This window comes from Pseudomonas bharatica CSV86 (assembly GCF_000319305.2).
GTDB classification, from domain to species: Bacteria; Pseudomonadota; Gammaproteobacteria; order Pseudomonadales; family Pseudomonadaceae; genus Aquipseudomonas; species Aquipseudomonas bharatica.
In genome coordinates this window covers 401,533-459,203 of sequence record NZ_AMWJ02000004.1, presented here as the reverse complement: position 1 = coordinate 459,203, position 57,671 = coordinate 401,533, and the positions used below count along the sequence as shown (strand labels likewise).

Sequence of the window (57,671 nt, the reverse complement as noted above, 5' to 3'; positions counted from 1 at the left end):
CATCCACTACCGCATAACGGGCCTGCTCGCTGACCACCAGTTGCAGGGCCTGGCGTTCGCCGGGCACCCCCTGGAGGTTGAGATTGGTGTAGGTGGCGCGCAGATGGTCAGCCACCGCACTGGGCATGCGCACGGCAACCCGCTCGATCTCGCCGATGTTCTCCACATCCACCGCCACCGCGCCGTTGCGCTGGCCGACGATCAACTGCGGCACGCGCATATAAGGATCGCTGAACAGCCACAGGCGCAGGCCGGCAGGCGTCTGGGTCAGGCCCGGGGCCAGATCGATCTCGCCCCGGGCCAGGGCATGCTCAAGTTCGGCCTGGTCGGCGAAGTTGCGCCACGTCAGGTCCAGGCCAAGGTTGCGCGCCAGCAGGTTCATGACCTCGACATTGACCCCGGACAACTGTTGCAGGCGCCGGTCGAACTGGGCGAAGGGCGCCTGCAGGATCATCCCCACGCGCAGGCTGCGATGCTGCTCCAGCCATTCCCGCTGGGCCGGGTCGAGCTGCACCAAGGAGGTCGCAGGAGCAGCCCAAACGATCAAGGGCAGGAAAAAACAGCCGATAACCCACAGACGGCGCAAACCAATCATCTTGAATCTCGTCATATAGAAGGACGCCTGCCGAGCATGGCCGTCCCGGACAAATACCATTAGGCTGCCGGTCTCAATCTGGCCTGGATCGATCAATGTTCTCACTTTATCGCGCAACGCTTCCTGCGTTATGCCTGACCTTGATACTACCTTGCAGCGCCCATGCCGAGGATGGCAAAACGCCAGAAAGCAGCGCGGATGCCACGGTGCAACGCCCGGCCCTTATCGAGCGCAATCAAGAGGACGCCCTCGCCCTGGAGCGCCAGGTGCCCAAGGAACAGCAACAAACCCTGCTGGCAGGCAGCGACAGCTTCCTCGCCCTGTGGAAACCGGCGAATGATCCGGCGCCCCACGGCGTGCTGGTACTCCTTGCCGGCGCCGGCGAAACCGCCGACTGGCCGAAGACCGTCGGTCCGTTGCGGCGCAAGTTCCCGGATGCGGGCTGGGGCACCCTCAGCCTGGCCCTGCCCGACCTGCTGACCGACAGCCCGGTGGCCCGCACTGAAAGCCCGGCCCCGGCGCCCCAGGCAGAAGACACCAGCAAGGCCGCTCCGGCCAAGGACACACCGGCCGACGCCAACGCCAACATCGCTCAGGCCACGGCGCCGGAGACCGACGCGGAAACCAGCGATAGCCCACCCGCCGACGCCAGCAGCGACAACACTGACGCCGAACGCATCTTCGCCCGCCTCGATGCCGCCGTGGCCTATGCCCAGCAGCAGAACGCGCGCAGCGTGGTGATCCTTGGCAACGGCACCGGCGCCTACTGGGCCGCGCGCTACCTGAGCGAACGCCAGCCGGCGCAAGTGCAGAAGCTGGTAATGGTATCGGCGCAGGCGCCGATCAAGGCCGAACACAGCCTGGAAAGCCTGACGCCGTCGCTGAAAGTGCCAACCGCAGACCTCTACTACAACGATCAGGGATCGGCCCGTCAGGCAGCACAGCAGCGGCTGCAAGCCAGCAAGCGCCTGAAGGACAGCACCTACAAGCAGGTCGCCCTGACCGCGATGCCCGGCAACCGCTCTGCCGAGCAAGAGCAGTTGTTCCGGCGGATTCGTGGCTGGCTGAACCCGAGCAACGTGGACTAGAACTCGAGGCGTTTGCGAATGATCGCGTAGGCCTGGTGCAGCTCGCGGGTACGTTCGGTCGCCTCGCGTACCTTGGCCGGACTGGCCCCGCTGCCTTGCAGTTTGTCGGGATGATGGCGACTGACCAGGCGACGATAGGCCTGCTTGATCTCGCTGTGCGCGGTGTCCGGGCCGACGCCCAGCAGTCGCAACGCCTCGGCGTAGCTGCCGGGCCCTTCCAGCACCGCCTTGCGCGGCTCATAGTCGCCCGCCAGGGCCTGCACCTTGGCCGCTGACCAGCCCAGTTGCCGGCCCCAGTGCAGCAGCAACTCCCTCTCGTCACGCCCGGCGCGGCCATCGGCCCAGGCCATGCGACAACAGGCACGCAACACCCCTTCTGCGGCATGGGGCTGTTGCTTCAACCGCTGCAGGTAGCCCTCGACCCTCTCCCGTCCGGCCTTGCCGAGGTTGAATGCCGCGATGGCTTTCCTGCGGGCATCGTCGTTCATTTCCAGGCGCTGCATTTCCTGGCGCGCCTGCTGGATATGCGCTTCGACCACCCGCCCGTCACTCTTGGCCAACCGCCCCAGCAGCACGAACAGCACCTCGTCGTCGCGAAGCACCGGACGACCGCCAAGTTTTTCCCGCAGGTGCGCCCAACTGTGCAACTGCAAACGGCGGTCCATCGCCTGCCCGAGCAGGGCTCCCAACAGCGCGCCAGGAATGCTGGCAACGACGAAGCCGGCTCCGGCTCCGATCACTGTGCTCGGCCACAACATATCAACGACGCTCGGCGAGCAGGCGCTCGACTTCGGCAAGTCGCTCAAGGGTACCGACATCCACCCAGTGGCCGCGGAAGTGCTCGCCACTGACCTTGCCGTCGGCCATGGCTGCACGCAGCAACGGCGCCAGCTTGAACGCGCCGGCCTCGCAACCGGCGAACAGCGCCGGGTCGAGCACCGAGATACCGCTGAAGGTCAGGGTTTCGTCGGCTCCGGCGCCGTCCTCGACCTGCCCGGCGACCAGACGGAAGTCACCGGCGCCATGATGGCCGGGGTTATCCACCAGCACCAGATGAGCCAGGCCTTGCAGCGGCTGGCGCAGGCGTGCGAAATCGTAGTCGGTCCAGATATCGCCGTTGACCAGCAGGAACGGCTCGTCCCCCAGCAACGGCAGCGCCTTGAAGATGCCACCGCCGGTCTCCAGCGGCTCACCCTCGGCGGAGAAAAGAATATCCAGGCCAAACCGCGAGCCATCGCCGAGGTGATCCTCGATCTGCTGACCGAGCCAGGCGTGGTTGATCACGATCTCCTTGAAGCCCGCCGCGGCCAGCGCCTTGAGGTGGTATTCGATCAACGGCACCCCGGCGACCGGCACCAGCGGCTTGGGCGTATGCAGGGTCAGCGGGCGCATCCGCTCGCCCTTGCCAGCGGCAAGGATCATCGCCTTCATGAACGCACTCCGAGACTGTCGATCAGTTCACCCAGCCCGCTCAGCTCCGGCCGACGGGAAATCACTTCTTCTATGTAGGAGAAGAACCGCGGGACGTCGGCCAGGTAGCGCGGTTTGCCGTCGCGGTGGCAGATACGGGCGAAGATGCCAATCACCTTGAGGTGACGCTGCACGCCCATCAGGTCGCTGGCGCGGTGAAAGTCCTCGAAGTCGGATTGCACCGGAATGCCCTCAGCCCGCGCCCGCTCCCAGTAATCCCTCAGCCAGGCGGCGACCTGCGGTTGCGGCCAGCTGAGGAAGGCATCCTTGAACAGGCAGGTGATGTCATAGGTGACCGGGCCGTAGACCGCATCCTGGAAATCCAGCACACCCGGGTTGGGCACGCTGCGCATCAGGTTGCGTGGCATATAGTCGCGGTGCACCAGTACCTTGGGCTGGGCCAGGGCGCTGTCGATCAGCAGGCTGCTGGCCTGCTGCCACAGGGCAAGCTGGTGCTGGTCGAAGGTCTTGCCCAACTCGTGACCGACATACCACTCGGGAAACAGCTCGACCTCGCGGCGCAGCAGAGCCAGGTCATAACTTGGCAGAGGCGCGTCCATGGGCAGGCGCTGGAAGGCCAGCAGCGCGTCGATGGCATCGTCGAACAGGGCGTCGGCGTTGCCGGCGTCGATCACGTCCAGGTAGGTCTGGTTGCCCAGGTCGCTCAGCAGCAAGAAGCCGCGCTCGAGGTCCTGCGCATGGATCACCGGCACATTGACGCCGGCAGTCGCCAGCAAGCGGGCGATCTCTACGAAGGGGCGGCAATTTTCCTGGGGTGGTGGCGCGTCCATGATGATGAAACTGCGGCCGTCGGCCTGCCAGCGGAAATAACGGCGGAAGCTGGCATCGCTGCTTGCGGCGGTCAGGCTGCCTGCGGGAACCTGGCCCCACCCTTGGGTTCGAAACAGATTCGCCAGTTGCTCATCGAGCCAGACGGTCAGGTGTTGCAGGCGTACATCGTGATCGGGCATTGCAAGGGTCTCCGAAGGCCCTGGGCGCTGTATCGAGGGTAATCATGCGCAGGCCAGGCGAGGCGAAAACGGACAAGGAAGCGGAGTTTACTGGTTGTAAATGCGCATTCCGAGCCGTTTTCGATGCACCTGATGCAAGCAGGATGCATTTCTTACAGAGCCTAGCCGTCAAGCGGGGCATGCTTTATCATCCAGCATCTTTTTCAGACCATCGAGAGGCGTGCGGCCCCACACGCGGGCAGATGGCACGCAGGAAGCCCGGACTAATAAGATGGCATTGAAATCCCCCGCGTTTCGTAAAAAATTCCCGTTGCTGGTCACCGGCGGTCTGCTGGCATTGCAACCTCTGGCGACCTCCTATGTAGTCGCTGCCGAGCAGTTCGACTGCCAGGTTTCCGCTTCCGGCGGATGGGACTGCAAGCCCAAGACCAGCGCCACCCAGTTGCCGCCTCGCCCGATCCATGACGGTGCCGCGGTCAGTTCGGCCAATGCCACGCCGGAACAGTCCAGCGATGGCACGGCCGTCGAGGACCGTGGTCCGAAACCCGTCCTGGTCACCGAATCCAAGGGCCGCGGTCTGAAATCCCGCAGCGCCGACTACAGCCACCTGGACTGGGTGCCTCGCGAGAAGCTGACCCCGGCCCAGCTCGCCGAGACCGGCCCGTATTGCTCCGGCGCCTACATCGAGCCGGTTCGCCCGGGCATGAACGACAGCACGCCGAAGGATGAGTCGCCGACCTTCCTCGGTGCCAAGGTGTCCCGCTACCAGCAGGAACAGCAGATCGCCACCCTCGCCGGTGACGTGGTCATGCGCCAGGGCAGCATGCAGGCCGAGGCTGACGAGGCCAACCTGTACCAGGCCGAGAACCGCGGTGAACTGGTCGGCAACGTGAAGATCCGCGACAACGGCTCGCTGGTAGTCGGCGATCGCGCCGAGATCCAGCTGGACACCGGCGAAGCCCAGGTCGACAACGCCGAATACGTGATGCACAAGTCGCACATCCGCGGTAACGCGCTGTACGCCAAGCGTTCCGAGAACGCCATCATCCGCCTGAAGGATGGCACCTACACCACCTGTGAGCCGAACAGCAACGCCTGGCAGCTCAAGGGCAACAACATCACCCTGAACCCGGCCACCGGTTTCGGTACCGCGACCAACGTCACCCTGCGGGTCAAGGATATTCCGGTGCTCTACACACCCTATATCTACTTCCCGATCGACGACCGTCGCCAGTCCGGCTTCCTGCCGCCGTCGTTCAGCACCAGCAGCGACACCGGCTTCATGCTGGTCACGCCGTACTACTTCAACCTTGCGCCGAACTACGACGCCACGCTCTATCCACGCTACATGGCCAAGCGCGGCCTGTTGATGGAGGGTGAGTTCCGTTACCTGACGCCGAGCAGCGAGGGGCAGTTCGGTGGTGCCTGGTTGAACGACGAGGACGATGATCGCAAGAAGCAAACCGACTACAAGGACCAGCGCTGGATGGTCAACTGGCAGCACAAAGGCGGCCTTGATTCGCGCCTGATGACTGAAGTCGACTACACCGACATCAGTGATCCGTTCTATTTCCAGGACCTCGAAACCGACCAGATCGGCGTCGAAAACCGCGATTATCTCAATCAGCGCGCAGCTGCGACCTACCGGGGCGACAGCTATACCGCGCAGTTGGCCGTCCACGCCTATGAAATGGCTTCGATTTCCAACATCACGCCGTATGACAGGCTGCCACAACTGATGATTACTGGCATGCTCCCTTTCCATCCGGGCGGCCTCGAGTTCAGCTATGAAGCCGACGCGGTCCGGTTCGAGCGGGATCTGCAAAACGGTGTAGTGCTGGACAAGGACGGCGTGCCGGACCCAGCCACTGGCGGACGACGCCTTGACGACAACGTTCTCGGGATTGCCCGGGCAAACGGTACCCGCTTAAACGCTGCCCCGAAGATTAGCCTGCCGCTATCCAACACTTACGGCTTCCTTACCCCATCACTCAAGTACGTTACCACCCAGTACGATCTTGATCTGGACGGCAAGGGCAAAAGCGACATCGCCAGCTACACCGCCGAGCAGTTAAGGGTCAACGGCGACTACAACAGTAGCCAGAACCGCAACATCCCTGTTCTAAGCATCGACAGCGGCCTGTACTTTGATCGCGATACCCAGTGGTTCGGCAAGAACTACCGCCAGACCCTCGAACCACGCTTGTACTACCTCTATGTACCGTACAAGGATCAGGCGGACATCCCGATCTTCGACTCAGCCGAGACCTCGTTCAACTATGCCTCACTGTTCCGCGATAACCGCTTCGTCGGCGGCGACCGCATCGGCGATGAGAACAAGCTTTCGCTGGGCGTGACCAACCGTTGGATCGAGGAAAACGGCTTCGAACGCCAGCGCTTCAGCATCGGTCAGGCCCTTTACTTCAAGGACCGCAAGGTTCAGTTGCCAGGCATCGACTGGAAAGAGCGCGACGACGCTCAGGCCGATGTTTCGCCTTACGCGCTGGAGTACGAGTACCGCTTCAACCGCGACTGGCGCTTCAATTCCGACTTCAACTGGGACCCAGACAGCCGCAGCACCCGGTCGGGCAGCGCGATGTTCCACTTCCAGCCTGAGGACAACGTCAACAAGATCGTCAACCTCGGTTATCGGTATCGTAACGATATGGTTCGTTACGACAATGTCACCGGCAAGTGGTCCGTAGGTGGTGGCGACTATGGCACGCCGGGCCAGCCGGGCTATGTGAAGGACTATTACAAGATTCAGCAACATGACTTCTCGATCATGTGGCCGATCGTCCCACAATGGACCGCTATTGCCCGCTGGCAGCACGACTACAACCGCAACCGTACCCTCGAAGCGATGGGCGGTTTCGAATATGACAACTGCTGCTGGAAGCTGCGCCTAGTCAACCGCTATTGGGTTGATTACGACGAATACAGCCAGGCTGCTCCGGAAAATGAAAAAGGCGACCACGGCGTCTTCCTGCAGATCGTGCTGAAAGGCCTCGGTGGCGTGGTGGGCAATAAGGTCGAGAGCTTCCTCGATAAAGGCATTCAAGGTTACCGTGCACGTGAAGACCAAGCTTATTGATTGTCTGCGCCCGCTGATGCTGGGCGCTCTGATGTTGAGCAGCACCGCCCATGCGGCGGTGCAGACCCTGGACAAGATCGTCGCCATCGTCGACAACGACGTGGTCATGCAAAGCCAGCTGGACCAGCGCGTCCACGAGGTGCAGCAGACCATCGCCAAGCGTGGCGGCGCCGTTCCGCCCGCCAGCGTGCTGGATCAGCAGGTATTGGAGCGCCTGATCGTCGAGAACCTGCAACTGCAGATCGGCGAACGCTCCGGCATCCGCATCACCGACGAAGAACTGAACCAGGCCATCGGCACCATCGCCCAGCGCAACAACATGAGCCTGGAGCAGTTCCGCGCTGCCCTGGCCCATGATGGCCTGTCGTTCAACGACGCTCGCGAGCAGGTCCGTCGCGAGATGATCATCAGCCGCGTGCGCCAGCGTCGTGTCGCCGAGCGCATCCAGGTCTCCGAACAGGAAGTGAAGAACTTCCTCGCCTCTGACCTGGGCAAGATGCAGCTGTCGGAAGAATACCGCCTCGCCAACATCCTGATCCCGACCCCGGAAAGCGCCAGCTCCACCGCTATTCAGGCGGCAGCCCGCCAGGCTGGCGAGATCTACCAGCAGCTCAAGCAAGGCGCCGATTTCGCCCAGTTGGCCATCGCCCGTTCCGCCAGCGAAACTGCGCTGGAAGGCGGCGAGATGGGCTGGCGCAAGGCAGCCCAGCTGCCACCTCCGTTCGATCGCATGCTCAGCACCATGGCCGTGGGCGACGTCACCGAGCCGGTTCGCACCCCGGGCGGTTTCATCATCCTCAAGTTGCAAGAGAAACGCGGTGGCCAGACCCAACTGCGTGACGAAGTGCATGTTCGCCATATCCTGATCAAGCCAAGCGAGATCCGCAGCGAAGCCGAGACCAAGATCCTCGCGCAGCGCCTGTACGACCGCATCCAGGCAGGCGAAGACTTCGCCGAACTGGCGAAGAGCTTCTCGGAAGACCCGGGTTCGGCACTCAACGGCGGCGACCTCAACTGGGTCGACCCGAACAACCTGGTTCCGGAATTCCGCGAAGTCATGGCCAGCTCGCCGCAGGGCCAGGTGTCCAAGCCATTCCAGACCCAATACGGCTGGCACGTCCTGGAAGTCCTTGGCCGTCGCGCCACCGACAGCACCGCCCAGGCCCGCGAGCAACAGGCAATGACCGTACTGCGCAATCGCAAGTACGACGAAGAGCTGCAAAGCTGGCTGCGTCAGATCCGCGACGAAGCCTACGTTGAAATCAAGCTTCCTGGCGCCGAACAGGCAGCCCAGTGAAACCGCAGCGCTTCGCCCTCACCCCCGGCGAACCCGCAGGCATAGGTCCCGACCTGTGCCTGCTGCTCGCCTCGCAAGCCCAGCCACATCCCCTGATCGCCATCACCAGCCGTGACCTGCTCGCCGAGCGGGCCACGCAACTGGGCGTGGCCGTCGACCTGCTGCCGGTCAGTCCCGATGCCTTCCCCGATGCGCCGGCCAAGGCCGGCAGCTTGTACGTCTGGGATACACCGCTGGCCAGGCCGGCAGTGGCCGGCAAGCTGGACAAGGCCAATGCCGCCTTCGTCCTGGAAACCCTGACCCGCGCCGGTCAAGGCTGCCTGGACAGGCACTTCGCCGGCATGATCACCGCACCGGTGCACAAGGGCGTGATCAACGAGAGCGGAATCCCGTTTTCCGGGCACACCGAATTTCTCGCCGAACTGACCCATACCGCCCAGGTGGTGATGATGCTCGCCACCCGCGGTTTGCGTGTGGCCCTGGTCACCACCCACCTGCCCCTGCGCGACGTGGCCGACGCCATCACCGTCGAGCGCCTGGAACGGGTCATGCGGATCCTGCATGCCGACCTGCAGCAGAAATTCGGTATCGCCCAGCCAAGGATCCTGGTCTGCGGCCTTAACCCGCACGCCGGTGAGGGTGGGCATCTGGGACGCGAGGAAATCGACATCATCGAGCCGACGCTGGAGCGCCTGCGCCTCGAAGGCATGGACCTGCGCGGTCCGCTGCCCGCCGACACATTGTTTACCCCCAAATATCTGGCGCACTGCGACGCAGTGCTGGCGATGTACCACGACCAGGGCCTGCCCGTGCTCAAGTTCAAGGGCTTTGGCGCGGCGCTCAATGTCACCCTCGGTTTGCCGATCATCCGCACCTCCGTGGATCACGGCACTGCCCTGGACCTGGCCGGCACCGGCAAGGTCGACACCGGCAGCCTTCAGGTCGCCCTGGAAACCGCCTACCAGATGGCCGAGACCCGACTATGACCGAGCAATACCAACACCGGGCGCGCAAGCGCTTCGGCCAGAATTTCCTGCACGACGCAGGCGTGATCGACCGCATCCTGCGCGCCATCAATGCCAAGGCCGGCGAGCACATCCTCGAGATCGGCCCGGGCCAGGGCGCCCTCACCGAAGGCGTACTGGGCAGCGGCGCGCAACTGGACGTGGTCGAGCTGGACAAGGACCTCGTCCCGATCCTCAACCAGCAGTTCGCCAGCCGCGACAACTTCCGCCTGCACCAGGGCGATGCGCTGAAGTTCGACTTCACCACCCTGGGTGCCGCGCCGCGTTCGCTGCGGGTAGTGGGCAACCTGCCCTACAACATCTCCACGCCGCTGATTTTCCACCTGCTGGATAACGCCGAGCTGATCCGCGACATGCACTTCATGCTGCAGAAGGAAGTGGTCGAGCGTCTGGCGGCGGGTCCTGGTGGCGGTGACTGGGGACGCCTGTCGATCATGGTGCAGTACCACTGCCGCGTGGAGCACCTGTTCAATGTCGGCCCCGGAGCCTTCAATCCGCCGCCGAAGGTGGATTCCGCCATCGTGCGCCTGGTCCCCCATGAGACCTTGCCGTTCCCGGCCAAGGACCATCGCCTGCTCGAGCGCATCGTCCGCGAAGCGTTCAACCAGCGTCGCAAGACCCTGCGCAACACCCTTAAGGCCCTGCTCGACAGCCAGGCCATCGAAGCCGCCGGCGTCGATGGCAGCCTGCGGCCCGAGCAGCTCGACCTGGCTGCCTTCGTCCGCCTCGCGGACAAGCTGGCTGAACAGTCAGCCAACAGGTGATGCGAACCCCGGCCAGCCTGGCCACAAGGCTGGCCGGGGGCCCCACCCATGGCCTAGACTGACCTTCCATGGCCGCATTCGTTCGTCTTGAAGGCTCTTCCGCATGTCCGATCCCCTGTACCAGGTCGACGTCAGCGTCGTCACCCGTTTCCTCCCCGAGCAGTCGCAACCGGAACAAGACCGTTATGCCTTTGCCTACACCATCACCGTGACCAACAACGGCAGCGTGGCCGCCAAGTTGATGTCCCGCCGCTGGCTGATCACCCACAGTGACGGCCAGGAAGAAGAGGTGCGCGGTGATGGTGTCGTCGGTGAACAACCGCTGATCGCCCCGGGTCAAAGCCATACCTATAGCAGCGGCACCGTCATTTCCGGCAAGGTCGGCTTCATGCAGGGCAGTTACCAGATGTTCGCGCGCGACGGCAAACGCTTCGAAGCCACCATTGCGCCGTTCCGTCTGGCCGTACCCGGAGCCCTGCACTGATGGCCACCTATGCCGTCGGTGACCTCCAGGGTTGCCTTGAACCGCTCAAGTGCCTGTTGGAAGGGGTCAACTTCAATCCGGCCGTCGACCGCCTGTGGCTGGTGGGCGACCTGGTCAACCGTGGCCCGCAGTCCCTGGAAACCCTGCGCTTTCTTTACGCCATGCGCGACTCGCTGGTTTGCGTGCTGGGCAATCATGACCTGCACCTGCTAGCGGTCTGGCACAACATCGAACGCCTGAAGAAAAGCGACACGCTGCGCGAGATCATCGAGGCACCGGACGCGCCGCAACTGCTTGACTGGCTGCGCCGGCAAAAGCTGCTGCACTTCGACGAGCCGCGGGGCACAGTGCTGGTGCATGCCGGTATTCCGCCACAATGGACCCTGGGCAAAGCACTAGGGCTGGCTGCGGAAGTCGAGGAGGTGCTGCGCGACGACCTGCGCATCAAGCAATACCTCGATGGCATGTACGGCAACGACCCGGCCAAGTGGAACAAGGACCTTACCGGTGTCACGCGCCTGCGGGTAATCACCAACTACTTCACGCGCATGCGCTTCTGCACCGCCGAGGGCAAGCTCGACCTCAAGGGCAAGGAAGGCGCCGACACCGCGCCGCCTGGCTACAAGCCATGGTTCGCGCACAAGGAGCGGCGTTCGCGGCACGTGAAGATCATCTTCGGACACTGGGCGGCCCTCGAAGGACGCTGTGATGCTCCCGGCGTGTATGCCCTCGATACCGGCTGCGTCTGGGGAGGAGCCATGACCCTGATGAACGTCGACAGCGGGGAAATGCACCGTTGCGAATGCGAGCAAAAGGAAAAGGTCCTTGCCACCCGCCCTTCCCCACCGCCGGCAAACAGCTAGAATGGCCCGTCACCGTTGAAGGAAACCGCCCAATGAGCGAATTCAAACGCATCCCTCCCGAACAGGCCCAGGCACTGCGCGAGCAAGGTGCGGTCGTGGTCGATATTCGCGACCCGCAAACCTATGCGAACGGCCACATCACCGGCTCCCGTCACCTGGACAACCACTCGGTGGCCGACTTCATCCGCGGCGCCGACCTCGACGCACCGACCGTGGTGGTCTGCTACCACGGCAACTCCAGCCAAAGCGCAGCGGCTTACCTGGCCAGCCAGGGCTTTTCCGATGTCTACAGCCTCGATGGCGGCTTTGAACTGTGGCGCGGCACCTTTCCGTCGGAAACCAGCCAGGGAAACCCGGAATAATTTTTTTCCGCCCCCGCAGCCCGCGTCCTGTGCGGGCTCGCGCCTGACCGGACGAACGGTCATGGCGAACTTATCCGCCATCCGCCCTTGACCTCCCCGAGAACCAACTATCCTTAAGCCCAGGCCATCCAAAAAAGGGGAGAGCCGGTACACCGGCGTGCGGGTCATCGGTAGCGATTTCAGGGTGTTCTGGGGGGTATACAGCAATCGTTCATCGCGATTGCATGCCAGCATCAGCTGACTGATCCGGCGTCGGCCTCACGTATCGAGCGAGGTGACGTCATGAGTATTTTTAGCCACTTCCAACAACGCTTCGAGTCCACCCGCCAGGAGGAGCTCTCGCTACAGGAGTACCTGGAGCTCTGCAAGACCGACCGCAGCGCCTACGCTTCCGCGGCCGAGCGCCTGCTCATGGCCATCGGCGAGCCGGAACTGGTCGACACCTCCAACAACTCCAGGCTGTCGCGAATCTTCTCCAACAAGGTGATTCGCCGGTATCCGGCCTTTGCCGACTTCCATGGCATGGAAGAGTGCATCGACCAGATCGTCTCGTACTTCCGCCATGCCGCCCAAGGCCTGGAAGAGAAGAAACAGATCCTCTATCTGCTCGGCCCGGTCGGCGGCGGTAAATCGTCCCTGGCGGAAAAACTGAAGCAACTGATGGAAAAGGTGCCCTTCTACGCCATCAAGGGCTCGCCGGTGTTCGAGTCGCCCCTGGGGCTGTTCAATGCCGCCGAGGACGGTGCCATTCTCGAGGAAGACTTCGGCATCCCGCGGCGCTATCTCAACACCATCATGTCCCCCTGGGCGACCAAGCGCCTGGCCGAATTCGGCGGTGATATCAGCCAGTTCAAGGTGGTCAAGCTCTACCCTTCGATCCTCAACCAGATTGCCGTGGCCAAGACCGAGCCGGGCGACGAGAACAACCAGGACATCTCGGCCCTGGTGGGCAAGGTGGATATCCGCAAGCTGGAGGAATTCCCGCAGAACGACGCCGACGCCTACAGCTACTCGGGCGCACTGTGCCGGGCCAACCAGGGCCTGATGGAATTCGTCGAGATGTTCAAGGCCCCGATCAAGGTCCTGCACCCGTTGCTTACCGCCACCCAGGAAGGCAACTACAACAGTACCGAAGGCCTGGGCGCGATCCCCTACTCCGGTATCCTGCTGGCCCACTCCAACGAATCGGAGTGGCACAGCTTCCGCAACAACAAGAACAACGAGGCGTTCATCGACCGGATCTACATCGTCAAGGTGCCGTACTGCCTGCGGGTCAGCGACGAGATCAAGATCTACGACAAGCTCCTGTTCAACAGCTCCCTGGCCAAGGCCCATTGCGCACCCGACACCTTGAAGATGCTGGCCCAGTTCACCGTGCTCTCGCGCCTCAAGGAGCCGGAAAACTCCAACATCTACTCGAAGATGCGCGTGTATGACGGCGAGAACCTCAAGGACACCGATCCCAAGGCCAAGTCGATCCAGGAATACCGCGACGCCGCCGGTGTAGACGAGGGCATGAACGGCCTGTCGACCCGCTTCGCCTTCAAGATCCTGTCCAAGGTCTTCAACTTCGACCCGCATGAAGTGGCGGCCAACCCGGTCCACCTGCTCTATGTGCTGGAACAGCAGATCGAGCAGGAACAATTCCCGGCCGAGGTCCGCGAACGCTATCTGCGCTACCTCAAGGAATACCTGGCCCCGCGCTACATCGAGTTCATCGGCAAGGAAATCCAGACCGCCTACCTGGAGTCGTACAGCGAGTACGGTCAGAACATCTTCGACCGCTACGTGCTCTATGCAGACTTCTGGATCCAGGACCAGGAATACCGCGACCCGGAAACCGGCGAAATCCTCAACCGCATCGCCCTCAACGAAGAGCTGGAAAAGATCGAGAAGCCGGCCGGCATCAGCAATCCGAAGGATTTCCGCAACGAGATCGTCAACTTCGTCCTGCGTGCCCGTGCCAACAACAACGGCAAGAACCCGACCTGGCTGAGCTACGAAAAGCTGCGGGTGGTGATCGAGAAGAAAATGTTTTCCAACACCGAGGACCTGCTGCCGGTCATCAGCTTCAACGCCAAGGCGAGCAAGGAGGACCAGCAGAAACACAACGACTTCGTCACGCGCATGGTGGAACGCGGCTACACCGACAAACAGGTTCGCCTGCTGTCGGAATGGTACCTGCGGGTCAGAAAGTCCCAGTAAAAGCGGCAAGCCATAAGCCACAAGCCTTGAGCCATTCGCGGTGTGCTCCTGCACACCGCACGGCACGGGTCCGTGGCGGATGCTTTTACTTGCAGCTAGTAGCTTGAAGCTTGCAGCTGTACCCCAGCTACCGGAGGGCCTATGAGCTACGTCATCGACCGACGCCTGAATGGCAAGAACAAGAGCACGGTCAACCGCCAGCGCTTCCTGAGGCGTTACCGTGATCACATCAAGAAAGCCGTCGAGGAGGCCGTGAGCCGCCGATCCATCACCGACATGGAGCATGGCGAGCAGATCAGCATCCCTGGCCGCGATATCGACGAACCGGTGCTGCACCATGGCCGTGGCGGCAAGCAGACTGTCGTCCACCCGGGCAACAAGGAGTTCACCGCTGGCGAACACATCCCTCGGCCGCAGGGCGGCGGAGGCGGCGGTGGTCGTGGCAAGGCGGGCAACTCCGGCGAAGGCATGGACGAGTTCGTCTTCCAGATCACCCAGGAGGAATTCCTCGAATTCATGTTCGAGGACTTGGAACTGCCCAACCTGGTCAAGCGCCACCTGACCGGTACCGACACCTTCAAGACCGTGAGGGCCGGCATCAGCAACGAGGGCAATCCGTCACGCATCAATATCATCCGCACCCTGCGCTCGGCTCATGCGCGGCGCATCGCCCTGTCCGGCAGCAGTCGGGCCCGGCTGCGTGAAGCCCGGGAAGAGCTTGCGCGCCTGAAACGGGAAGAACCGGACAACTTCGGTGATATCCAGGAAATCGAAGCGGAGATCGAACGCCTCATCGCCCGGATCAACCGCATTCCGTTCCTCGATACCTTCGACTTGAAGTACAACCTGCTGGTCAAGCACCCCAACCCCAGTTCCAAGGCGGTGATGTTCTGCCTCATGGACGTCTCCGGTTCCATGACCCAGGCTACCAAGGACATCGCCAAGCGCTTCTTCATCCTTCTGTACCTGTTCCTGAAGCGCAACTACGACCGTATCGAAGTGGTCTTCATCCGCCACCACACCAGCGCCCGCGAAGTTGACGAAGAAGAATTCTTCTACTCCCGGGAAACCGGCGGCACCATCGTCTCCAGTGCCCTGAAGCTGATGCAGGAGATCATGGCCGAGCGCTATCCCGCCAACGAATGGAACATCTACGCCGCCCAGGCCTCGGACGGCGACAACTGGAACGACGACTCGCCGATCTGCCGGGAGATTCTCAGCAAGCAGATTATGCCGTTCGTCCAGTACTACACTTACGTCGAGATCACCCCCCGGGAACATCAGGCACTGTGGTTCGAATACGAACGCATCGGCGAAGCCTTCCCTGATACGTTCGCCCAGCAGCAGCTGGTGTCGGCCGGTGATATCTATCCGGTCTTCCGTGAACTCTTCCAGCGCAGGTTAGTGACATGACCGCCAGAGAGCAGAAACGCCAACCGCTTTCCACCGGGTCCGAGTGGACGTTCGAGCTCATCCAGGCCTATGACCGAGAGATCAGCCGCCTGGCCGAGCGCTACGCCCTGGATACCTACCCCAACCAGATCGAAGTGATCACTGCCGAGCAGATGATGGACGCCTATGCATCGGTAGGCATGCCGCTGGGCTACCACCACTGGTCCTACGGCAAGCACTTCCTCAGCACAGAAAAATCCTACAGCCGAGGCCAGATGGGCCTGGCCTACGAGATCGTGATCAATTCCGATCCGTGCATCGCCTACCTGATGGAGGAAAACACCATCTGCATGCAGGCGCTGGTGGTCGCCCATGCCTGCTACGGGCACAACAGCTTCTTCAAGGGCAATTACCTGTTCCGCACCTGGACCGATGCCAGCTCGATCATCGATTACCTGGTGTTCGCCAAGCAGTACATCACCCAGTGCGAGGAGCGTCACGGCATCGATGCGGTCGAGGATCTGCTGGACTCCTGCCACGCCCTGATGAACTACGGCGTCGACCGTTACAAACGGCCCTACCCCATCTCCGCCGAAGAGGAGCGGCGGCGGCAGAAGGACCGTGAAGAACACATGCAGAAACAGATCAACGACCTATGGCGCACCATTCCGAAAAGCGCGGACAAGGTCAGCGAAAAGGACACTGCACGCTTTCCCGCCGAGCCGCAGGAGAACATCCTCTACTTCATCGAAAAGCACGCGCCGCTACTGGAGCCGTGGCAACGCGAGATCGTGCGCATAGTGCGCAAGATCGCCCAGTACTTCTATCCACAGCGCCAGACCCAGGTCATGAACGAAGGCTGGGCCACCTTCTGGCATTACACCCTGATGAACGATCTGTACGACGAAGGCCTGGTCACCGACGGCTTCATGCTGGAATTCCTTCAGTCCCATACCAGCGTGGTGTTCCAGCCAGGCTTCGACAGTCCCTACTACAGCGGCATCAACCCTTATGCCCTGGGCTTCGCCATGTATACCGACATCCGCCGCATGTGCGAGAACCCCACCGAGGAGGACCGCCGCTGGTTCCCGGAGATCGCCGGAAGCGACTGGCTGTCGGCGATCAAGTTCGCCATGAGCAGCTTCAAGGATGAAAGCTTCATCCTGCAGTACCTCTCGCCCAAGGTGATTCGCGACCTCAAGCTGTTCAGCATCATGGACGACGACCAACGCGACGACCTGCTGGTACCGGCCATCCATGACGAAAGCGGCTACCGCGTCATTCGTGAAACCCTCGCCGCCCAGTACAACCTTGGCAACCGCGAGCCCAACGTGCAGATCTGGAGCATCGACCGCCGCGGCGACCGGTCCCTGACCCTTCGCCACCAGCAACATGACCGCAAGCCGCTCGGCGACTCCACTGAAGAAGTACTCAAGCATCTGCATCGCCTGTGGGGTTCGATATCCATCTGGAAACCCTGCAGGGCGACCAAATCATGAAAACCCACCACGTCCCCCCAAAGGGTGAACACGGCGACGGCGACCACGGTCGCCTCGATCTCGCCGTGGTGCACCTGTAACGCCAAACGCCTCCGAGAGGCCACACGGGTTATCCTGTGGGGCATCTACGGAGGTTTTTCATGCAGATCTACAAAGTCGGCGGCGCCGTTCGCGATCGCCTGCTCGGCAGGCCGGTCACCGACCATGACTGGGTGGTGGTCGGTGCCACGGCCGAACAGATGCTGGAACAGGGGTTTCGTCCCGTGGGCTCGGATTTCCCGGTGTTCCTGCACCCGCAAAGTGGCGAGGAGTACGCCCTCGCCCGCACCGAACGTAAAAGCGGCGTGGGTTACGGCGGCTTCACGTTCCACGCCAGCCCCGGGGTTACCCTCGAAGAAGACCTGATCCGCCGCGACCTGACCATCAATGCCATGGCCGAAGACGAGCACGGCAACCTGACCGATCCCTATAACGGCAAGCAAGACCTAGACAATCGGGTTTTACGCCATGTTTCCCCCGCATTCGCCGAAGATCCCTTGCGCGTCCTGCGGGTAGCCCGCTTTGCCGCACGCTTCGCAGGACTGGGCTTCAGCGTCGCACCGGAAACCCTCGAACTGATGCGCCAGCTCAGCAATTCCGGCGAGCTCCAGGCGTTGACGCCGGAGCGCAGCTGGAAGGAAATTTCCCGGGCATTGATGGAAGATCATCCCCAGGTATTCATCCAGGTCCTGCGCGATTGCGGCGCATTGCGCGAGCTGATGCCGGAAGTCGACAGCCTGTTCGGTGTCCCACAGCCAGCCGCCCATCATCCGGAAATCGATACCGGCGCCCATACCCTGGCCGTACTGGAGCAAGCCGCCCGCCACGCTCAACCGCTCACCGTACGCTGGGCCTGCCTGCTGCACGACCTGGGCAAGGGCACCACGCCGGAACACGAATGGCCGCGGCATATCGCTCATGAGCACCGCGGGCTGAAGCTGATCGACAAGATCAACCAACGCTTCAAGGTGCCACGGGACTGCCAGGAACTGGCGATGCTGGTGGGCGAGTACCACACCCACGGGCACCGGGCGCTGGAGCTGAAGCCCGCGACCCTGCTGGAACTGCTGCAACGCTTTGACGTGTATCGGCGGCCGCAGCGCTTCGAGGAGTTCATCGTGGCGTGCGAGATGGATGCCCGGGGGCGACTGGGACTGGAAGATCGCCAGTATCCGCAGGCGGATTACCTGCGCGGCGCGGCCGAGGCGGCGAGGAAGGTCGCGGTGCAGCCGCTGGTCGAGCAGGGCTACACCGGGCAGGCACTCGGCGAAGCGCTGAAAAAGGCTCGCCTGAATGCGTTGAAGGGCTACAAGGAGAGTACTGCAGGCTGACCTGCTGTGACTTTGAGGGCCTCATCGCTGGCAAGCCAGCTCCCACAGGATCGCAGGCGCCGCATACCCTGTGTATGGCTTGTCGGACCGCCGCACCGCAGCGATGAGGCCTCAGCTACCGGAAATTGCCAGTTGCCGCTCATGCCAGAGAAAAGGAACAGGTGCCAGCACCTGGTCGATCCGTGCCTCGCTCCACAGTTGCGCCATGCTCTTGCCCGCCCCCGGATGCACCAATTGCGGAGCAATCAACGACAGCGGCCAGAGCACGAACGCATTCTTGAGGATTTCGGCGCGAGGCAGGATCAGGCCGTCGAAGTTGCCGTGCAGGTCACCGTACATCAGCACATCGATATCCAGCGGCAAGCCCTTGCGCTCCGGGGCATAGCGGCCATTGTCGGCCTCGATGAACTTGAGCCGGCGATCCAGCTCGATCAGCGGCAGGTCGGTCAGGCCGGTCACCACCAGGTTGAGGAAGGGACCGCTCTTGATTCCCACCGCCTGGCTCTCGAAGACCGGCGAGCACTCCATCTGCTGGAGGAAACCGGCCAGCGCATCGAGGCCGGCAGTCAGGTGCCGCTCGCGCTCGACATTGCTGCCGAGGCCCAGGTAGACCCGTGTCAGAGGCATCCGCGCTCGATCTCCACGCCAACACCACCGGTAGCCGCCGGCACGGCGCCGGGCTTTGTCAGCTTGAGGCTCAGCCAGGGAATGTTGAATTCATCCATTAGCACCTTGGCCAGGCGCTCGGCGAAGGTTTCCACCAATTCGAACTGCGCCTGCTCGGCAAATGCCTGGATACGAGCGGACACGCTGGCGTAGTCCAGGGCCAGGCTCAGGTCGTCACCTGCCGCAGCCGGGCGATTGTCCCAGGCAAACCGCAGATCGAGACGCAGGCACTGGCGAATGCCACGCTCCCAGTCGTAGGCGCCGATCACGGTGTCGACTTCCAGCCCTTCGATGAACACTCTGTCCAAGCACTTCTCTCCACAGCACGACAAGGGCGCCTTGCGCCGTTAGAATCAGGGGCGTCCTTGCCCGGAATAGTTAGCATGTTTTGGTTACTGGCGATGTTCGCCTACCTGCTTGGCTCTCTGTCCTTCGCCATCGTCCTCAGCCGCCTGAACGGCAGTCCCGACCCGCGCATGAGCGGTTCCGGCAATGCCGGCGCTACCAATATGCTGCGCCTGGCGGGGCGGAAACTGGCGATCCTGACCCTGCTTGGCGACCTGTGCAAGGGCCTGGTGCCGGTCCTGCTGGCCCAACTGGCCGGCCTGGACCAGCAGCAACAAGCCTGGATCGGTCTCTGCGCGGTACTCGGCCACCTGTTCCCGCTCTACTTCCGCTTCCGTGGCGGCAAGGGCGTCGCCACAGCCGCTGGTATGCTGCTCGGCCTTTACCCGCCTGCCGCCCTACTGGCCATTTGCAGTTGGCTGCTGACCTTCTACCTCACCCGCACCAGTTCGCTGGCGGCGTTGATCGCAACGCCCCTGACCCTGCCGCTGCTGGCCTGGCGCGAGCCGGAAGCACTCCTGCCAATGACCCTGCTGACGCTGCTGATCGTCTGGCGACATCGCGGCAACCTGCGTGACCTCTTCGCAGGCCGGGAGCGCCACTTCTAAATCGCTTGCAGCGTCTCCATCGGCCAGCGTGCCTGCACGCTGATGGCCAGGGTTTCCTGCTGCCCCGCAGCAAGACGCTGGCAACCGGCGTAGGCGATCATCGCACCATTGTCGGTACAGAATTTCGGCCGGGCATAAAAGACATGGCCCTTGAGCCCGGCAGTCATTTCCTCCAGCGACGCGCGCAGGGCCTTGTTGGCACTCACGCCACCGGCGATCACCAGGCGCTTCAGGCCTGTCTGCTTCAGGGCACGGCGGCATTTGATGGTGAGAGTCTCCACCACTGCCTGCTGGAAGGCCAGCGAGATGTCGCAACGAGTCTGTTCGCCGTCGTCTCCAGCCTTCTGGCACTGCTGCCAAGTGTTCAGGGCGAAGGTTTTCAGGCCACTGAAGCTGAAATCCAGCCCGGGACGATCGGTCATCGGTCGCGGGAAGACGAAGCGCCCCGGCACGCCCTGGGTAGCCAGGCGGGCGATTTCCGGACCACCGGGGTAATCCAGGCCGATCAGCTTGGCAGTCTTGTCGAAGGCTTCGCCAGCGGCATCATCCAGCGACTCGCCGAGCAGTTCGTAGCGGCCGATGCCATCGACGCGAACCAGTTGCGTATGGCCGCCGGACACCAGCAAGGCGACGAACGGAAACTCCGGTGGCTGCTCCTCGAGCATTGGCGCCAGCAGGTGACCTTCCATATGATGCACGCCAAGCGCCGGGATACCCCAGGCGAAGGCCAGCGCCTGGGCGCACGACGCACCGACCAGCAGTGCGCCAACCAGGCCGGGACCCGCGGTATAGGCAATGGCATCGATATCGCTGGCCGCGCAGCCGGCTTCGCTCAGGACCTGGCGGATCAGCGGCAGCATGCGCTTGACGTGATCACGGGAGGCGAGCTCCGGCACCACGCCACCGTAGACTCGGTGCAGGTCGATCTGGCTGAACAGGGCATCGGCCAGCAGGCCGCGTTCGCTGTCGTAGAGGGCGACGCCGGTTTCATCGCAGGATGTTTCCAATCCCAGTACTAGCATGGGTCCTTGCCTTGTCGAGGCTGAATTCGAAGGCGCGCATGATAGTCCTCGCTCCCTGTGCCGACCAGCGGTTTTCGATCAGAGGCTTTGCATTCCTGCTGGCTAAGGGTTAACATCCGCAACCCTTAAAAACCGACGTTCTCCAGTGCACATTTCTGCCACGAGTTCGTTGACCCCGGTAATGAATGAAGGTAGCTCTGGATGCCAGCCGTCAAAGTTAAAGAGAACGAACCCTTCGACGTAGCTCTGCGTCGTTTCAAGCGCTCCTGCGAAAAAGCCGGTGTACTGGCTGAAGTTCGTAGCCGCGAATTTTACGAGAAGCCGACTTCCGAGCGTAAGCGCAAGGCAGCTGCTGCTGTCAAGCGTCACGCCAAGAAAGTTCAGCGCGAACAGCGCCGCGCCGTTCGTCTGTACTGATACAGACGTCTGTCGCAAGCTTCTGCCTCGCCCGGCCCAAAGCCGGGCTGCCGGCAGCGAGCAAAGCTGTTCACTCCAGCCACGACACCCGTCGTATCGCCGGAGACGCCCAGACTGGTTCCCAGCCCGGGCAGCCTGCCACAATCGTCAGAACTGGCTTATAGCCAGGCGTGCACGTCACACTGACGGACCCTTACGGGTTACCGACGAGCACATCTTCTTTTCCGTTTTCTTGCGTTTGCCATTCGACCTGTTTCGGATGCACCGTCGTTCCCGCAGCATTAGCGATAGACTTCATTATCGCCTGATGACGAGAGAGCCATGGCCGGGCTGATTCCCCAGAGTTTCATTGACGACCTTCTCAACCGCACCGATATCGTCGATGTGGTGAGTTCGCGCGTGCAACTGAAAAAGGCCGGCAAGAACCTGACCGCCTGCTGTCCTTTCCACAAGGAAAAGACGCCATCCTTCAGCGTCAGCCCAGACAAGCAGTTCTACTACTGCTTCGGTTGTGGCGCCGGCGGCAACGCCCTCGGCTTCATCATGGACCACGACAACCTGGACTTCCCCCAGGCCGTCGAGGAACTGGCGAAAGCCGCCGGCATGGAAGTGCCGCGAGAAGAAAGCGGGCGCGGGCACAAGCCGCGACAGCCCACGGATTCACCGCTCTATCCGCTGCTGACCGCGGCTGCCGAGTTCTATCGCCAGGCCCTGAAAAGCCATCCAACCCGCAAGGCTGCGGTGGAGTACCTCAAGGGCCGCGGCCTGTCAGGGGAAATCGCTCGCGATTTCGGCCTGGGCTTCGCCCCGCCAGGCTGGGACAACCTGTTCAAGCACCTGGGCAGCGACAGCCTGCAGCAGAAGGCAATGATCGACGCCGGGCTGCTGATCGAGAACGCCGAAAGCGGCAAGCGCTACGACCGTTTCCGTGACCGGGTGATGTTCCCCATCCGCGACAGCCGTGGCCGGGTCATCGCCTTCGGCGGACGGGTGCTCGGCGACGACAAGCCCAAGTACCTCAACTCCCCGGAAACCCCGGTCTTCCACAAGGGCCAGGAGCTGTACGGGCTGTACGAGGCACGCAAGTTCAATCGCAACCTCGACGAAATCATCGTGGTCGAGGGCTACATGGATGTCATCGCCCTGGCCCAGCAAGGCCTGCGCAATGCGGTGGCGACCCTCGGCACGGCCACCAGCGAGGAACACCTCAAGCGCTTGTTCCGGGTGGTGCCGAGCGTGCTGTTCTGCTTCGACGGCGACCAGGCTGGCCGCAATGCCGCCTGGCGTGCACTGGAAGCCACCCTGTCGAGCCTGCAGGACGGACGCAAGGCGCGCTTCCTGTTCCTGCCCGAGGGTGAGGATCCGGACAGCCTGGTCCGCGCCGAGGGCACCGACGCCTTCCGCGCGCGGATCAACCAGCACGCCCAGCCGCTGGCCGATTACTTCTTCCAGCAACTGACCGAGGAAGCCGACCCGCGCTCGCTGGAAGGCAAGGCCCACATGGCCACCCTCGCCGCGCCGTTGATCGACAAGGTGCCGGGTGCGAACCTGCGTGCGCTGATGCGCAATCGCCTGAAGGAAATCACCGGCCTGGACAACCAGCAGGTCGAGCAACTGGCCCGGAACGCACCGCAGGAAACCGCACCGCCGGCCTACGACCCGGGCATCGACTACGATGCGATCCCGGACTACAGCCCGGACTACAGCGATTTCCATCATGCAGAACATTTCCAGCCACAGTCACAGCAGCAATGGACCCCCAACCAGGGCGGCGGCCAGAAGAAGAAATGGGATGGCAAGCCATGGGACAGGAAGGGTGGCAAGGGCAAGCCATGGGAGCGAAACGGCCAGCAGCAGAATCATCCGCCGCGCGTGCCGACCTCGGTAGAGCCGCCGACACTCAGCGCCCTGCGCACCCTGCTGCACCACCCGGCGCTGGCACGCAAGGTCGAGGACGCCAGCCACTTTGCCGACGAAGAGCACGTCTACGCACAGTTGCTGGTGGCACTGCTGGAGGCGCTGCAAAAGAATCCTGAGCTACGCTCACTACAGCTGATCGCACGCTGGCATGGTACCGAACAGGGTCGCCTGCTGCGGGCGCTGGCGGAAAAGGAATGGCTGATCGATGCCGACAACCTTGAACAGCAGTTTTTCGACACTATAACTAGCTTGTCCGCTCGCCAACGCGAGCGCAGCCTGGAACATCTGCTCCGGAAAGCACGTCAAAGCGAACTGAGCGCAGAGGAAAAAAACCAGCTGCGCGACCTCCTGAGTCGCAATGTTCCCGCACAAACCCCGACCTCAACTGGCGCGTGAGGTCCATGCTCGGGTATAATCCCCGGCTTGTTTTTTGCCCGCCAAGACCTTCAGTGGATAGGGTGTTATGTCCGGAAAAGCGCAACAGCAGTCTCGCATCAAAGAGTTGATCACCCGCGGCCGTGAGCAGGGCTACCTGACTTACGCGGAGGTCAACGACCACCTGCCTGAGGATATTTCAGATCCGGAACAGGTGGAAGACATCATCCGCATGATCAACGACATGGGGATCAACGTATTCGAGAGTGCTCCGGATGCGGATGCCCTTTTGTTGGCCGAAGCCGACACCGACGAAGCCGCGGCCGAAGAAGCCGCTGCTGCGCTGGCGGCCGTGGAAACCGACATCGGTCGCACCACCGACCCGGTGCGCATGTACATGCGCGAAATGGGTACCGTCGAACTCCTGACCCGTGAAGGCGAGATCGAAATCGCCAAGCGGATCGAGGAAGGTATCCGTGAAGTGATGAGCGCCATCGCCCACTTCCCCGGCACCGTCGAATACATCCTCGGCGAATACGATCGCGTCACCGCCGAAGGCGGCCGCCTGTCGGACGTGCTGAGCGGCTACATCGACCCTGACGACAGCATCGCTGCGCCAGCCGAGATGCCGCCGCCCGTCGACACCAAGGCAGCTCCTGCTGCCGACAGTGACGACGAAGACGAGGAAAAGGACGAAAGCGGCGACGAAGAGGAAGAGACCGAGAGCGGTCCCGACCCGGAAGTCGCTCGCCAGCGTTTCGGCGCCGTCGCCGAACAACTGGAAGCGACCGCCAAGATCCTCAAGAAGCATGGTCGTGACAGCAAGCAGGGCGTCGCCGAGCTGCTGGCCCTGGCCGAGCTGTTCATGCCGATCAAGCTGGTGCCCAAGCAGTTCGAAGTGCTGGTCGAGCGCGTCCGCGGTGCCCTGGACCGCCTGCGTGCCCAGGAACGCGCCATCATGCAACTGTGCGTTCGTGACGCCCGCATGCCACGCGCCGACTTCCTGCGCCTGTTCCCGAGCAACGAGGTCGACCTGACCTGGAGCGGCGATCTCGCCAAGCGCAGCACCAAATGGGCCGAAGCCCTGGGCCGCCTGGACGCCGACATCGTGCGTTGCCAGCAGAAGCTGGTCGACCTGGAGGCCGAAACCGGCCTGACCATCGCCGAGATCAAGGACATCAACCGTCGCATGTCGATCGGTGAAGCCAAGGCTCGTCGTGCCAAGAAGGAAATGGTCGAGGCCAACCTGCGTCTGGTGATCTCGATCGCCAAGAAGTACACCAACCGCGGCTTGCAGTTCCTCGACCTGATCCAGGAAGGCAACATCGGCCTGATGAAGGCGGTGGACAAGTTCGAATACCGTCGCGGCTACAAGTTCTCGACCTACGCCACCTGGTGGATTCGCCAGGCGATCACCCGGTCGATCGCCGACCAGGCGCGCACCATCCGTATTCCGGTGCACATGATCGAGACGATCAACAAGCTCAACCGCATTTCCCGGCAGATGCTCCAGGAAATGGGTCGCGAGCCGACGCCGGAAGAGCTGGGCGAGCGCATGGAAATGCCCGAGGACAAGATCCGCAAGGTATTGAAGATCGCCAAAGAGCCGATCTCCATGGAAACCCCGATCGGTGACGACGAAGATTCGCATCTGGGCGACTTCATCGAGGACTCGACCATGCAGTCGCCAATCGATGTGGCAACTGTCGAAAGCCTCAAGGAAGCCACCCGTGACGTGCTCTCGGGCCTGACCGCACGTGAAGCCAAGGTGCTGCGCATGCGTTTCGGTATCGACATGAACACCGATCACACGCTCGAAGAAGTCGGCAAGCAGTTCGACGTGACCCGCGAGCGGATCCGTCAGATCGAAGCCAAGGCGTTGCGCAAGCTGCGTCACCCGACGCGAAGCGAGCATCTGCGCTCCTTCCTCGACGAGTAACAAGACGAACCCCGGCCACCGCCGGGGTTTTTCTTTTTGGGCGAACAACGGCCTGTCGCCCAGACCCTGAAGGCAAAATGCCCGTCTACACTCGAATCTATCCATTCGTAGACGAGGCCGCTATGCCGAGATTGCCGGCCCTTCTGCTGTCGCTCCTGTTCACCTGGAGCGCAGCGGCCGGCGCCTTGACCCTGACCGATGAAGAGCAGGCCTGGCTGGACGCCCACTCCAGCCTGCGCCTCGGCGTCGATGCTTCGTGGCTACCCTTCGAATACCGGGACCAGGAAGGCCGCTACCAGGGACTGGCCGCCGACTACATCGCCGCGATTCGCGAGCGCCTGGGCGTCAACTTCACGCTCGGCGCCCCTTCCAGTTGGACGCAGGTCCTCGAGCAGGCGCGCAACGGGCAGATCGACCTGATGCCCGGGATCATGTCCACGCCCGAGCGCCAGGAGTACCTGGCGTTCACCCGGCCCTACCTGGATTTCCCCATCGTGATCCTCGCCCATGAAGGCGGCCCGCATCCCGCCGCCATCAAGGACCTGTACGGCCTGAAGATTGCCGTGGTGGAAAACTATGCGCCCCATGAATTGCTGCGCTCCCATTACCCGGACCTCAACCTGGTGGCCATGCCCAATGTCAGTTCGGCGCTGCAAGCGCTGGCTACCGACGAGGTGGACGCGGTGGTCGGCGATCTGGCTTCGAGCGTCTGGGCCCTGCGCGAACTCAAGCTGGAAGGCCTCTTTGTCAGTGGCGAAACGCCCTACCGCTACCAACTGGCCATGGGTACGCCCCGGGGCAACAAGACCCTGATCGGCATCCTCGATAAAGTGCTCGCCGACATGTCTGCGCAGGAGGTTGCCGACATCCAGGCACGCTGGGTCGGCAAGGTGCTGGAGCAACGGCCACTGTGGCGCGACCTGTTGCTCTACGGCCTGCCAGGCATGTTGTTGCTGGTGGCGATCCTGGCAGCGGTGATCCGGGTCAATCGCCGGCTCAGCTCGGAGATTTCCCGGCGCATCGCCCTTGAACAGGAACTGCGCAGCAGCGAGTACCACTACCGCGGCCTGGTCGAGAGCCTTTCCGCGATTGCCTGGGAAGCCGACGCCAACGACTTCACCTACAACTATGTCTCGCCCCATGCCGAAAACCTGCTCGGCTACCCCTTGAGCGCATGGCTCACACCAGGATTCTGGCGCTCCATCCTGCACCCGGACGACGCCCTTTGGGCCCAGGCCTACTGCGACGCGGAAACCGCCGCCGGGCGCGATCACAGCCTGGACTACCGGGTAATCCGCGCCGATGGCCGGACCCTGTGGATCCGCGACATCGTCAGCCTCATCGAGCACGGCCACCGGCCGGTGATGCGCGGCTTGATGATCGATATCAGCGAAGCCAAGCACACCGAGCAGGCCTTGCGCCTGTCGGAGCAGAAATTCGCCTCGGTGTTCCACCAATGCCCGGATATCCTGGTTATCGCCCGTCTCAGCGACGGTTGCCTGCTGGAAATCAACGAAACCTTCGAAGAGCAGATCGGCCTCACCCCTTCGCAGGTGGTCGGCCGCACCGCCACCGAACTGAATATCTGGGGCGTCGAAGGCATCGGCCCGAGCCTGCTGCAGCGTCTGCAGCGCGGTAGCGTGCGCAATCTTGAAATGACCTTCCGTCGCAGCAATGGCCAGTTGTTCACCGGACTGATTTCAGCGGAATCCTTCGACCTGGAAAGCACCCCGGCGCTGGTGGTGGCGGTACGCGATATCAGCCAGCTCAAGGAAACCCAGGAGCAACTGCAGATTTCCGAAGAGAAATTCGCCAAGGCCTTCCACGCCTCGCCAGACGGCATGCTGCTGTCGCGGCAAAGCGACGGGCTGTTGCTTGAGGTCAACGAAGGTTTCTGCCGCCTGACCGGCTTCGATATGCAGACCTCGCTGGACCGCACGGCGATCGACCTGGGTATCTGGGTCGATCTCAACGAACGCAGGGCAATGCTCGAACACCTGAAAAAAGACGGCTTCGTGCGAGATTTCCTGTGCAATCTGCGCCGTGCCGATGGTCAGGTACGCCTTTGCGAACTGTCCGCCAGGCCGCTGCCCATCGGCGGCAGCGACTGCATGCTGACCATCGCCCGCGACATCACCGATCGCCACCAGATGCAGGAAAAACTGCAACTGGCCGCTACTGTCTTCGAAAACACCGCCGAGGGCGTGCTGATTACCGATACCGACCAGCGCATCAGCGCGGTCAACCGGGCCTTCAGCGAGATCACCGGGTACAGCGAAGACGAAACGCTCGGCCACACGCCCCGCCTGCTCGCCTCGGGCCAGCACGATAGCGCCTTCTACGCGGCCATGTGGCATCAGCTCGGTGCCGACGGGCACTGGCAGGGAGAGATTCTCAACCGGCGCAAGAACGGCGAGCTGTATCCCGCCTGGCTGACCATCAGTGCAGTGCGCAACCCGGAACTTGGCACCACCCACTTCGTGGCCGTGTTCGCCGACATTTCCAGCCTCAAGCACGCCCAGGCCAAGCTCGACTACCAGGCCCACCATGATCCGCTCACCGGCCTGCCCAATCGCACACTGTTCGAAAACCGCCTGCAGGCGGCACTGAGTTGTCCACAGGCATCGAGCCGCCAGGGCGCGGTGCTGTTCCTGGACCTGGACCGGTTCAAGCACATCAACGACAGCCTCGGCCACCCGGTCGGCGACCTGCTGCTCAAGGCCATCGCCCATCGCCTGAAGGAACAGGTACGCGATATCGACACCGTCGCCCGCCTCGGCGGCGACGAATTCATCATCCTGCTGCCCGGCCTGCATCAAGCCAGCGATGCCGAGCATATCGCGCAGAAGGTCCTGGCCTGTTTCAATGCGCCATTCCAGGCCGGCGATCACGAGTTCTTCTCCAGCGCCAGCATCGGCATCAGCCTGTACCCGCAGGACGGTATCGATGTCGCCTCGCTGATCCGCAACGCCGATGCCGCCATGTACCGCTCCAAGGCCAAGGGCCGCAACCGCGTCGAGGCCTATACCCGCGACCTCACCGCACAGGCCAGCGAGCGTATCGCGCTCGAGCACGAACTGCGCCGGGCGATCGAACGTAACGAACTGAGCCTGTATTTCCAGCCCAAGCTAAGCCTCAAGACCCAACGCCTGATCGGTGCCGAAGCGCTGATTCGCTGGGCCAATCCGAACTTCGGCGATGTGCCGCCCGAGCGTTTCATCCCGCTGGCGGAAGAGAACGGCATGATCCTGCAACTCGGCGACTGGGTACTGGAGCATGCCTGTCGGCAAATGCAGGCCTGGAAGCGCCAGTACCAGGCGTTCGGCCCGCTCTCGGTCAACCTCGCCGGCGCCCAGTTGCGCCAGCCGGGGCTGGTGCGACGCATCGAGCAACTGCTCAGGACCCACCAGCTCAAGGCCGGCGATCTGCAACTGGAAATTACCGAGAACTTCATCATGAGCCAGGCCGAGGAAGGCCTGGCCATTCTCCACCAGCTCAAGCGCCTCGGCGTGCAACTGGCGATCGACGACTTCGGTACCGGCTATTCGTCCCTCAGCTACCTCAAGCGCCTGCCGCTGGACATCCTGAAGATCGACCAATCCTTCATCCGCGGCCTCCCCGACGACCCCAACGACGCCGCCATCGCCCGGGCCATCATCGCCCTGGGCCGCAGCCTGCAACTGACAGTGATTGCCGAAGGCGTGGAGACCCCCGCCCAGCAGCAATTCCTCGCCCGGGAAGGCTGCGAACAGATCCAGGGCTACATCGTCAGCCTGCCACTACCGGCAAACGCCTTCGCCGAGTCGTTTTTACGCATAGTACTTTCCGATCTTTCGGATGGCACTGCCTGGAATCCCTCGATATAATCCGCGACCACTGGGGCCTATAGCTCAGTCGGTTAGAGCAGAGGACTCATAATCCTTTGGTCCACGGTTCGAGTCCGTGTGGGCCCACCAGGTACGACAAAGCCGCGCGAATGCGCGGCTTTTGTGTTTCTGGAAGGGCAACCGCTTGCTCAGGTGCAGTGGGAGTTCAGTGGCGAGGTCTCAAACCCAGTCCTCATAGACAAGGCCATGAACACGGCCAAACTCACGCACATTATTTGTCACCAGGGTACAACCGATAGCGATCGCATGCCCCGCTATGGCGGTGTCATTAGGGCCGATAGGTGTTCCGGCACTAGTCAAGGCCTCCATCACTTGAACTGTCGCATCGACCGCGTGCTGATCCCACGGCAGCACCGCATCCAGCCGTTTCACAAACTCGTCAACCAGCATCCTGTGCTTGGGCGATGCCTTCTTGCCGATCTGCCCGTAGCGCATCTCTGCGTAGGTGATGGCAGAGATGACAATTCGGTTCCCCTTTATAACCTCGGCAACCAGGCGCTTGATCACCGCTTCCGGATGCTCGCGCATGATGAATGAGCAGATGCAGGTATCGAGCATGTACGTGGTCACTGATTGAACCTGCCTTCATCACCGACCACTGAGGCACGCTCTTGCAAAAAGTCCTCATCAGCCTTCGGCAGCTCGGAGAGAGATGCCCAGGATGGCCGCACAGGACGCAGTGTGATCACATCACCCTCGCGTGAGATCTCAAGCTCTCCGACGCCCTCGTAGGCCATGTCGGCAGGCAATCGGACGGCCTGGTTCTTGCCGTTTTTAAAAATAGAGACAGTGCGCATGGCTAGCACCTCAGGCATATGTTAGGCATAGGCAAAATATAGGCTTCTGTTTTGATGTATGCAACCCTAGTCCCGTGAAGCAATCAGATCTAACCAAGCCAACCCTTATCCCGTCCTTTCTTTCTCCTTTTCCCCACTCCGCCCATGTGATCGTACAACTCCATCGGCTATGATGACGGTTATTTTTCTACGTGAATGACAAGGCATGACAGAGCAGCAGGTACAGGTGCGAGGCCGGCGCAAGCCGCGTAGCCTGGCCCAGGAACTGGTCGCGGTGCTGACCGAGCGGATTCGCAGCGGGCAATTGAAGCGCGGCGACAAGCTTCCCACCGAGTCGCAGATCATGGCCGAGGAAGGCGTGAGCCGGACGGTGGTGCGTGAAGCCATCTCCCGTTTGCAGGCCTCCGGCCAGGTGGAAACCCGCCATGGTATCGGCACCTTCGTGCTCGACCAGCCCGTCGGCGGCAGTTTCCGCATCGATCCGGCCACCATCGTGACGCTGCGCGAGGTTCTTTCGGTACTGGAGCTGCGCATCGCCCTGGAGGTCGAGTCGGCCGGCCTGGCCGCCCAACGCCGGAGCGATGAGGCCCTGGCCGGAATGCGCGCGGCACTGGACGAGCTGAACGAGGGGGCTTCCCATGCCTCCGATGCGGTATCGGCGGACTTCCAATTCCACCTGCAGATCGCCCAGGCCAGCGGCAACCATTACTTTGCCGACATCATCAATCACCTGGGCACCAGCATCATTCCGCGCACGCGGCTGAACTCCGCGCGCCTGGCCCATGATGACCAACCCCACTACATGAGCCGCCTGAGCCACGAGCACGAGGCGATCTACGAGGCCATTGCCCGCCGCGACAGTGAAGGCGCGAAGATGGCCATGCGCATGCACCTGAGCAATAGCCGCGAGCGCTTGCGCCAGGCCCATGAAGACGCCGAGCAGCAGCAAAGCCAGAGCGCCTAAACGAACAAGCCCCGCAATCGCGGGGCTTGTTCGTTTCAGGCCTGTCAGGCGATCACGTCGTCATTCCATTGGCCGTTGACCAGCCGGCGCAGGCGCAGCGGGTTGGCGTCGCGCAGCGCTTCAGGCAACAGCGATTGCGGGTAGTTCTGGTAGCACACCGGGCGCAGGAAGCGGTCGATGGCCAGGCTGCCCACCGAAGTGCCACGGGCATCGGACGTTGCCGGGTACGGCCCGCCATGGACCATGGCGTCGCAGACTTCGACACCGGTCGGGTAACCGTTGATAAGGATACGGCCGACCTTCTCTTCGAGCAGCGGCACCAGCCAGGCGAAGGCTTCGAAGTCTTCCGGCTCGCCGATCAGGGTAGCGGTCAGTTGGCCACGCAGGCCCAGCAGGGCGCTGCGCAGTTGCTCATCATCGGCGACCTCGACCACCACGGTGGCCGGCCCGAAGACTTCCTCCTGCAACAGCGGATCGGAATCCACCAGCAGACGGGCGTCGGCCTTGAACAACTGGGCCCGTGCCTGGCTGCCTTGCTGCGGCTGACCGGCCAGGTGCTGGATGCCGGCATGTGCCTGCAGGTGTTCCAGGCCACCGACATAGCTGCGCAGCCCACCCGCATTGAGCATGGTCTGCCCGGCCTGCTGGTCCAGATGCCCGCCAAGGTCGCCCAGCAGCTTGCTGAATCCGGACGACTGCAGACCGATGACCAGGCCCGGGTTGGTGCAGAACTGACCACCGCCCAGGGTCACCGAGCCAGCCAGCTCACGGGCGATCGCTTCACCACGCTTGGCCAGCGCGCCCGGGAGGATGATCACCGGGTTGATGCTGGACATCTCGGCGAACACCGGGATCGGCTGCGCACGCCCCGCTGCCATGCGGCACAGGGCATCGCCGCCTTTGAGCGAGCCGGTGAAGCCGACCGCCTGGATTGCCGGGTGCTTGACCAGCCACTCGCCGACGCCGCCACCGAAGACCATGTTGAACACACCCTTGGGCATACCGGTGCGCTCGGCGGCGCGCTGGATGGCGCAGGCGACCAGGTCAGCCGTGGCCATATGGCCGCTGTGGGCCTTGAACACCACCGGGCAACCGGCGGCCAGGGCCGCAGCGGTATCGCCACCCGCCGTGGAGAACGCCAGCGGGAAGTTGCTCGCGCCGAACACCGCGACCGGGCCTACGCCGATGCGCATCTGGCGGATATCCACGCGCGGAAGCGGTTGACGCTCCGGCAAGGCCAGGTCGATGCGCGCACCGAGGAAGTCACCGCGGCGCAGCACCTGGGCGAACAGGCGCATCTGCCCGCTGGTACGACCGCGCTCGCCCTGGATACGCGCAGCCGGAAGCGCCGTTTCGCGGCAGACGATGGCGACGAAGGCATCGTCCAGCTCATCCAGCTCGGCGGCAATGGCGTCGAGGAATTCGGCGCGGCGGGCCGGGGATAGTTGGCGGAATTCGGCGAAGGCGGCCGCGGCAGCCTGGGCGGCCTGGTCCACTTCGCCCTCGGTGGCCTGGGCGAAGCTGTACGGCAGGGCTTCGCCGGTGGTGGCGTCGAGGCTTTGAAGACGTTGCGCGCCAGCGGCGCTGCGCTGGCCGGCGATGAAGTTGTGGCCGAGGATCTCTGGCATTTCGGGGCTCCTGTGGACAAAGGGTGAGTCAGTGGGAGCTGTATTGCCTGGTAGATAGCAATCGCTGGCAAGCCAGCTCCCACAAGGATCGCGTTAGGTAATGGGTGCCGGATTGAACAGGGTGATGTCGTTATGCAGCCTGTGCTGCTCGGCCCAGGTCTGCTTGCGGCCGCTGGCGACGTCCAGGTAGTAGTGGAACAGCTCCCAGCCCAGTTCCTCGATGGTGGCGCGGCCCGAGGCGATGCGGCCGGCGTCTATATCGATCAGGTCGGGCCAGCGCTGGGCCAGCTCGGTGCGGGTGCAGACCTTGACCACCGGGGCCATGGCCAGGCCATAGGGCGTGCCGCGCCCGGTGGTGAACACGTGCAGGTTCATCCCGGCAGCCAGTTGCAGGGTGCCACAAACGAAATCGCTGGCCGGCGTGGCACAGAAGATCAGGCCCTTGCGCTCCACCCGTTCGCCAGGCCCGAGCACGCCCTGGATAGCGCCGCTGCCGGACTTGACGATGGAACCAAGGGATTTCTCGACGATGTTCGACAGCCCGCCCTTCTTGTTGCCCGGCGTGGTGTTGGCGCTACGGTCGGCTTCACCGCTTTGCAGGTAGCGGTCGTACCAGTCCATCTCGCGCACCAGCGCTTCGGCCACCTCCGGCGTTTCGGCGCGGGAGGTGAGCATGTAGATGGCATCGCGCACTTCGGTGACTTCCGAGAACAGCACCGTGGCACCGGCGCGTACCAGCAGGTCGGCGGCATAGCCGAGGGCCGGGTTGGCGGTGATGCCGGAGAAGGCATCGCTGCCGCCGCACTGCATGCCGAGGATCAGCTCGCTGGCCGGCACGGTTTCGCGCTTGCGCTGGTTCAGCTTGATCAGGCGCGCTTCGGCCAGGGCCATGATCTGCTCGATCATTTCCACGAAGCCGAGGCTGGCGTCCTGCAGCCTGTAGAGCCAGGGCTCGCTGAGGTCCACCGATGGATCGTTATCGTGCATGACCTGGCCGGCCTGGAGCTTTTCGCAGCCCAGGCTGATGACCAGCGCTTCACCTCCCAGGTTGGGATTGCGCGCCAGGTTGCGCACGGTGCGGATCGGGATGTAGGCATCGCGGGCGTTGATCGCCACGCCGCAGCCGTAGCTGTGGGTCAGGGCGACCACGTCGTCGACGTTGGGATACCTGGGCAACAGTTCCTCGCGGATGCGCTTGACCGCGTGATCGAGCACACCGGTCACGCATTGCACGGTGGTGGTGATGCCGAGGATGTTGCGCGTGCCCACCGTACCGTCGGCGTTGCGGTAACCCTCGAAGGTGTAGCCGTCCAGCGGCGGCAGGGCCTCCGGCACCGCGTCGCAGCGCGGCAGGCTGTCCAGCTCCGGCGCAGCCGGCATGGCCAGTTGGCTTTCCTTGACCCAGCTACCCTGGCGCAGGTCTTCCAGGGCGTAGCCGATGATCTGGCCGTAGCGGCGCACCGGCTCGCCCTTGGCGATATTCACCACCGCCACCTTATGGCTTTGCGGCACGCCTTCGACCAGGGTCAGGCCATCGGCGAAGCGGGCGCCTTCGCCCAGACCGCCATCATTGACCACCACCACGACGTTATCGTCGTCGTGCAGGCGGACATAGCGAGGCGAGTCGGAAGTTTCGATCAACTGCATGGTGGTGCCCTTCTTGTTATTTCCCAGGCTTTGTTCATCCGCGACGCCCGGCTACAAGGCCAGGCATCGCGTGGTCTGCTTAGCGGGCGGACTCGGCCAGTTTGCCCGATGACGCCGCTACCGCTTCATCCTTCGGTGCATCGCGCAGTTCGATCCGCTTGATCGGGCCGACGATCACCAGGTAGCTGAATACCGCCACCAGTGCGTTGGCGCCCACGTACACCAGGGCCCACTTGAACGAGCCTGTGGCGCTGATGATGTAGCCGATGATGATCGGCGTGGTGATCGAGGAGATATTGCCGAAGGTGTTGAACATGCCACCCGACAGACCGGCGATCTGCTTCGGCGAAGTGTCCGAGACCACCGCCCAGCCCAGCGCGCCGAGGCCTTTGCCGAAGAACGCCAGGGCCATGATCGCGACCACCATCCACTCGGCGTCCACATAGTTGCAGATCACCATCGAGGTCGAGAGCAGCAGGCCAATGACGATCGGCGCCTTGCGCGCGAAGGTCAGGGAATTGCCGCGACGCAGCAGATGATCGGAGATCACCCCGCCGAGCACGCCACCGATGAAGCCGCAGATCGCCGGCAGCGAGGCGATGAAGCCGGCCTTGAGGATCGACATGCCGCGTTCCTGCACCAGGTACACGGGGAACCAGGTGAGGAAGAAGTAGGTGATGGCGTTGATGCAGTACTGGCCGAGGTAAACGCCCATCATCATGCGGCTGGACAGCAACTGCTTGATGTAGCCCCACTTCGGCCCGCTGGCACCGGCCGCCCTGGGTTTGTCCATATCCACCAGGCCACCGTTCTTCTCGATGTGCTCGAGCTCCGGGGCACCGATCATCGGGTGTTCCTTGGGGTTGTACACCAGCTTCAGCCAGATTCCGGAGAAGACGATGCCGATGGCACCCATGACGATGAACACGTGCTCCCAGCCCCAGGCATGGACGATCCAGCCCATCAGCGGAGCGAACAGCACGGTGGCGAAGTATTGCGCGGAGTTGAAGATCGCCGAGGCGGTGCCGCGTTCGGCGGTCGGGAACCAGGCCGCGACGATCCGTGCGTTGCCAGGGAAGGACGGCGCTTCGGCGAAGCCGACCAGGAAACGCAGCATGAACAGGGCAATGATCGCGTTGGCTACCGGCATGTAGCCGACGAAGCCTTGCAGCACGGTGAACATCGACCAGGTGAAGATGCTTAAGGCGTAGACTTTCTTCGAGCCGAAGCGGTCGAGCAGCCAGCCGCCGGGAATCTGGCCCAGCACGTAGGCCCAGCCGAACGCCGAGAAGATATAACCGAGGGTGACAGCATCGATGCCGAGGTCCTTCTGCAGGCTCGAGCCTGCAATGGAAATGGTTGCGCGGTCGGCGTAGTTGATCGTGGTCACCAGGAACAGCATGAACAGGATCAGATAGCGGACATGCGTCTTTTTAGTCGCGTGCATCTGAAGGTACTCCCACTAATTATTCTTGTGCGGGCTCTTGAGTTGTAGGCCGGAGCGGGGCTTCCCGCTCCGGTGCGCGGCTTTTGGCAGGCCGCGGGGTCGCGCTTATTGCGGACCCATCTTGTCCATCAGGGCTGCCAGCAGCTCGAATTCTTCAGGGGTCAGGTCGGTCAGCGGGGTGCGTACCGGGCCTGCGTCGTAACCGGCGATCTTGGCACCGGCCTTGACGATGCTGACGGCGTAGCCGGCCTTGCGGTTGCGCAGTTCCAGGTACGGCAGGAAGAAATCGTCGATCAGCTTGCCAACGGTGGCGTGGTCGTCACGGGCGATGGCGTTGTAGAAGTCCATCGCGGTCTTCGGCACGAAGTTGAACACTGCGGACGAATAGACCGGCACGCCCAGGGCCTTGTAGGCAGCAGCATAAACCTCGGCGGTCGGCAGGCCACCCAGGTAGCTGAAGCGGTCGCCCAGGCGGCGACGAATCGACACCATCAGCTCGATGTCACCCAGGCCGTCCTTGTAGCCGACCAGGTTCGGGCAGCGCTCGGCCAGGCGTTCCAGTTGCACGGCGTTCAGGCGGCAGACATTACGGTTGTAGACCACCACGCCGATCTTCACCGATTTGCACACCGCTTCCACATGGGCGGCAACGCCGTCCTGGCTGGCTTCGGTCAGGTAGTGCGGCAACAGCAGCAGACCCTTGGCGCCAAGGCGTTCGGCTTCCTGGGCGTATTCGATGGCCTGGCGGGTGGAGCCGCCAACGCCGGCGAGGATCGGCACGGAGCCGGCGCAGGTATCGACGGCGGTCTTGATTACCTGGCTGTATTCGCTCGCGGCCAGGGAGAAGAACTCACCGGTACCGCCGGCGGCGAACAGGGCAGTGGCGCCGTATGGGGCGAGCCATTCCAGACGCTTGATGTAGCCGGCCTGGTGGAAGTCGCCCTGGGCGTTGAAGTCGGTGACAGGGAAAGACAGCAAGCCATGGGAGAGGACGGTGCGCAGTTCTTGTGGGGTCATTGTTGTAGGCATCCTGTGGCGCTTTGGTGGAGAAAAGGAATATCAAAGTGGATGTAGGTTATCGTACAAGTTGTACGATGACTAGCCCCTGAAACAGGCTAAATCCACCAGTCATCCGATCTCAACCGACCACTCATCCCTTTTCCACGCCCGAAAAGGTTGTCCAGCGGGGCCGAAATGCCTGGCAGGTCCTTGCACCCAAGCACCTGCATCGCCACGTTATCGTACAACCTCCTGAGCGTACTAAGCGCCAGCGCGTCGCGTGCTCGCCGACTTGAATGCCCCGGGCGTTTCGCCGTACTGGCGCTGGAACAAGGCGATAAAGGCCGACACCGAGTCATAACCCAGCTCGTTGGCCACCGCCGTGACGCTGCCGCCCTGCTCCAGCATCGGCAGCGCGGCCAGCAGGCGCAGGCGCTGGCGCCAGGTCTGGAAGGGCATCTGTGTCTGCGCCTGGAACAGCCGCGCCAGGGTCCGGCGCGAGGCGCCCACCTGCTGCGCCCAGTCCTCGATGCTGCGGTTGTCTTCCGGGCTCATCTGCAAGGCGTCGGTGATCCGCCGCAGGCGCGGGTCGCTGGGCAGCGGCAGGCTGAAGGGCGCCTCCGGCAACTCGCGGATCTCGTCGACCAGCACCTGCAACAGCCGCGCCTGCGGGCCTTGCTCCGGATAGTCGTTGCCGAAGCCGCTGGCCTTCTCGATCAGTTCGCGCACCAACGGCGTCACCTGCACCACCGAGCATTCGCGACGGTAGCCGTTGAGCACGGCGTCGCTCAGGTACAGGCTGCGAAAAGCCAGGGCGCGCTCGCTGTAGACGGTGTGGCGCAAGCCGGCGGGAATCCACATGCCGCACTGCGGCGGCAGGAGGAAATTGTACTGCTCGGTCAGCACCTGCATGCTCCCGGCGCCCGCGTAGGTGAACTGCACCCACTGATGGCTGTGCATCTCGATCCGGTAACCCGCCGGGATGTCGAACATGCGCCCGTGCACCGGCCGCTCCAGCTGCTCTGGCACGGGCGGTACGAGGGCTTGTCCCGTTTGCTGCATTGATCGTCCCCTTTGCTCAAGTGAGCCACAGAGACCGATGTTAGCCTGCGTCGGGTCTGGTTGAACAACAGGAGTTTCGTCAATGAGCACGCAGATCGGCCAAAGCCGCCTGAACATTCCCGCCCTCCGCCAGCGCAAGGGCGCCGGCAGCCTGGTGGTGCTCACCGCCTACAGCCTGCCGATGGCGCGCTGGGTCGATGCCCATGCAGACATCATCATCGTCGGCGACTCGGTGGGCATGGTGCTCTACGGCATGCCCAGCACCCTCGGCGTCACCCTCGACATGATGATCGCCCACGGCCAGGCGGTAATGCGCGGTGCGCAGCGCGCCTGCGTGGTAGTGGACATGCCGTTCGGCAGCTACCAGGCGTCGTTGGAGCAAGCCTTCATGAATGCCGCGAAGGTACTGCGCGAGACCGGCGCCCAAGGCATCAAGCTCGAAGGCGGCGAGGAGATGGCCGCGACCGTGGCGTATCTGGTGCAGCGCGGGATTCCGGTGATGGCCCATGTCGGCCTGATGCCGCAGCAGGTCAACGCACTGGGCGGCTTCAAGGCGCAGGGACGGGATGAGGAAAGTGCCGCGCGGGTACGTCGCGATGCGCTGGCCATGCAGGCGGCAGGCGCCTTCTCCATCGTCCTCGAAGGGATTGCCGAGCCGCTGGCCCGGCTGCTGAGCGAGGAGCTGGAGATTCCTGCCATCGGTATCGGCGCTTCGCCTGCCTGTGACGGGCAGGTCCTGGTAACCGAGGACCTGCTGGGGCTGTTCGGCGAGTACCAGCCGCGCTTCGTCAAGCGCTACGCCGAGCTGGGCGGAGCGATTGACCAGGCCCTGGGCGAGTACGCACGGGAGGTGCGCGACGGACAGTTCCCGGGGCTTGAGCACTGCTTCAAGGCGGCGGGTTGAGTACACTGGGCAGGTCCGCGCCTTGCCCTTGAGAAACCCATGTCCGATAGCCGCACCCTCGCCCTCGATGAAATCGACCGCCAGTTGATCACCGCCCTGCAGATCAACGCCCGCGAAAGCGTCGCCACCCTCGCCCGCCAGCTGGGCATCGCGCGCACCACCGTGACCTCGCGGATTGCGCGGCTGGAGAAGAGCAAGGTCATCAGCGGCTATGGCGTGCGCCTCGGGCAGCGCGTCATCGATGGCGGCTTGCAGGCCTATGTGGGTATCACCGTGCAGCCCCGCGCCGGGCGCGAGATCGTGCGGCGGCTGAGTGCCATGGGGCAGGTGCAGCAGCTGTGCGCGGTAAGCGGGGAATTCGATTATGTGGCGTGGCTGAGGAGTGACTCGCCGGAGCAGCTGGATCAGTTGCTGGACCAGATCGGCAGCCTGGAGGGGGTGGAGAAGACCACGACCTCCATCATCCTCAGCAGCAAGGTGGATCGCGGGCAGCCTGTTTGATTGGTGGTGTCTTCGATCGCTGGCAAGCCAGCTCCCACAGGTTGGCGTTGCATGCGGTCCCTGTGGGAGCTGGCTTGCCAGCGATGAGGCCATAAAACTCACCACACCTGTCACTATGCAAAAACCCACGGTCATATCGATCCAAAAACCCACAAAACGACAACACTCTGCATCTTAATAACGAACACCCACCTCCCTAAAATTGACCACCAGGCATTTCCTATACTCAGGCTCCCCAGCCCCCCTGGCAGGTCAACTCATGAACAAGAACAACCGCCACCCCGCCGATGGCAAAAAGCCCGTTACCATCTTCGGCCCCGACTTTCCCTTCGCCTTCGACGACTGGATCGAGCACCCTGCCGGCCTCGGCAGCATCCCGACCGAGCGCCATGGCGAGGAGGTGGCGATCGTCGGTGCCGGCATCGCGGGCCTGGTGGCGGCGTATGAATTGATGAAACTCGGCCTCAAGCCCGTCGTCTACGAGGCCTCGAAGATGGGCGGCCGCCTGCGCTCGCAAGCCTTTGCCGGTACCGAAGGCATCGTCGCCGAGCTGGGCGGCATGCGCTTCCCGGTGTCATCGACGGCGTTCTATCACTACGTCGACAAGCTCGGCCTGGAGACCAGGCCGTTCCCCAACCCGCTGACCCCGGCCTCCGGCAGCACGGTGATCGACCTCGAAGGCAAGACCTGGTACGCCGAAAAAGCCGCTGATCTGCCCGCCCTGTTCCAGGAAGTCGCCGACGCCTGGGCCGATGCCCTGGAGGACGGTGCGCGCTTCGGCGATATCCAGCAGGCCATCCGCGACCGCGACGTACCGCGCCTGAAGGAACTGTGGAACACCCTGGTACCGTTATGGGACGACCGCACCTTCTACGACTTCGTCGCCACCTCGAAAGCCTTTGCCAAACTCAGCTTCCTGCACCGCGAGGTGTTCGGCCAGGTCGGCTTCGGCACCGGCGGCTGGGACTCGGACTTCCCCAACTCGATGCTGGAAATCTTCCGCGTGGTCATGACCAACTGCGACGACCACCAGCACCTGATCGTCGGCGGCGTCGAGCAGGTGCCGCTGGGCATCTGGAAACATGTGCCGCAGCGCTGCGCCCATTGGCCGCAAGGCACCAGCCTGGCCTCGCTGCACCGTGGCGCACCGCGCCCCGGGGTCAAGCGCATCGCCCGCAACGAGGACGGCAGCCTGGCGGTTACCGACAACTGGGGTGACACGCGCCATTACGCTGCGGTGCTGACCACTTGCCAGAGCTGGCTGCTGACCACCCAGATCGAATGCGAGGAATCGCTGTTCTCGCAGAAGATGTGGATGGCCCTGGACCGCACCCGCTACATGCAGTCGTCGAAGACCTTTGTGATGGTCGATCGCCCGTTCTGGAAGGACAAGGACCCGGAAACCGGTCGCGACCTGATGAGCATGACCCTCACCGACCGCCTGACCCGCGGCACCTACCTGTTCGACAACGGCGACGACAAACCGGGGGTGATCTGCCTGTCGTACTCGTGGATGAGCGACGCCCTGAAGATGCTCCCGCACCCGGTGGAAAAGCGCGTCAAGCTGGCCCTCGACGCACTGAAGAAGATCTACCCGAAGCTGGATATCGCCGGGCATATCATCGGCGACCCGATCACCGTGTCCTGGGAAGCCGACCCGTACTTCCTCGGCGCCTTCAAGGGCGCCCTGCCCGGCCACTACCGCTACAACCAGCGCATGTACGCCCACTTCATGCAGCAGGACATGCCCGTCGAACAGCGCGGCATCTTCATTGCCGGCGACGATGTATCCTGGACCCCGGCCTGGGTCGAAGGCGCGGTGCAGACCTCCTTGAACGCAGTCTGGGGCATCATGAACCACTTCGGTGGCCGCACCCACCCGGACAACCCCGGCCCGGGCGATGTATTCAACGAGATCGGCCCGATCGCCCTTCCCGACTGACAGGAGATTGCCCATGCGTATCGCCCTCTACCAGGGCTCGCCACAGCCGCTGGACCTTTCCGGCAACCTGGAGCGCCTGGAGCACCAGGCCCAGCTCGCCGCCAGCCAGGGCGCCGAACTGCTGGTCTGCCCGGAAATGTTCGTCAGCGGGTACAACATCGGCAGCGACGCGGTGGCCCGGCTGGCGGAAAAGGCGGAGGGTCCGTCGGCCCGCCGTGTCGCGGCGATTGCCCGGGGCAACGCCATCGCCATCGTCTACGGCTACCCGGAGCGGGGCGAGGACCAGCGGATCTACAACAGCGTGCAGTTGATCGACGCTGGTGGCAGCCGCCTCGCCAACTACCGCAAGACCCACCTGTTCGGTGAACTCGACCGCAGCATGTTCAGCCCCGGCCCCAATCACTTCCCGGTAGTGGAGCTCAATGGCTGGAAGGTCGGCATGCTGATCTGCTACGACATCGAATTCCCGGAGAACGCCCGCCGCCTGGCCCGTGACGGCGCCGAGCTGATCCTGGTGCCGACGGCGAACATGGAGCCGTTCGACTTCATCTGCCAGGTTACCGTGCGCAGCCGCGCCCACGAGAACCAGTGCTACCTGGTCTACGCCAACTACTGCGGTGCCGAAGGCGAGATCCAGTATTGCGGCCACAGCAGCATCGTCGGCCCGGACGGCAGCATTCTGGCCATGGCCGGGCGCGACAGCGCCTTGCTCGCGGCGGATATCGACCTGCAACGGGTGCATGAAGGCCGTGCCAGCAGCCCCTATCTGCAGGACCTGCGCGCCGAGCTGCATAGCGCGCCACGCAACTGATTTATCCGCTAGCATGACGGCTTGCGCGTTTCGGAGCCGTCATGTCCAGCACCCTCCAGCACCTCGTCCTGAGCAATGGCCTGCGGGTCAGGCTATGGCATGCCCCGCACCTCAAACGCTGCGCGGCGCTGCTGAGGGTCGAGGCCGGCAGTCATGACGCCCCGCCGGCCTATCCCGGCCTGGCGCACTTTCTCGAACATCTGTTGTTCCTCGGCACGGCACGCTTCCCGGTGGAAGACGGGCTGATGCGCTTCGTCCAGAGCCAGGGCGGGCAACTCAATGCAAGCACCCGGGAGCGCCACACCGAGTTCTTCTTCGAGGTGCCGCCAACGGCGGTGTCCGGCGCGCTGGAGCGGCTCTGCGACATGCTCGCGCATCCGCTGCTGACCCTGGAGCGACAAGCAGCCGAACGCGAAGTGATCCATGCCGAGTGGGTCGCCTGGTCGGCCAATGCCGAGGCGCAGCGGCAGTACGCATTGCTGCGCAGCGTCTCGGCGCAGCATCCGTTGAGCGGGTTCCATGCCGGCAACCGGGACTCGTTGCCGATCCACGAGGCGGCATTCCAGCAAGCGCTGAGCGAATTCCATCGGCAGTTCTACCAGGCCGGGCAGATCATCCTGACCTTGAGCGGACCACAACCGCTGGAAGCGCTGGCGCGGCAGTTCGGCGCACTGTTCGCCCCAGGCAGGAAGGTCAGGCAGAGTGCGGCGCCGCCGCTGCTCGACGGGCCGCTGCAGCCCGGGCAGATCGAAGGCCAGCTGGATATGCTGCTCGCCCACGAGGATCTGCCCGACAACGCCTCCTTCGATTACCTCTCCACCTGGATCACTGACAACCGTCCGGGCGGGCTGGTGCATGAACTGCGCGAGCGCGGCTGGCTGCAAGACCTCGCCTGCACCGTGCCGTACCGGTTCGCCGGCCAGGCCCTGCTGCACCTCAAGGCCCGGCTGTCGACTACAGCGGACCGGGCGGACGTCGAAGGACTGATCCGCGACTGGCTGGCCTTCTTCGGCAAGGCCGACCACAGCGCCCTGCTGCTGGAGTACCAACGCCTGCAAGCCTGCCGCTCGCCCGGTGCACTGGAGCTGGCAAGACGCGACGACGGAGTGCCGATCGTGCCGGAATACCCCGGCGAATCCCGGCATCCATGGAAATTTCCGGAGCCGGAGCCACTGCTGTCGGCGGTCGTGGCGCAAACGCCTGGCACGCCGGTGCCGACCGGCCTGGCCTACAGTCCGGTGCTTCCGGCCTCAGGCGAATACGCCGCGCTGTACATTCGCTGGCAGGCCGAACACCTGCGCGATGTGCTCAAGCCGTTGAGCGAGCGTGCCAAGCGCATCGGGGTTGAACTCGACTGGACGCGCAGCGCCAACACCTGGCAACTGCGCTGCTGTGGCGCACCGGCCATGGTGCTTGGCGTAGTCGAGCAGGCACTGAGGACGCTCGAGAATCCGCTGGCCGTCGGTGCGACTGCCGAGCCGCCGCTGATCCCGCTCCGACAATTGATGCAGCAGCTGCCAAAGGTCCTGGCAGGCGCAGGCCAGCCCGGTTGGACCGCGCTGGCAACAGGCTTCGACGCAGCGGCAGGCAATGCCTTGAATCACCTGCTCGGTCGCCTCGCTGGTACGCCGTACAAGCCCTCCCGTCCACGCCTCCTGCCTAGTCAATGGCAGCAGTGCGGCGAAAGCGGCGGCGAGCAGGCGCTGCTGCTGTTCGCCCCGGTCGCCGACGAAGCCGCAGGCCGCCTGCTCGCCCATCTGCTCCAGGGTCCGTTCTACCAGCGCCTGCGCAGCGAATTGCAACTGGGCTATGCAGTGTTCAGCGCCTTCCGTCAGATTCATGGCTACAGCGGCCTGATGTTCGGCGTGCAATCGCCCGGCGCCAGCCACGCTGAAATACTCGGCCACCTGCATGATTTCTTCGCCCGTCCCGCCCTGCTGCCGGAGACCTCGCGCGACAACCTGGCCACGCAGTTCCACGCATCGGTCATGCCCCATGCAGATCTGGCCGAATGGCTCTGGCAAGCGCACCTGGCGGGCGATGACCAGGCCGATCCGCAGATTCTTGCCGCGCGGATCAGGCAGCTCCGGCAGCCCGACATCGACCGCGCCCGGGCCGACCTTGCCAGCGGCAGGCGCTGGCTGATCCTCGCCAACGGCCCCGCCGCGCCAGGATTCTTACCGTCCAGGTAAAAGACCTTTCACCCTTGATTAACCATCCAGTACAAAAAATCTAGTAGGATTGCGCTATCCCGGCGATGTGAACCCTTCATTCCCGGGGATGGACTAAATGAGTAGCTGTCCCTCACCTGACCTATCCGGAAGGAGTAATCCCATGTGGACCAAACCTGCATACACTGACCTGCGTATCGGCTTTGAAGTGACCATGTACTTCGCGAATCGCTAAGCCTTTTTGCGGTACGACGCCTCGGCCAGCCGGGGCGTTTTCATTTTCGGACGCGGCGGGAGCAAGCCATGTACATCCAGATTCTAGGTTCCGCCGCCGGCGGAGGATTCCCGCAGTGGAACTGCAACTGCGCCAACTGCAAGGGGTACCGCGATGGCAGCCTGCGCGCCACGGCCCGCACCCAATCGTCCATCGCCCTGTCCGATGACGGCGAGCACTGGATCCTGTGCAACGCCTCGCCGGATATCCGCGCCCAGTTGCAAGGCTTCGCGCCGATGCAACCGGCCCGGGCCCTGCGCGACACCGGCATCGACGCGATCGTCCTGCTCGATAGCCAGATCGACCACACCACCGGCCTGCTCAGCCTGCGCGAAGGCTGCCCGCACCAGGTCTGGTGCACGGAGATGGTCCACCAGGACCTGACCACCGGCTTCCCGCTGTTCAACATGCTCGAACACTGGAATGGCGGCCTGGTCTGGAACCGCATCGAGCTGGATGCCAGCTTCACCATCGAAGCCTGTCCCAACCTGCGCTTCAGCCCGTTCCCGCTGCGCAGCGCAGCACCGCCCTATTCCCCGCACCGCTTCGACCCGCATCCCGGCGACAACCTCGGGCTGATGGTCGAAGACCTGCGCACCGGCGGCAAACTCTTCTATGCCCCGGGCCTGGGCAAGGTCGATGCCGGCCTGTTGCAACGCATGCACGATGCCGACGTGCTGCTGGTGGACGGCACCCTGTGGGATAACGACGAAATGCAGCGCCGCGGCGTCGGCACCCGCACTGGTACGGAGATGGGCCACCTGCCGCAGAACGGCCCCGGCGGCATGCTCGAAGTGCTCGAAGCCTTCCCTGAACAGCGCAAGGTGCTTATCCACATCAACAACACCAACCCGATTCTCGACGAGGACTCGGCCGAGCGCGCCGAGCTGCACCGCCGTGGCGTGGAAGTCGCCTTCGACGGCATGAGCATCACCCTCTAGGAGCAGGAGCCGCCGCCATGAGCCAACCGATGTCCCCCGCCGAATTCGAACAGGCGCTGCGCGCCAAGGGCGCCTACTACCACATCCACCATCCGTATCACGTGGCGATGTACGAGGGCCGTGCGACCCGCGAGCAGATCCAGGGCTGGGTCGCCAACCGTTTCTACTATCAGGTGAACATCCCGCTGAAGGACGCGGCGATCCTCGCCAACTGCCCGGACCGGGAAGTTCGCCGCGAGTGGATCCAGCGCCTGCTCGACCACGACGGTGCTCCCGGCGAGGACGGTGGCATCGAGGCCTGGCTGCGTCTCGGCCAGGCCGTCGGCCTGGATCCGGACCAGTTGCGCAGCCAGGAACTGGTACTCCCCGGCGTACGCTTCGCCGTCGATGCCTACGTCAATTTCGCCCGCCGCGCCAGTTGGCAGGAGGCGGCCAGCAGCTCGCTGACCGAGCTGTTCGCCCCGCAGATCCACCAATCGCGCCTGGACACCTGGCCGCAGCATTACCCGTGGATCGACCCGGCCGGCTACAGCTACTTCCGCACCCGCCTGAGCCAGGCGCGACGGGATGTAGAGCACGGCCTGAGCATCACCCTGCAGCACTACACGACGGTGGAGGGGCAGCAGCGTATGCTGGAAATACTCCAGTTCAAGCTGGACATCCTGTGGAGCATGCTCGACGCCATGAGCATGGCCTACGAACTCGACCGCCCGCCTTACCACAGCGTCACCAGCGAGCGGGTCTGGCACAAGGGGATCGCGCTATGAGCTTCGACCGTCACCTGACCCCGCGCTGGCGGCCCGGCTACCGTTTCCAGTACGAGCCGGCGCAGAAGGCTCACGTCCTGCTGTACCCAGAGGGCATGATCAAGCTCAACGAGAGCGCCGCGCTGATCGGCGAGCTGATCGACGGCGAGCGCGACGTGGCAGCGATCATCGCCTTGCTCGACGAGAAATTCCCGGGGTGCCCGAGCTTCCCGAAGACATCGAGCAATTCATGGAGGTGGCCCGTGCCGAACACTGGATCAACCTTGAGTGAGAGGCCCGAGGTCGGCCTGCCGCTGTGGCTGCTGGCCGAACTGACCTACCGTTGCCCGCTGCAGTGCCCGTATTGCTCCAACCCGCTGGACTTCGCCGAACAGGGCAAGGAGCTGAGCACCGAGCAGTGGTTCAAGGTGATGGCCGAGGCGCGGGAAATGGGCGCCGCCCAACTGGGCTTTTCCGGTGGCGAGCCGCTGGTGCGCCAGGACCTCGCCGAGCTGATCGGCGAAGGCCGGCGCCTGGGTTACTACACCAACCTGATCACCTCCGGCATCGGCCTCAGCGAAGAAAAGATCGCCACGTTCAAGAAAGCCGGCCTGGATCATATCCAGATCAGCTTCCAGGCCAGCGACGAACAGGTGAACAACCTGCTCGCCGGCTCGAAGAAGGCTTTCGCGCAGAAGCTGGAAATGGCCAGGGCGGTGAAGGCCCACGGTTATCCGATGGTGCTCAACTTCGTCACCCACCGGCACAACATCGATCGCATCGACCGCATCATCGAGCTGTGCATCGCCCTGGAAGCCGACTTCGTCGAACTCGCCACCTGCCAGTTCTACGGCTGGGCCCACCTGAACCGGCTCGGGCTGCTACCCACCAAGGCCCAGCTGGAGCGTGCCGAGCGCATTACCAACGAGTACCGCGAACGGCTCAAGGCCGAAGGCAACCCGTGCAAGCTCATTTTCGTTACCCCGGACTACTATGAAGAACGGCCCAAGGCCTGCATGAACGGCTGGGGCAGCGTGTTCCTCACGGTCACCCCGGACGGCACCGCCCTGCCCTGCCACGGCGCGCGGCAACTTCCGGTGCAGTTCCCCAACGTGCGCGAGCACAGCATGCAGCACATCTGGTACGACTCCTTCGGCTTCAACCGCTTTCGGGGTTACGACTGGATGCCCGAACCCTGCCGCTCCTGCGACGAAAAGGAGCGGGATTTCGGCGGCTGCCGTTGCCAGGCGTTCATGCTCACCGGCGATGCCAGCAAGGCCGATCCGGTATGCTCCAAGTCGGCGGACCACGGCATCATACTCGCAGCCAGGGAGGAGGCCGAGACCGCCACCCTGACCATCAAGGAGATGACTTTCCGCAATGAGCGCACCTCACGACTTATCGCCCGCGGCTGAGCGCTTCAGCGCCGACCAGGCCGTCGCCGCCGGCACCGATTTCGCCGAACTGAAGGCTGGCCGCGATGGCCTGTTCTGGAACGAGTTCCGTCCTCGTGACGGTGCCTGCCGTATCTGGCAATGGCGCAACGGCCAGGCCCGCTGCCTGACCCCGGACGGGTTCAGCGTACGCAGCCGGGTGTATGAGTACGGCGGACGTTCGTTCTGCCTGGGCGAGAACGAGGTGTTCTTCGTCAACGAGGCGGACCAGCAGCTGTATCGCCAGGTACTGGACGGCGGTCAACCGCTGGCCTTGACCCAGGGCGAGCGACGTTACGGCGACCTGGTCTGGGCCGGCAAGCGGGTGCTGGCCGTCGAGGAAAGCGGCAAGGAGCACCGTCTGGTCGCGATCAGCCAAGGCCGACGCGAGATCCTCGCCGAGGGCGCCGACTTCTATGCCTCGCCCACCCTGAGCGACGACGGCCAGCGCCTGGCCTGGATCGAATGGAGCCGACCGGACCAACCCTGGACCGCGACCCGCCTTTATATCCGCGAAGCTAACGGCGAAGTCCGCTGCGTCGCGGGTGACCAGGGCCCGGCGCAATCCCTGCAGCAGCCGCGCTTCGACCGCGAAGGGCGGTTGTATTGCCTGTCCGATCTCAACGGTTTCTGGCAGCCCTGGGGCGAAACCGCGCAAGGCTGGCAGGCATTGCCGAGCTGCGATGCCGACCACGCCGCGGCGCCATGGCAACTGGGCGCCAGCACCTGGCTGGCGCTGGACGATGGTTATCTCGCCACCTGGTTCGAGCAAGGTTTCTCCCGCCTCGGCCTGCGCAAGCGCGACGGCGAACTGACCACGATCGACAGCGAATACAGCCGCTTGCGCTGCCTGGACCTCGACGACCACTTCATCTACGCCGTCGCCGCCTCGCCGCTGCATTCGGCGGCAGTGATCGCCATCGACCGCCGCGATCACTCGGTGCAGGTACTGGCCGGCGGCGTGCAGCCCCTGCCGGCCGAGCGCATCAGTAAGCCGCGCGGTTTCAGCTATCCCAGCGGCGACGGCGAAGCCCATGGTTTCTTCTATCCGGCGATGAACGGCAACAAGCCTGCGCCGCTGGTGGTGTTCGTCCATGGCGGGCCGACTTCGGCCTGTTATCCGGTGCTCGACCCGCGTATCCAGTACTGGACCCAGCGTGGCTTTGCCGTGGCCGACCTCAACTATCGCGGCAGCAGCGGCTATGGCCGGGCCTATCGCCAGGCGCTGCACCTGCGCTGGGGCAAGGTGGATGTCGAGGATGCCTGCGCGGCGGTGCTATACCTGGCCGGTGAAGGGCTGATCGATCCGTACCAGGCGTTCATTCGTGGCGGCAGTGCCGGCGGCTATACCACGCTCTGCGCCCTGGCCTTCGAGGATGTGTTCCGCGGCGGTGCCAGCCTGTACGGCGTGAGCGACCCGCTGGCACTGGCCAGGGCCACCCACAAGTTCGAAGGCGATTACCTGGACTGGCTGATCGGCGATCCCGAGCGGGATATCGAGCGCTACCGCGAACGCACGCCGCTACTGCATGCGGGCAATATCCGCGTGCCGGTGATCTTCTTCCAGGGCGAACTGGATGCGGTGGTGGTGCCGGAGCAGACACGCGCGATGCTGAAGGCGTTGAAGGACAACGGCATCGAGGCCGAGGGCCATTTCTATCCGACCGAAAGGCATGGCTTCAGGACGGCGGCGAACCTGGCGCATGCGCTGGAAGAGGAATGGAAGTTCTACAGCAGGATTCTCGACCAGCCTTGAGGGCCCTATCGCTGGCAAGCCAGCTCCCACAGGGTTCTGCGGCGCCGCGGACACTGTGGGAGCTGGCTTGCCAGCGATGAGGCCCTGAAGATCACCGCTTGGCGATGATATACACCGCATGCACGATCCCCGGGATGTAGCCCAGCAGGGTCAGCAGGATATTCAGCCAGAACGCACCGGCGAAGCCGACCTGCAGGAACACCCCCAGCGGAGGCAGGAGAATGGCGAAGATGATACGAATCAGGTCCATGGCAAAGCTCCCAAAGTAGTGTCCTCATACTGACTCTGGCCCAGCCCGGACGGTTCCGCTTGTTTCCCGCGCACAAAAAACGCCCCGGACCAAAAACAACAGGCCCGGGGCGACGCGCAGGAACGCGAGACGGTTCTTTGAATTCGTTTACGAGCGGCTGCCGAGCTGCGCGGTATGCACCCGGGCGAAGGCCCGGGCCAGGCGCAGGAGCATCTCGTCGATATTGCCGTGGCTGACGGTCAGCGCCGGCGAGAAGCGCAACACACTGGCTTGCGGCGCATTGAGCAGCAGACCTTCCTGACGTGCCGCCTTGACCACTTGTGCCGCCAACGGCTCATGCAGTTCCAGCCCCCAGAGCAAACCCTGCCCACGCACCTCGCCCAGGCCGTAGCGCCCGGCCAGACGGCTCAGGCCATCACGCAGGTGGCGGCCGGCAGCGCCCACCTGGTCGAGGAAGCCGTGCTCAAGCACGGTTTCCAGCACGGCCAGCCCCGCAGCACTCATCAATGCATTGCCGTGATGACTGCCTTCCAGTTCGCCGGCTTCTGCGCAACACGCCGTACCACGGGCCAGCAGCGCAGCCAGTGGCACACCGCCGCCCAGGCCCTTGCCCAGGGTGAGGATATCGGCGCGCACGCCATAGGTTTGCTCGGCCAGCAGGGCACCACAGCGGCCCATGCCGGTCTGCACCTCATCGAGGATCAGCAGGATCCCCAGTTCGCGACACAGGCGCTCGACCCCTTGAGGTAATGCCGGGTCGCCGGGATCACTCCGGCTTCGCCCTGGATCGGCTCGAGCATGATCGCCACGGTGCGCGAATCCACTGCCGCGTGCAGCGCCGCCAGGTCGTTGAACGGCACCTTGCTGAAGCCCGGCAGGCCTGGCTCGCAGCGGTTGCACGGCAGTGGGTCGGAGGCGGCCAGGGTGCCGAGGCTACGGCCATGGCTGCCCTGGCTGGCGCTGATGATGTGGTAGGCGCCATTACGATGCAGCTGGCCCCATTTGCGCGCCAGCTTGATCGCGCCCTCGCAGGCTTCCGCACCGCTGTTGAGCAGATGGGCCTGGTCGCTGCCGGTGCTCTGGCAGAGCAGGTTCACCAGCTTCAGATGCTCGCGGTTATGAAAACCTGCCCCGGAGTTGATCAGCGCCTGGGCCTGGCCGCTCAGGGCCTGGACCAGCGCCTTGGGGCTATGCCCGAGGCTGTTGACCGCATTGCCCTGGGTAAAGTCGAGAAATGCCCGGCCTTCGCTATCCCATAGCCAGGAACCCTGGCCACGAACGAAAACCTGCTCGGCCAGTTGCTTGCTCGGCATCAGGCATTCCCGCGAAAGCGGATCGACAGATTCGCCCGGCAGCGGCGCGACATCGACCACGGGAGCCCGTTGGCGACGCAGATTGAACAGGTTCATGCGCGCAGCCCTTCCAGCGGCAAGCCGAGCAGGCGTGACGACAGGGCCGGACGGTCCGCCCGTTTTTTCATGCGCGCAAGCTCCCACCGAGGTTTAGCCTTGCCTATGTAAACGCCATCCACCTGTACGCTGCTCATTGCGCTCTCTGGGCCTGTAAACCTCGTGAATACGGGCGTAGAGTAGGCTTCCGACGGCCTCCGGGCCATTTCGTTTTTCGAGCATTTTCGATAAGTAAAGCTTATGGATTTCCGCCAACTGCGATATTTCGTCGCGGTGTATGAAGAAGGCCATGTCGGCCGGGCCGCCGAACGCCTGTCGCTGTCCCAGCCGGCGCTGTCGCAGCAGATCCGCCAGCTCGAACACAGCCTCGATGTCAGCCTGTTCGAACGCGGCAACAAGCGCCTGCTGCCGACCCTTGCCGCGCACACCCTGTACAACCATGCCCTGCCCCTGCTCGACGGCATGCAACGGGCCCGCGACGCCCTGCGCAATTTCCAGGGCCAGGCCCTGCGCACCCTGGCCATCGGCGTGCTGCAGACGGTGCGGCCGAGCATGGTTCCGCAACTGCTCGACCGGGTGCGCAAGGCGCAGCCGCACCTTGTGGTGCAGATCTACGAATTGTCAGGCCAGGAAATCGAACGACGCTTGCTCAACGGCAGCCTGGATATCGGCATCAGCTACCTGCCGCCTCGCCAGCCGGGGCTGCACGGGTTGCTGTTGTACGAGGACGAGTTGCAGGTAGTGATTCCCACCACCCACCCGCTGCGCGAATTCAAGAAGGTCTCGCTGAAGCAGGCGGCGGAACTGCCGATGATCCTTCTCGGTGAAGAATTCCAGGTGCGGCAGATCTGGCAAGGCCAGCTGGCCAACCTCGGGCGGCGTCCACAGGTACAGGCGGAAATGAACAACATGGGCGGGATTCTCGACAGCCTGCATCATGCCTCGCTGGCCACGGTGCTGCCGGGGCGTGCGCGGGAGGCCTCGGAGGATCACGAACTGCTGTGGAAGCCATTGAGCGAGCCACGGGTGCCACTCAAGGTCGGCCTGGTGTTTCGCGATGCACAGCGCCAGCAGGCCTCGGTGGAACTGCTGCGCACGCTGCTGGAAGAAGAGATCGATCCACGGCAGCTGGGCGTTTCAGCGCTGGACGTGCTTGGCTAGCCGGAGAAAAAACGCAGGCAAAAGAAAACCCCGCCGAAGCGAGGTTTTCTCAGACTGTTTCCCTTTGACTTCCCTTTCGTCCCACCGTCCCGGGCAGGCTTCCTTCGTTCCGTCCTTGTGATGTACTTTGCGCGTCCTGCGCTTCGTCCATGGAAAGAAGATTAACTTCGGATCCAATCCTAGAGAAGACGCCAAACGTCACCACGTCATGTAAGCAAATGCTTACATGACGCTTTCACCTCAGAACTGCTCGGCCTCCAGCAGGTACAGCGACTCGCTGCCAGCCTTGACCGAGGCGCACAGCGACTGCAAGCGCGGCAGCAAGCGGGCGAAGTAGAAGCGTGCGGTGCCCAGCTTGCTGGCGTAGAAGTCCTCCTCGCCCTGCTTCGCCAGCGCGGTGCGCGCCATCAGCGCCCACATGTAGGCGTAGGCGACATAGCCAAAGGCGTGCAGGTACTCGACCGACGCCGCGCCGATCTCGTTCGGATTGCCCTTGGCCCGGTCCAGGACCCAGGCGGTCAGGGCATCCAGGTCATCCAGCGCAGCATTCAGCGGTTTGACGAACTCGCCAAGGTCACTGCCGGCGGTAGCGGTGAAATGGCGGATCTCGTCGGCGAACAACTTGTAGAACGCACCGCCGCTGCCGACGATCTTGCGCCCCATCAGGTCCAGGGCCTGGATGCCGTTGGTGCCTTCGTAGATCTGGGTGATGCGCACATCACGCACCAGCTGTTCCTGGCCCCACTCGCGGATATAGCCGTGGCCACCGAAGATCTGCTGGCCATGCACGGCACTCTCCAGCCCGAGGTCGGTGAGGAAGGCCTTGGCCACCGGAGTCAGCAGCGCCACCAGGTCTTCCGCGCGCTTGCGGGTGCTGGCATCCTCGCTGTACTTGGCGGTGTCCAGTTGCATGGCAACGTAGGTGGAGAAGGCGCGGCCACCTTCGTTCAGCGCCTTCATGGTCAGCAGCATGCGGCGCACGTCCGGGTGGACAATGATCGGGTCGGCGACCTTGTCCTTGGCCTGTGGCCCGGTCGGGGCACGGCTTTGCAGGCGGTCACGGGCGTATTCGATGGCGTTCTGGTAAGAGCGCTCCGCCGAGGCCAGGCCCTGGATACCGACACCCAGGCGCTCGTAGTTCATCATGGTGAACATGGCCGCCAGGCCCTTGTTCGGCTCGCCGACGAGATAGCCGACGGCGGCGTCGAAGTTCATCACGCAGGTGGCCGACGCCTGGATACCCATCTTGTGCTCGATCGAACCGCAATTGGCCGGGTTGCGCTCGCCCAGGCTGCCGTCGGCGTTGACCAGGAACTTGGGCACCAGGAACAGCGAGATGCCCTTCGGCCCCGCCGGTGCGTCCGGCAGCTTGGCCAGCACCAGATGGATGATGTTCTCGGTGAGGTCGTGCTCGCCGCCGGTAATGAAGATCTTGGTCCCGCTGACCTTGTAGCTGCCGTCCGCCTGCGGCTCGGCGCGGGTGCGGATGATGCCCAGGTCGGTGCCGGCGTGAGGCTCGGTCAGGCACATGGAGCCGGCCCAGACCCCGGCGTACATGTTCGGCAGGTATTTTTCCTTCAGCTCTTCGCTGGCGTGGGCATTGATCGACAGGCAGGCGCCGGCGGTCAGCATCGGGTACAGGCCGAAGGCCAGGCTCGACGAGTTGACCATTTCCTCGACCTGGGCCGAGATCACCTTGGGCATGCCCATGCCGCCGTACACCGGATCGCCACCGACACCGACCCAGCCACCTTCGGCGTAGGTGCGATAGGCGTCGATGAAGCCGGCAGGCGTGCGCACCGCACCGTTATCCCAGTGGCAGCCTTCCTCGTCGGCGGCGCGGCTCAGCGGGGCGATGGTCTTGGCGGTAACCTTGCCGGCTTCCTCCAGCACGGCCAAGGCGGTGTCTTCGTCCACCGCGTCAGCCAGTCCGGGCAGGGCTGCCCACAGTTTCGAGACTTCGAAAACTTCGTTGAGAACGAAGCGCATATCGCGCAGCGGCGCTTTGTAGTCAGCCATGGCAACCTCTCACACCTTGAGTCGTGGGCAATCCCGCAAGGGACCGGTACTAAGGTCTTGGAGTGTAACCGAACAACTTTTGCGACACATAGGGTCATCTAAAGACCGATAAGTCAGTTTCGGTCACGCCACGCGCAAGGCTCCCCGCTTCTCTCTTTGCCCATGGGCCATCACGCAGTTACGCCCCGCACCCTTGGCTGCGTAGAGCGCCTGGTCGGCGGCCTTGAGCACTTCATCGGGGGTGCGGTGCTCGGGCTGGCGCTCGCACACGCCGACGCTGACCGTCACCGACACGCTGCCGCTGCCCGCCGTGCCGCGGCGCTGGCGACCCTGCTGGTCATCCTGCGGGCGGCTCTCCTGGTTGCGCAGCTGGATAGCGTAGTTGGCGATCATCTCGCGCACGGCTTCCAGGTGCGGGATGCACTCTTCCAGGGTCTTGCCAGCGAAAACCAGGCAGAACTCCTCGCCACCGTAGCGATAGGCGCGACCGCCGCCGGTGACCTTGGACAGTTTGCTCGCTACCAGGCGCAGCACCTGGTCGCCGACATCGTGGCCATGGGTGTCGTTGAATTTCTTGAAGTGGTCGACGTCGGTCATCGCCAGCACGTAGTTGCGCCCCAGGCGCTGCATGCGCTCGTTCAGCGCGCGTCGCCCGGGCAGGCCGGTCAGCTCGTCGCGGAAGGCCATCTGGTAGGCCTCGTGGGACACCGACGCAGCGATCATCAGCATCACCTGGCTGCACATGATGTTCAGGGTGAACGGCAGGATGAAGGTTTGCGGCAGCATCCAGAAGATCCCGACCAGGCCGATGATCTGCGCCGCATGCAAGGGCCGTGGCTCGCGCAGGTACTGCACCACGAGCACCACGAAGGCTAGGAAGAACACCGGGTAGGACATCTGGATCAGGCTCATCCACTGCCCATGCAGCGCCGGCCAGCGGATTTCCGCCAGCCAGTTCAGCAGTGCCTGCGGGTAACTCTGCTCCAGGCCCAGCGCCACGCTGCCCACCGCCAGCAGCACGGCGAAGCGCGCCACCATGTCCTGGAACAGATGGGTACGCTCCTGCCAGGCGCCGAACAGGGCGAACAGCATCGGCAGCAGCAGGCACACCAGGTGGAACACCACGGCCGCGTCCTCGCGCACGCGGCCGTGGTCGCGGTAGAAGTCGGTCTGGGTATCCAGCAGGTAGTAGGCGATGTACACGGTGATCATCAGGAACAGCTCGCGCTGCCGGCGATACACCGCGCAGTAGGCGCCGCCGAGCAGCAGCACCAGGGTGGGCAGGACGTTGAACAGCGAGGTGAAGAACACCGACAGATCGCGCACGTAGGCGGCGGCGAGCCCGGACAGCAGGAGGAAGGCCCCGGGGAGGAAGTGACTCAGGCGTACAGCAGACAAACGAAACAAGGGAACTCTCCGATCCAGCAGATCGATAATGTCATTGTGCCTTTACTGTATCGATAATGCACATGAATAGATGAAATTTTGGCGCCAATTTATTTAACGGCACCAAAGGGCTGGAGCTTGAAGCTCATTTGCTGGATCAATTCGCGGAGGTGTGGTGTCTGTACTGGCCTCATCGCTGGCAAGCCAGCTCCCACAATCCTGTGGGAGCTGGCTTGCCAGCGATGAGGCCATGAAGGTTTTCAAGGCGAAAAAAAACGCCTGCCGGTAAGGGCAGGCGTTTTTCGTTGAAGCGGATGACTCAGTACGCCAGGCCGAAGTGCTCTTCGTCCATTGCCATCAGGTTGTTCGCGCCCGAGAGCATGGTCGCCACATGGGTGCGGGTACGCGGCAGGATGCGCTGGAAGTAGAAGCGCGCGGTCTGCAGCTTAGCGGTGTAGAAAGCTTCCTCGCTGGTGCCGGCAGCCAGTTTCTCGGCCGCCAGGCGGGCGATGTCGGCCCAGAAGTAAGCCAGGCAGGCATAACCGGAGTACATCAGGTAGTCCACCGAGGCGGCACCCACTTCCTCGCGGTCCTTCATGGCGGCCATGCCGACCTTCATGGTCAGTTCGCCCCATTCCTTGTTCAGCGCGGCCAGCGGCTCGACGAACTCCTTGACGGCTTCGTTGCCTTCCTGGGCCTGGCAGAACTTGTGCACGATCTTGGTGAAGCCCTTCAGCGCTTCGCCCTGGGTCATCAGTACCTTGCGGCCCAGCAGGTCGAGGGCCTGGATGCCGGTGGTGCCTTCGTACAGCATGGAGATACGGCTGTCGCGTACGTTCTGCTCCATGCCCCACTCGGCGATGAAGCCGTGGCCGCCGTAGATCTGCACACCGTGGTTGGCCGCTTCGAAGCCGACTTCGGTCATGAACGCCTTGGCGATCGGGGTCATGAAGGCCAGCAGGGCGTCGGCCTTTTTCTTCTCTTCTTCGTCCTGGCTGTACTTGACGATGTCCACCTGCTTGGCGGTGAAGTAGACCATCGCCCGGTTACCTTCGGCGAAGGCTTTCATGGTCAGCAGCATGCGCCGCACGTCCGGGTGGACGATGATCGGGTCGGCCGCCTTGTCCGGCGCTTTCGGGCCGGTCAGCGAGCGCATCTGCAGGCGGTCGCGGGCATATTTCAGGCCACCCTGGAACGCCACCTCGGCGTGGGCCAGGCCTTGCAGCGCGGTACCCAGGCGAGCGGTGTTCATGAAGGTGAACATGCAGTTCAGGCCCTTGTTGGCCGGGCCGATCAGGAAGCCGGTGGCCGCGTCGAAGTTCATCACGCAGGTAGCGTTGCCGTGGATACCCATCTTGTGCTCGATGGAACCGCAGGTAACGGTGTTGCGCTCGCCCACCCCACCTTCGGCGTTCGGCAGGAACTTGGGCACGATGAACAGGGAGATGCCCTTGGTGCCGGCCGGTGCATCGGGCAGGCGGGCCAGGACGATATGGACGATGTTATCGGCCATGTCGTGCTCACCGGCGGAGATGAAGATCTTGGTGCCGGTAACCTTGTAGGAACCGTCGGCCTGGGGCTCGGCCTTGGTACGCAGCATGCCCAGGTCGGTACCGCAATGCGGTTCGGTCAGGCACATGGTGCCGGTCCATTCGCCGGTCACCAGCTTGCTCAGGTAGGTGTGCTGCTGTTCGGCGGTACCGTGGGCGGAAAGCGTGTTCATCGCGCCATGGGACAGGCCCGGGTACATGCCCCACGACCAGTT

The 57,671-nt window shown here is 63.4% G+C and carries 47 protein-coding genes, 1 tRNA gene and 2 pseudogenes (2 of these 50 only partly in view); 30 read left to right on the top strand and 20 right to left on the bottom strand.

The annotated features are described in order from the left end of the window. Window positions 1-595, bottom strand: partial view of a PAS domain-containing sensor histidine kinase gene (locus CSV86_RS28580; RefSeq protein ID WP_009404262.1) — the start only. It extends 1,808 nt beyond the left edge of the window; only the first 595 of its 2,403 coding nucleotides appear in the window; its start codon is at window positions 593-595; its stop codon lies off the left edge, out of view. 95 nt (window positions 596-690) lie between these two features. Between CSV86_RS28580 and CSV86_RS28575 the strand changes: the two genes are divergently transcribed. Then, window positions 691-1,683 (top strand): alpha/beta hydrolase family protein, encoded by a 993-nt coding sequence (locus tag CSV86_RS28575; RefSeq protein ID WP_037061643.1) that lies wholly within the window; start codon window positions 691-693, stop codon window positions 1,681-1,683. Here the strand turns inward: CSV86_RS28575 and CSV86_RS28570 are convergent. The 3 genes from CSV86_RS28570 to CSV86_RS28560 are packed head-to-tail and all read right to left on the bottom strand — an operon-like array spanning window position 1,680 to window position 4,124. After that, window positions 1,680-2,441 carry a TerB family tellurite resistance protein gene (locus CSV86_RS28570; protein WP_009404260.1) on the bottom strand — a complete coding sequence of 254 codons (762 nt, stop codon included), beginning with the start codon at window positions 2,439-2,441 and terminating at the stop codon, window positions 1,680-1,682. The genes CSV86_RS28575 and CSV86_RS28570 overlap by 4 nt on opposite strands. A 1-nt stretch (window position 2,442) precedes the next feature. Continuing rightward, complete coding sequence (murU, locus tag CSV86_RS28565; protein WP_009404259.1) at window positions 2,443-3,114, bottom strand: N-acetylmuramate alpha-1-phosphate uridylyltransferase MurU; 672 nt, start codon at window positions 3,112-3,114, stop codon at window positions 2,443-2,445. Beyond that, the gene (locus CSV86_RS28560) at window positions 3,111-4,124 is read right to left on the bottom strand and encodes an aminoglycoside phosphotransferase family protein (protein ID WP_009404258.1); all 1,014 of its coding nucleotides are present in this window, start codon (window positions 4,122-4,124) and stop codon (window positions 3,111-3,113) included. The genes murU and CSV86_RS28560 overlap by 4 nt, the downstream gene beginning before the upstream one ends. Before the next feature lie 271 nt (window positions 4,125-4,395). Here CSV86_RS28560 and CSV86_RS28555 point away from each other — a divergent pair, with 271 nt between their 5' ends. The 11 genes and pseudogenes from CSV86_RS28555 (at window position 4,396) to CSV86_RS28505 (ending at window position 18,479) form a co-directional block, all read left to right on the top strand. After that, window positions 4,396-7,218, top strand: a complete 2,823-nt coding sequence (locus CSV86_RS28555; RefSeq protein WP_009404257.1) for an LPS-assembly protein LptD — start codon at window positions 4,396-4,398, stop codon at window positions 7,216-7,218. After that, window positions 7,199-8,515: a peptidylprolyl isomerase SurA gene (gene surA / locus CSV86_RS28550; protein WP_009404256.1), complete on the top strand. Its 1,317-nt coding sequence runs from the start codon at window positions 7,199-7,201 to the stop codon at window positions 8,513-8,515. The genes CSV86_RS28555 and surA overlap by 20 nt, the downstream gene beginning before the upstream one ends. After that, window positions 8,512-9,501: a 4-hydroxythreonine-4-phosphate dehydrogenase PdxA gene (gene pdxA, locus CSV86_RS28545; RefSeq protein ID WP_009404255.1), complete on the top strand. Its 990-nt coding sequence runs from the start codon at window positions 8,512-8,514 to the stop codon at window positions 9,499-9,501. Before surA ends, pdxA begins: the two co-directional genes overlap by 4 nt. Next, entirely contained in the window at window positions 9,498-10,304 is an 807-nt protein-coding gene (rsmA, locus tag CSV86_RS28540; RefSeq protein WP_009404254.1) for a 16S rRNA (adenine(1518)-N(6)/adenine(1519)-N(6))-dimethyltransferase RsmA, read from the top strand. The genes pdxA and rsmA overlap by 4 nt, the downstream gene beginning before the upstream one ends. 103 nt (window positions 10,305-10,407) lie before the next feature. Continuing rightward, the gene (apaG, locus tag CSV86_RS28535; RefSeq protein ID WP_009404253.1) at window positions 10,408-10,788 is read left to right on the top strand and encodes a Co2+/Mg2+ efflux facilitator ApaG/CorD; all 381 of its coding nucleotides are present in this window, start codon (window positions 10,408-10,410) and stop codon (window positions 10,786-10,788) included. After that, window positions 10,788-11,651, top strand: coding sequence for a symmetrical bis(5'-nucleosyl)-tetraphosphatase (locus CSV86_RS28530; RefSeq protein WP_009404252.1), 864 nt, complete (start codon window positions 10,788-10,790; stop codon window positions 11,649-11,651). The genes apaG and CSV86_RS28530 overlap by 1 nt, the downstream gene beginning before the upstream one ends. Window positions 11,652-11,683: 32 nt before the next feature. Next, window positions 11,684-12,013: a thiosulfate sulfurtransferase GlpE gene (gene glpE, locus CSV86_RS28525; RefSeq protein WP_009404251.1), complete on the top strand. Its 330-nt coding sequence runs from the start codon at window positions 11,684-11,686 to the stop codon at window positions 12,011-12,013. Window positions 12,014-12,295: 282 nt separating this feature from the next. After that, window positions 12,296-14,218, top strand: coding sequence for a PrkA family serine protein kinase (locus tag CSV86_RS28520; RefSeq protein ID WP_009404250.1), 1,923 nt, complete (start codon window positions 12,296-12,298; stop codon window positions 14,216-14,218). 141 nt (window positions 14,219-14,359) lie between these two features. Beyond that, window positions 14,360-15,631: a YeaH/YhbH family protein gene (locus CSV86_RS28515; RefSeq protein WP_009404249.1), complete on the top strand. Its 1,272-nt coding sequence runs from the start codon at window positions 14,360-14,362 to the stop codon at window positions 15,629-15,631. After that, a pseudogene (locus tag CSV86_RS28510) lies at window positions 15,628-17,189 on the top strand (SpoVR family protein). Before CSV86_RS28515 ends, CSV86_RS28510 begins: the two are co-directional and overlap by 4 nt. A 60-nt stretch (window positions 17,190-17,249) precedes the next feature. Further along, a complete protein-coding gene (locus CSV86_RS28505) occupies window positions 17,250-18,479 on the top strand; it encodes a multifunctional CCA addition/repair protein (RefSeq protein ID WP_009404247.1) in 1,230 nt (409 codons plus the stop codon). Window positions 18,480-18,590: 111 nt separating this feature from the next. Here CSV86_RS28505 and folK read toward each other — a convergent pair whose 3' ends face one another. Continuing rightward, on the bottom strand, window positions 18,591-19,106 hold the full coding sequence (folK, locus tag CSV86_RS28500; RefSeq protein ID WP_009404246.1) for a 2-amino-4-hydroxy-6-hydroxymethyldihydropteridine diphosphokinase: 516 nt from the start codon (window positions 19,104-19,106) through the stop codon (window positions 18,591-18,593). Beyond that, window positions 19,097-19,453 carry a dihydroneopterin aldolase gene (folB, locus tag CSV86_RS28495; protein ID WP_009404245.1) on the bottom strand — a complete coding sequence of 119 codons (357 nt, stop codon included), beginning with the start codon at window positions 19,451-19,453 and terminating at the stop codon, window positions 19,097-19,099. Before folB ends, folK begins: the two co-directional genes overlap by 10 nt. Before the next feature lie 75 nt (window positions 19,454-19,528). Here folB and plsY point away from each other — a divergent pair, with 75 nt between their 5' ends. Further along, window positions 19,529-20,098 (top strand): glycerol-3-phosphate 1-O-acyltransferase PlsY, encoded by a 570-nt coding sequence (plsY, locus tag CSV86_RS28490; RefSeq protein WP_009404244.1) that lies wholly within the window; start codon window positions 19,529-19,531, stop codon window positions 20,096-20,098. Here the strand turns inward: plsY and tsaD are convergent. After that, on the bottom strand, window positions 20,095-21,120 hold the full coding sequence (tsaD, locus tag CSV86_RS28485; protein WP_009404243.1) for a tRNA (adenosine(37)-N6)-threonylcarbamoyltransferase complex transferase subunit TsaD: 1,026 nt from the start codon (window positions 21,118-21,120) through the stop codon (window positions 20,095-20,097). The two genes, plsY and tsaD, sit on opposite strands and share 4 nt — an antisense overlap. A 201-nt stretch (window positions 21,121-21,321) precedes the next feature. On the opposite strand from tsaD, the gene rpsU reads away from it, so the two are divergent. The 5 genes from rpsU (at window position 21,322) to CSV86_RS28460 (ending at window position 29,727) form a co-directional block, all read left to right on the top strand. Continuing rightward, complete coding sequence (gene rpsU / locus CSV86_RS28480; RefSeq protein ID WP_002551877.1) at window positions 21,322-21,537, top strand: 30S ribosomal protein S21; 216 nt, start codon at window positions 21,322-21,324, stop codon at window positions 21,535-21,537. Window positions 21,538-21,858: 321 nt separating this feature from the next. After that, window positions 21,859-23,853, top strand: a complete 1,995-nt coding sequence (dnaG, locus tag CSV86_RS28475) for a DNA primase (RefSeq protein WP_009404236.1) — start codon at window positions 21,859-21,861, stop codon at window positions 23,851-23,853. Window positions 23,854-23,920: 67 nt separating this feature from the next. Beyond that, window positions 23,921-25,771, top strand: a complete 1,851-nt coding sequence (gene rpoD, locus CSV86_RS28470; protein ID WP_009404235.1) for an RNA polymerase sigma factor RpoD — start codon at window positions 23,921-23,923, stop codon at window positions 25,769-25,771. Window positions 25,772-25,893: 122 nt separating this feature from the next. Beyond that, window positions 25,894-29,637: a bifunctional diguanylate cyclase/phosphodiesterase gene (locus CSV86_RS28465; protein WP_009404233.1), complete on the top strand. Its 3,744-nt coding sequence runs from the start codon at window positions 25,894-25,896 to the stop codon at window positions 29,635-29,637. 13 nt (window positions 29,638-29,650) lie between these two features. After that, window positions 29,651-29,727, top strand: a tRNA-Ile gene (locus CSV86_RS28460). A 90-nt stretch (window positions 29,728-29,817) separates the two neighbouring features. On the opposite strand, the gene CSV86_RS28455 is transcribed toward CSV86_RS28460, so the two are convergent. Beyond that, a complete protein-coding gene (locus tag CSV86_RS28455) occupies window positions 29,818-30,228 on the bottom strand; it encodes a type II toxin-antitoxin system VapC family toxin (RefSeq protein WP_009404231.1) in 411 nt (136 codons plus the stop codon). Then, complete coding sequence (gene vapB / locus CSV86_RS28450) at window positions 30,225-30,455, bottom strand: type II toxin-antitoxin system VapB family antitoxin (RefSeq protein WP_009404230.1); 231 nt, start codon at window positions 30,453-30,455, stop codon at window positions 30,225-30,227. The genes CSV86_RS28455 and vapB overlap by 4 nt, the downstream gene beginning before the upstream one ends. A 205-nt stretch (window positions 30,456-30,660) precedes the next feature. Between vapB and CSV86_RS28445 the strand changes: the two genes are divergently transcribed. After that, a complete protein-coding gene (locus tag CSV86_RS28445) occupies window positions 30,661-31,419 on the top strand; it encodes a FadR/GntR family transcriptional regulator (protein ID WP_009404229.1) in 759 nt (252 codons plus the stop codon). 44 nt (window positions 31,420-31,463) lie between these two features. On the opposite strand, the gene CSV86_RS28440 is transcribed toward CSV86_RS28445, so the two are convergent. The 5 genes from CSV86_RS28440 to CSV86_RS28420 all read right to left on the bottom strand — a co-directional run bounded on the left by CSV86_RS28440 (window position 31,464) and on the right by CSV86_RS28420 (window position 38,202). Beyond that, the gene (locus CSV86_RS28440) at window positions 31,464-33,047 is read right to left on the bottom strand and encodes an aldehyde dehydrogenase (NADP(+)) (RefSeq protein ID WP_009404227.1); all 1,584 of its coding nucleotides are present in this window, start codon (window positions 33,045-33,047) and stop codon (window positions 31,464-31,466) included. Between the two features lie 93 nt (window positions 33,048-33,140). Further along, complete coding sequence (gene garD, locus CSV86_RS28435; protein WP_009404225.1) at window positions 33,141-34,694, bottom strand: galactarate dehydratase; 1,554 nt, start codon at window positions 34,692-34,694, stop codon at window positions 33,141-33,143. A 79-nt stretch (window positions 34,695-34,773) separates the two neighbouring features. Continuing rightward, window positions 34,774-36,141: an MFS transporter gene (locus CSV86_RS28430; protein WP_009404224.1), complete on the bottom strand. Its 1,368-nt coding sequence runs from the start codon at window positions 36,139-36,141 to the stop codon at window positions 34,774-34,776. 105 nt (window positions 36,142-36,246) lie between these two features. Then, on the bottom strand, window positions 36,247-37,158 hold the full coding sequence (kdgD, locus tag CSV86_RS28425; protein WP_009404223.1) for a 5-dehydro-4-deoxyglucarate dehydratase: 912 nt from the start codon (window positions 37,156-37,158) through the stop codon (window positions 36,247-36,249). Between the two features lie 243 nt (window positions 37,159-37,401). Further along, window positions 37,402-38,202: an AraC family transcriptional regulator gene (locus CSV86_RS28420; protein ID WP_009404222.1), complete on the bottom strand. Its 801-nt coding sequence runs from the start codon at window positions 38,200-38,202 to the stop codon at window positions 37,402-37,404. Between the two features lie 82 nt (window positions 38,203-38,284). On the opposite strand from CSV86_RS28420, the gene panB reads away from it, so the two are divergent. The 10 genes from panB to CSV86_RS28365 all read left to right on the top strand — a co-directional run bounded on the left by panB (window position 38,285) and on the right by CSV86_RS28365 (window position 49,681). Beyond that, window positions 38,285-39,106 carry a 3-methyl-2-oxobutanoate hydroxymethyltransferase gene (panB, locus tag CSV86_RS28415; protein WP_009404221.1) on the top strand — a complete coding sequence of 274 codons (822 nt, stop codon included), beginning with the start codon at window positions 38,285-38,287 and terminating at the stop codon, window positions 39,104-39,106. 39 nt (window positions 39,107-39,145) lie between these two features. Continuing rightward, complete coding sequence (locus CSV86_RS28410; protein WP_009404220.1) at window positions 39,146-39,607, top strand: Lrp/AsnC family transcriptional regulator; 462 nt, start codon at window positions 39,146-39,148, stop codon at window positions 39,605-39,607. Between the two features lie 259 nt (window positions 39,608-39,866). Next, window positions 39,867-41,549, top strand: a complete 1,683-nt coding sequence (locus CSV86_RS28405; RefSeq protein ID WP_009404218.1) for a flavin monoamine oxidase family protein — start codon at window positions 39,867-39,869, stop codon at window positions 41,547-41,549. Between the two features lie 13 nt (window positions 41,550-41,562). Then, window positions 41,563-42,360, top strand: coding sequence for a carbon-nitrogen hydrolase family protein (locus tag CSV86_RS28400; protein ID WP_009404215.1), 798 nt, complete (start codon window positions 41,563-41,565; stop codon window positions 42,358-42,360). Window positions 42,361-42,401: 41 nt separating this feature from the next. Further along, the gene (pqqF, locus tag CSV86_RS28395; RefSeq protein WP_009404213.1) at window positions 42,402-44,552 is read left to right on the top strand and encodes a pyrroloquinoline quinone biosynthesis protein PqqF; all 2,151 of its coding nucleotides are present in this window, start codon (window positions 42,402-42,404) and stop codon (window positions 44,550-44,552) included. A gap of 142 nt (window positions 44,553-44,694) precedes the next feature. Then, window positions 44,695-44,766 carry a pyrroloquinoline quinone precursor peptide PqqA gene (pqqA, locus tag CSV86_RS28390; RefSeq protein ID WP_003243383.1) on the top strand — a complete coding sequence of 24 codons (72 nt, stop codon included), beginning with the start codon at window positions 44,695-44,697 and terminating at the stop codon, window positions 44,764-44,766. Window positions 44,767-44,834: 68 nt separating this feature from the next. Then, window positions 44,835-45,746: a pyrroloquinoline quinone biosynthesis protein PqqB gene (pqqB, locus tag CSV86_RS28385; protein ID WP_009404212.1), complete on the top strand. Its 912-nt coding sequence runs from the start codon at window positions 44,835-44,837 to the stop codon at window positions 45,744-45,746. A 17-nt stretch (window positions 45,747-45,763) separates the two neighbouring features. After that, window positions 45,764-46,513 (top strand): pyrroloquinoline-quinone synthase PqqC, encoded by a 750-nt coding sequence (pqqC, locus tag CSV86_RS28380; RefSeq protein WP_009404211.1) that lies wholly within the window; start codon window positions 45,764-45,766, stop codon window positions 46,511-46,513. Further along, window positions 46,510-47,907 carry a pyrroloquinoline quinone biosynthesis protein PqqE gene (gene pqqE / locus CSV86_RS28370; RefSeq protein ID WP_240160624.1) on the top strand — a complete coding sequence of 466 codons (1,398 nt, stop codon included), beginning with the start codon at window positions 46,510-46,512 and terminating at the stop codon, window positions 47,905-47,907. The genes pqqC and pqqE overlap by 4 nt, the downstream gene beginning before the upstream one ends. Beyond that, window positions 47,873-49,681 (top strand): S9 family peptidase, encoded by a 1,809-nt coding sequence (locus tag CSV86_RS28365; protein WP_009404207.1) that lies wholly within the window; start codon window positions 47,873-47,875, stop codon window positions 49,679-49,681. The genes pqqE and CSV86_RS28365 overlap by 35 nt, the downstream gene beginning before the upstream one ends. Window positions 49,682-49,772: 91 nt before the next feature. Here CSV86_RS28365 and CSV86_RS28360 read toward each other — a convergent pair whose 3' ends face one another. The 3 genes and pseudogenes from CSV86_RS28360 to CSV86_RS28350 form a co-directional block, all read right to left on the bottom strand. Continuing rightward, the gene (locus CSV86_RS28360; protein WP_009404205.1) at window positions 49,773-49,931 is read right to left on the bottom strand and encodes a YqaE/Pmp3 family membrane protein; all 159 of its coding nucleotides are present in this window, start codon (window positions 49,929-49,931) and stop codon (window positions 49,773-49,775) included. Window positions 49,932-50,078: 147 nt separating this feature from the next. Beyond that, window positions 50,079-51,340: pseudogene (locus tag CSV86_RS28355) on the bottom strand (aspartate aminotransferase family protein). Beyond that, window positions 51,337-51,477: a hypothetical protein gene (locus CSV86_RS28350; protein ID WP_158487736.1), complete on the bottom strand. Its 141-nt coding sequence runs from the start codon at window positions 51,475-51,477 to the stop codon at window positions 51,337-51,339. Before CSV86_RS28350 ends, CSV86_RS28355 begins: the two are co-directional and overlap by 4 nt. A 103-nt stretch (window positions 51,478-51,580) precedes the next feature. Here CSV86_RS28350 and CSV86_RS28345 point away from each other — a divergent pair, with 103 nt between their 5' ends. Beyond that, window positions 51,581-52,501 carry a LysR family transcriptional regulator gene (locus tag CSV86_RS28345; RefSeq protein WP_009404201.1) on the top strand — a complete coding sequence of 307 codons (921 nt, stop codon included), beginning with the start codon at window positions 51,581-51,583 and terminating at the stop codon, window positions 52,499-52,501. 240 nt (window positions 52,502-52,741) lie between these two features. Here CSV86_RS28345 and CSV86_RS28340 read toward each other — a convergent pair whose 3' ends face one another. From CSV86_RS28340 to CSV86_RS28330, 3 genes are all read right to left on the bottom strand, one after another. Further along, complete coding sequence (locus CSV86_RS28340) at window positions 52,742-54,520, bottom strand: acyl-CoA dehydrogenase C-terminal domain-containing protein (protein ID WP_009404199.1); 1,779 nt, start codon at window positions 54,518-54,520, stop codon at window positions 52,742-52,744. 123 nt (window positions 54,521-54,643) lie between these two features. Then, window positions 54,644-55,927 carry a GGDEF domain-containing protein gene (locus CSV86_RS28335; protein ID WP_037061636.1) on the bottom strand — a complete coding sequence of 428 codons (1,284 nt, stop codon included), beginning with the start codon at window positions 55,925-55,927 and terminating at the stop codon, window positions 54,644-54,646. 298 nt (window positions 55,928-56,225) lie between these two features. Further along, window positions 56,226-57,671: the 3' portion of a phenylacyl-CoA dehydrogenase gene (locus CSV86_RS28330; RefSeq protein ID WP_009404195.1), read on the bottom strand. It continues 360 nt past the right edge of the window; the window shows 1,446 of its 1,806 coding nt (coding positions 361-1,806); its start codon lies beyond the right edge, outside the window — the gene reads right to left on this strand; its stop codon occupies window positions 56,226-56,228.

Coding starts and splice junctions, on each gene's coding strand:
- CSV86_RS28555 (WP_009404257.1), top strand. CDS start 4,396: ATGGCATTGAAATCCCCCGCGTTTCGTAAAAAATTCCCGTTGCTGGTC.
- CSV86_RS28345 (WP_009404201.1), top strand. CDS start 51,581: ATGGATTTCCGCCAACTGCGATATTTCGTCGCGGTGTATGAAGAAGGC.
- CSV86_RS28350 (WP_158487736.1), bottom strand. CDS start 51,477: ATGAGCAGCGTACAGGTGGATGGCGTTTACATAGGCAAGGCTAAACCT.
- CSV86_RS28420 (WP_009404222.1), bottom strand. CDS start 38,202: ATGCAGCAAACGGGACAAGCCCTCGTACCGCCCGTGCCAGAGCAGCTG.
- CSV86_RS28515 (WP_009404249.1), top strand. CDS start 14,360: ATGAGCTACGTCATCGACCGACGCCTGAATGGCAAGAACAAGAGCACG.
- kdgD (WP_009404223.1), bottom strand. CDS start 37,158: ATGACCCCACAAGAACTGCGCACCGTCCTCTCCCATGGCTTGCTGTCT.
- CSV86_RS28440 (WP_009404227.1), bottom strand. CDS start 33,047: ATGCCAGAGATCCTCGGCCACAACTTCATCGCCGGCCAGCGCAGCGCC.
- CSV86_RS28570 (WP_009404260.1), bottom strand. CDS start 2,441: ATGTTGTGGCCGAGCACAGTGATCGGAGCCGGAGCCGGCTTCGTCGTT.
- CSV86_RS28360 (WP_009404205.1), bottom strand. CDS start 49,931: ATGGACCTGATTCGTATCATCTTCGCCATTCTCCTGCCTCCGCTGGGG.
- vapB (WP_009404230.1), bottom strand. CDS start 30,455: ATGCGCACTGTCTCTATTTTTAAAAACGGCAAGAACCAGGCCGTCCGA.
- CSV86_RS28575 (WP_037061643.1), top strand. CDS start 691: ATGTTCTCACTTTATCGCGCAACGCTTCCTGCGTTATGCCTGACCTTG.
- CSV86_RS28465 (WP_009404233.1), top strand. CDS start 25,894: ATGCCGAGATTGCCGGCCCTTCTGCTGTCGCTCCTGTTCACCTGGAGC.
- CSV86_RS28400 (WP_009404215.1), top strand. CDS start 41,563: ATGCGTATCGCCCTCTACCAGGGCTCGCCACAGCCGCTGGACCTTTCC.
- pqqE (WP_240160624.1), top strand. CDS start 46,510: ATGAGCTTCGACCGTCACCTGACCCCGCGCTGGCGGCCCGGCTACCGT.
- rpoD (WP_009404235.1), top strand. CDS start 23,921: ATGTCCGGAAAAGCGCAACAGCAGTCTCGCATCAAAGAGTTGATCACC.
- CSV86_RS28405 (WP_009404218.1), top strand. CDS start 39,867: ATGAACAAGAACAACCGCCACCCCGCCGATGGCAAAAAGCCCGTTACC.
- pqqB (WP_009404212.1), top strand. CDS start 44,835: ATGTACATCCAGATTCTAGGTTCCGCCGCCGGCGGAGGATTCCCGCAG.
- CSV86_RS28520 (WP_009404250.1), top strand. CDS start 12,296: ATGAGTATTTTTAGCCACTTCCAACAACGCTTCGAGTCCACCCGCCAG.
- tsaD (WP_009404243.1), bottom strand. CDS start 21,120: ATGCTAGTACTGGGATTGGAAACATCCTGCGATGAAACCGGCGTCGCC.
- CSV86_RS28430 (WP_009404224.1), bottom strand. CDS start 36,141: ATGCACGCGACTAAAAAGACGCATGTCCGCTATCTGATCCTGTTCATG.
- rsmA (WP_009404254.1), top strand. CDS start 9,498: ATGACCGAGCAATACCAACACCGGGCGCGCAAGCGCTTCGGCCAGAAT.
- CSV86_RS28365 (WP_009404207.1), top strand. CDS start 47,873: ATGAGCGCACCTCACGACTTATCGCCCGCGGCTGAGCGCTTCAGCGCC.
- pqqF (WP_009404213.1), top strand. CDS start 42,402: ATGTCCAGCACCCTCCAGCACCTCGTCCTGAGCAATGGCCTGCGGGTC.
- apaG (WP_009404253.1), top strand. CDS start 10,408: ATGTCCGATCCCCTGTACCAGGTCGACGTCAGCGTCGTCACCCGTTTC.
- pqqC (WP_009404211.1), top strand. CDS start 45,764: ATGAGCCAACCGATGTCCCCCGCCGAATTCGAACAGGCGCTGCGCGCC.
- CSV86_RS28505 (WP_009404247.1), top strand. CDS start 17,250: ATGCAGATCTACAAAGTCGGCGGCGCCGTTCGCGATCGCCTGCTCGGC.
- CSV86_RS28410 (WP_009404220.1), top strand. CDS start 39,146: ATGTCCGATAGCCGCACCCTCGCCCTCGATGAAATCGACCGCCAGTTG.
- panB (WP_009404221.1), top strand. CDS start 38,285: ATGAGCACGCAGATCGGCCAAAGCCGCCTGAACATTCCCGCCCTCCGC.
- garD (WP_009404225.1), bottom strand. CDS start 34,694: ATGCAGTTGATCGAAACTTCCGACTCGCCTCGCTATGTCCGCCTGCAC.
- CSV86_RS28445 (WP_009404229.1), top strand. CDS start 30,661: ATGACAGAGCAGCAGGTACAGGTGCGAGGCCGGCGCAAGCCGCGTAGC.
- CSV86_RS28530 (WP_009404252.1), top strand. CDS start 10,788: ATGGCCACCTATGCCGTCGGTGACCTCCAGGGTTGCCTTGAACCGCTC.
- glpE (WP_009404251.1), top strand. CDS start 11,684: ATGAGCGAATTCAAACGCATCCCTCCCGAACAGGCCCAGGCACTGCGC.
- CSV86_RS28560 (WP_009404258.1), bottom strand. CDS start 4,124: ATGCCCGATCACGATGTACGCCTGCAACACCTGACCGTCTGGCTCGAT.
- CSV86_RS28340 (WP_009404199.1), bottom strand. CDS start 54,520: ATGGCTGACTACAAAGCGCCGCTGCGCGATATGCGCTTCGTTCTCAAC.
- plsY (WP_009404244.1), top strand. CDS start 19,529: ATGTTTTGGTTACTGGCGATGTTCGCCTACCTGCTTGGCTCTCTGTCC.
- dnaG (WP_009404236.1), top strand. CDS start 21,859: ATGGCCGGGCTGATTCCCCAGAGTTTCATTGACGACCTTCTCAACCGC.
- folK (WP_009404246.1), bottom strand. CDS start 19,106: ATGCCTCTGACACGGGTCTACCTGGGCCTCGGCAGCAATGTCGAGCGC.
- rpsU (WP_002551877.1), top strand. CDS start 21,322: ATGCCAGCCGTCAAAGTTAAAGAGAACGAACCCTTCGACGTAGCTCTG.
- murU (WP_009404259.1), bottom strand. CDS start 3,114: ATGAAGGCGATGATCCTTGCCGCTGGCAAGGGCGAGCGGATGCGCCCG.